At 69.5% G+C, this 41,472-nt stretch carries 38 protein-coding genes and 2 pseudogenes; 21 read left to right on the top strand and 19 right to left on the bottom strand.

The window, feature by feature from the left end; all coding sequences use genetic code 11:
• Nucleotides 1–52: 52 nt before the first annotated feature.
• The 10 genes from ACFYP3_RS31540 to ACFYP3_RS31585 all read right to left on the bottom strand — a co-directional run bounded on the left by ACFYP3_RS31540 (nucleotide 53) and on the right by ACFYP3_RS31585 (nucleotide 13,119).
• Complete coding sequence (locus ACFYP3_RS31540) at nucleotides 53–580, bottom strand: hypothetical protein (RefSeq protein ID WP_388840009.1); 528 nt, start codon at nucleotides 578–580, stop codon at nucleotides 53–55.
• A gap of 325 nt (nucleotides 581–905) precedes the next feature.
• A complete protein-coding gene (locus tag ACFYP3_RS31545) occupies nucleotides 906–1,817 on the bottom strand; it encodes a replication-relaxation family protein (RefSeq protein ID WP_388840012.1) in 912 nt (303 codons plus the stop codon).
• Entirely contained in the window at nucleotides 1,814–4,393 is a 2,580-nt protein-coding gene (locus ACFYP3_RS31550; RefSeq protein ID WP_388840015.1) for an ATP/GTP-binding protein, read from the bottom strand. The genes ACFYP3_RS31545 and ACFYP3_RS31550 overlap by 4 nt, the downstream gene beginning before the upstream one ends.
• Nucleotides 4,378–4,956: a hypothetical protein gene (locus ACFYP3_RS31555; RefSeq protein ID WP_388840018.1), complete on the bottom strand. Its 579-nt coding sequence runs from the start codon at nucleotides 4,954–4,956 to the stop codon at nucleotides 4,378–4,380. Before ACFYP3_RS31555 ends, ACFYP3_RS31550 begins: the two co-directional genes overlap by 16 nt.
• Nucleotides 4,953–6,071 carry an NlpC/P60 family protein gene (locus ACFYP3_RS31560; protein WP_388840021.1) on the bottom strand — a complete coding sequence of 373 codons (1,119 nt, stop codon included), beginning with the start codon at nucleotides 6,069–6,071 and terminating at the stop codon, nucleotides 4,953–4,955. The genes ACFYP3_RS31555 and ACFYP3_RS31560 overlap by 4 nt, the downstream gene beginning before the upstream one ends.
• Entirely contained in the window at nucleotides 6,068–8,776 is a 2,709-nt protein-coding gene (locus ACFYP3_RS31565; RefSeq protein ID WP_388840024.1) for a hypothetical protein, read from the bottom strand. The genes ACFYP3_RS31560 and ACFYP3_RS31565 overlap by 4 nt, the downstream gene beginning before the upstream one ends.
• Entirely contained in the window at nucleotides 8,773–11,334 is a 2,562-nt protein-coding gene (locus ACFYP3_RS31570; RefSeq protein ID WP_388840026.1) for an ATP-binding protein, read from the bottom strand. The genes ACFYP3_RS31565 and ACFYP3_RS31570 overlap by 4 nt, the downstream gene beginning before the upstream one ends.
• A complete protein-coding gene (locus tag ACFYP3_RS31575) occupies nucleotides 11,334–11,846 on the bottom strand; it encodes a hypothetical protein (RefSeq protein WP_388840029.1) in 513 nt (170 codons plus the stop codon). The genes ACFYP3_RS31570 and ACFYP3_RS31575 overlap by 1 nt, the downstream gene beginning before the upstream one ends.
• Complete coding sequence (locus ACFYP3_RS31580) at nucleotides 11,843–12,163, bottom strand: hypothetical protein (protein WP_388840032.1); 321 nt, start codon at nucleotides 12,161–12,163, stop codon at nucleotides 11,843–11,845. The genes ACFYP3_RS31575 and ACFYP3_RS31580 overlap by 4 nt, the downstream gene beginning before the upstream one ends.
• Nucleotides 12,160–13,119, bottom strand: coding sequence for a conjugal transfer protein (locus ACFYP3_RS31585; protein WP_388840034.1), 960 nt, complete (start codon nucleotides 13,117–13,119; stop codon nucleotides 12,160–12,162). The genes ACFYP3_RS31580 and ACFYP3_RS31585 overlap by 4 nt, the downstream gene beginning before the upstream one ends.
• A 621-nt stretch (nucleotides 13,120–13,740) precedes the next feature.
• On the opposite strand from ACFYP3_RS31585, the gene ACFYP3_RS31590 reads away from it, so the two are divergent.
• Together ACFYP3_RS31590 and ACFYP3_RS31595 are read left to right on the top strand one after the other, a co-directional pair.
• Complete coding sequence (locus ACFYP3_RS31590; protein WP_388840129.1) at nucleotides 13,741–14,457, top strand: HNH endonuclease family protein; 717 nt, start codon at nucleotides 13,741–13,743, stop codon at nucleotides 14,455–14,457.
• A gap of 991 nt (nucleotides 14,458–15,448) precedes the next feature.
• Nucleotides 15,449–16,267 (top strand): alpha/beta hydrolase family protein, encoded by an 819-nt coding sequence (locus ACFYP3_RS31595; protein ID WP_388840037.1) that lies wholly within the window; start codon nucleotides 15,449–15,451, stop codon nucleotides 16,265–16,267.
• On the opposite strand, the gene ACFYP3_RS31600 is transcribed toward ACFYP3_RS31595, so the two are convergent.
• Entirely contained in the window at nucleotides 16,264–17,556 is a 1,293-nt protein-coding gene (locus tag ACFYP3_RS31600; protein ID WP_388840040.1) for an XRE family transcriptional regulator, read from the bottom strand. The genes ACFYP3_RS31595 and ACFYP3_RS31600 overlap by 4 nt on opposite strands.
• Nucleotides 17,557–17,848: 292 nt before the next feature.
• On the opposite strand from ACFYP3_RS31600, the gene ACFYP3_RS31605 reads away from it, so the two are divergent.
• The 8 genes and pseudogenes from ACFYP3_RS31605 (at nucleotide 17,849) to ACFYP3_RS31640 (ending at nucleotide 25,226) form a co-directional block, all read left to right on the top strand.
• Complete coding sequence (locus ACFYP3_RS31605; RefSeq protein WP_388840043.1) at nucleotides 17,849–18,073, top strand: hypothetical protein; 225 nt, start codon at nucleotides 17,849–17,851, stop codon at nucleotides 18,071–18,073.
• Nucleotides 18,074–18,150: 77 nt separating this feature from the next.
• Nucleotides 18,151–18,477 carry a hypothetical protein gene (locus ACFYP3_RS31610; RefSeq protein ID WP_388840046.1) on the top strand — a complete coding sequence of 109 codons (327 nt, stop codon included), beginning with the start codon at nucleotides 18,151–18,153 and terminating at the stop codon, nucleotides 18,475–18,477.
• Between the two features lie 349 nt (nucleotides 18,478–18,826).
• A complete protein-coding gene (locus tag ACFYP3_RS31615) occupies nucleotides 18,827–19,429 on the top strand; it encodes an RNA polymerase sigma factor (RefSeq protein ID WP_388840049.1) in 603 nt (200 codons plus the stop codon).
• 1 nt (nucleotide 19,430) lies between these two features.
• On the top strand, nucleotides 19,431–21,209 hold the full coding sequence (locus ACFYP3_RS31620; protein ID WP_388840052.1) for an IclR family transcriptional regulator C-terminal domain-containing protein: 1,779 nt from the start codon (nucleotides 19,431–19,433) through the stop codon (nucleotides 21,207–21,209).
• Between the two features lie 97 nt (nucleotides 21,210–21,306).
• Nucleotides 21,307–21,568, top strand: a pseudogene (gene tpg / locus ACFYP3_RS31625) (telomere-protecting terminal protein Tpg); the annotation flags it as partial.
• Between the two features lie 399 nt (nucleotides 21,569–21,967).
• Nucleotides 21,968–23,209: a helix-turn-helix domain-containing protein gene (locus tag ACFYP3_RS31630; protein WP_388840055.1), complete on the top strand. Its 1,242-nt coding sequence runs from the start codon at nucleotides 21,968–21,970 to the stop codon at nucleotides 23,207–23,209.
• A 123-nt stretch (nucleotides 23,210–23,332) separates the two neighbouring features.
• Nucleotides 23,333–23,920 carry a hypothetical protein gene (locus tag ACFYP3_RS31635; protein ID WP_388840057.1) on the top strand — a complete coding sequence of 196 codons (588 nt, stop codon included), beginning with the start codon at nucleotides 23,333–23,335 and terminating at the stop codon, nucleotides 23,918–23,920.
• A 382-nt stretch (nucleotides 23,921–24,302) separates the two neighbouring features.
• Entirely contained in the window at nucleotides 24,303–25,226 is a 924-nt protein-coding gene (locus ACFYP3_RS31640) for a TauD/TfdA family dioxygenase (protein WP_388840060.1), read from the top strand.
• Nucleotides 25,227–25,277: 51 nt separating this feature from the next.
• Here ACFYP3_RS31640 and ACFYP3_RS31645 read toward each other — a convergent pair whose 3' ends face one another.
• The gene (locus ACFYP3_RS31645) at nucleotides 25,278–26,051 is read right to left on the bottom strand and encodes a glycosyltransferase family 2 protein (RefSeq protein WP_388840062.1); all 774 of its coding nucleotides are present in this window, start codon (nucleotides 26,049–26,051) and stop codon (nucleotides 25,278–25,280) included.
• A gap of 65 nt (nucleotides 26,052–26,116) precedes the next feature.
• Here ACFYP3_RS31645 and ACFYP3_RS31650 point away from each other — a divergent pair, with 65 nt between their 5' ends.
• From ACFYP3_RS31650 to ACFYP3_RS31660, 3 genes are all read left to right on the top strand, one after another.
• Nucleotides 26,117–27,373, top strand: a complete 1,257-nt coding sequence (locus ACFYP3_RS31650) for a nucleotide sugar dehydrogenase (RefSeq protein ID WP_388840065.1) — start codon at nucleotides 26,117–26,119, stop codon at nucleotides 27,371–27,373.
• Between the two features lie 70 nt (nucleotides 27,374–27,443).
• Complete coding sequence (locus ACFYP3_RS31655) at nucleotides 27,444–28,739, top strand: hypothetical protein (protein ID WP_388840068.1); 1,296 nt, start codon at nucleotides 27,444–27,446, stop codon at nucleotides 28,737–28,739.
• Nucleotides 28,740–28,825: 86 nt separating this feature from the next.
• Nucleotides 28,826–29,932: a glycosyltransferase family 4 protein gene (locus ACFYP3_RS31660; protein ID WP_388840071.1), complete on the top strand. Its 1,107-nt coding sequence runs from the start codon at nucleotides 28,826–28,828 to the stop codon at nucleotides 29,930–29,932.
• A 98-nt stretch (nucleotides 29,933–30,030) separates the two neighbouring features.
• Here the strand turns inward: ACFYP3_RS31660 and ACFYP3_RS31665 are convergent, their stop codons facing one another.
• Complete coding sequence (locus ACFYP3_RS31665) at nucleotides 30,031–30,393, bottom strand: hypothetical protein (protein WP_388840074.1); 363 nt, start codon at nucleotides 30,391–30,393, stop codon at nucleotides 30,031–30,033.
• A gap of 179 nt (nucleotides 30,394–30,572) precedes the next feature.
• On the opposite strand from ACFYP3_RS31665, the gene ACFYP3_RS31670 reads away from it, so the two are divergent.
• From ACFYP3_RS31670 to ACFYP3_RS31685, 4 genes are all read left to right on the top strand, one after another.
• Nucleotides 30,573–31,157 (top strand): hypothetical protein, encoded by a 585-nt coding sequence (locus ACFYP3_RS31670; RefSeq protein WP_388840077.1) that lies wholly within the window; start codon nucleotides 30,573–30,575, stop codon nucleotides 31,155–31,157.
• Nucleotides 31,040–31,858 (top strand): nucleotide sugar dehydrogenase, encoded by an 819-nt coding sequence (locus ACFYP3_RS31675; RefSeq protein ID WP_388840131.1) that lies wholly within the window; start codon nucleotides 31,040–31,042, stop codon nucleotides 31,856–31,858. The genes ACFYP3_RS31670 and ACFYP3_RS31675 overlap by 118 nt, the downstream gene beginning before the upstream one ends.
• 579 nt (nucleotides 31,859–32,437) lie before the next feature.
• Nucleotides 32,438–32,686 (top strand): DUF6087 family protein, encoded by a 249-nt coding sequence (locus ACFYP3_RS31680; protein ID WP_388840080.1) that lies wholly within the window; start codon nucleotides 32,438–32,440, stop codon nucleotides 32,684–32,686.
• Nucleotides 32,687–32,863: 177 nt separating this feature from the next.
• Complete coding sequence (locus tag ACFYP3_RS31685) at nucleotides 32,864–34,081, top strand: hypothetical protein (RefSeq protein WP_388840083.1); 1,218 nt, start codon at nucleotides 32,864–32,866, stop codon at nucleotides 34,079–34,081.
• Between the two features lie 135 nt (nucleotides 34,082–34,216).
• Here the strand turns inward: ACFYP3_RS31685 and ACFYP3_RS31690 are convergent, their stop codons facing one another.
• Complete coding sequence (locus tag ACFYP3_RS31690; RefSeq protein WP_388840086.1) at nucleotides 34,217–34,501, bottom strand: hypothetical protein; 285 nt, start codon at nucleotides 34,499–34,501, stop codon at nucleotides 34,217–34,219.
• Between the two features lie 64 nt (nucleotides 34,502–34,565).
• Here ACFYP3_RS31690 and ACFYP3_RS31695 point away from each other — a divergent pair, with 64 nt between their 5' ends.
• The 4 genes and pseudogenes from ACFYP3_RS31695 to ACFYP3_RS31710 all read left to right on the top strand — a co-directional run bounded on the left by ACFYP3_RS31695 (nucleotide 34,566) and on the right by ACFYP3_RS31710 (nucleotide 36,610).
• On the top strand, nucleotides 34,566–34,895 hold the full coding sequence (locus ACFYP3_RS31695; RefSeq protein WP_388840089.1) for a PadR family transcriptional regulator: 330 nt from the start codon (nucleotides 34,566–34,568) through the stop codon (nucleotides 34,893–34,895).
• Nucleotides 34,892–35,458: a hypothetical protein gene (locus ACFYP3_RS31700; protein ID WP_388840092.1), complete on the top strand. Its 567-nt coding sequence runs from the start codon at nucleotides 34,892–34,894 to the stop codon at nucleotides 35,456–35,458. The genes ACFYP3_RS31695 and ACFYP3_RS31700 overlap by 4 nt, the downstream gene beginning before the upstream one ends.
• A gap of 128 nt (nucleotides 35,459–35,586) precedes the next feature.
• Nucleotides 35,587–35,778 (top strand): annotated as a pseudogene (locus ACFYP3_RS31705) (MarR family transcriptional regulator); the annotation flags it as partial.
• 373 nt (nucleotides 35,779–36,151) lie between these two features.
• Nucleotides 36,152–36,610, top strand: a complete 459-nt coding sequence (locus tag ACFYP3_RS31710) for a hypothetical protein (protein ID WP_388840095.1) — start codon at nucleotides 36,152–36,154, stop codon at nucleotides 36,608–36,610.
• Between the two features lie 62 nt (nucleotides 36,611–36,672).
• On the opposite strand, the gene ACFYP3_RS31715 is transcribed toward ACFYP3_RS31710, so the two are convergent.
• The 5 genes from ACFYP3_RS31715 to ACFYP3_RS31735 form a co-directional block, all read right to left on the bottom strand.
• Nucleotides 36,673–36,900 (bottom strand): hypothetical protein, encoded by a 228-nt coding sequence (locus tag ACFYP3_RS31715; RefSeq protein WP_388840098.1) that lies wholly within the window; start codon nucleotides 36,898–36,900, stop codon nucleotides 36,673–36,675.
• Nucleotides 36,901–37,352: 452 nt separating this feature from the next.
• Nucleotides 37,353–37,754, bottom strand: a complete 402-nt coding sequence (locus tag ACFYP3_RS31720) for a hypothetical protein (protein WP_388840101.1) — start codon at nucleotides 37,752–37,754, stop codon at nucleotides 37,353–37,355.
• A complete protein-coding gene (locus ACFYP3_RS31725; RefSeq protein ID WP_388840103.1) occupies nucleotides 37,754–37,984 on the bottom strand; it encodes a hypothetical protein in 231 nt (76 codons plus the stop codon). Before ACFYP3_RS31725 ends, ACFYP3_RS31720 begins: the two co-directional genes overlap by 1 nt.
• 157 nt (nucleotides 37,985–38,141) lie before the next feature.
• Complete coding sequence (locus tag ACFYP3_RS31730) at nucleotides 38,142–38,891, bottom strand: hypothetical protein (RefSeq protein ID WP_388840106.1); 750 nt, start codon at nucleotides 38,889–38,891, stop codon at nucleotides 38,142–38,144.
• Between the two features lie 131 nt (nucleotides 38,892–39,022).
• Nucleotides 39,023–40,207, bottom strand: a complete 1,185-nt coding sequence (locus tag ACFYP3_RS31735) for a radical SAM protein (RefSeq protein ID WP_388840109.1) — start codon at nucleotides 40,205–40,207, stop codon at nucleotides 39,023–39,025.
• Between the last annotated feature and the right edge of the window lie 1,265 nt (nucleotides 40,208–41,472).

Raw genomic sequence — 41,472 nt, forward strand, 5'->3', positions numbered from 1 at the left:
CGGTCAGGCCCCCACCCTCCGGATAACGCATACCAACGGCATACCGCAGGGATCATGAACCGTCACTACCCGACGACAACCCGAAATCCTCAGTAAGCGTCTCGACCGGCCGACCCGATTCCTTGTTCACCTGGATGTACGCGGTGGTGTCGACGCAGTCGGTGATGGTTCCAGCTGCGGGTGTCTTCGTCATGTCCAGAGCGGTGACCGTGGGGGAGAGTACGGGCTCCCCTTTCATGATCGATCCGTTGTCCACGTAGTAGGCCCGAGTCGTCTGGATCTTGGAGTAGGCCTTGTCTCCAGCCACCTTCTCGATGCCGGTGTCCTTCGTCGAACCGCTCGCGTACACCTTGCGCTGCGCCTCCCAGAAGGCACGGTAGACGCCGAGCAGCGCGTCCTTCTCTGCGGCTTGTGGGTCGGCCGAGGGGGTGGGGGACACGGCTGGGCTGGGCGGAGGCGAGGCCTTGTTCTCCTTCGTGCAGCCGGTGGTGACAGCCGCAACGGTTGTCGCGATCGTGGCGGCGGTGAGGAGCGTGCGGAACCGTGTAGTGCGGGTGTGGTGCTGGCGTGCTGTTGTCACGTGGAAACCCCCCAAAGTCACCGTGCAGGTTGGATGGACAGCGGGCCCCGTCATCGCTGTCGCAACGTGTTTGCTGCGTCGCGATCTGTTGGTGTAGCGCACCCTATGACGCAAACGACAGGTAGGCCTATGGGGTTCATGAGGCGCAGGTTCCATTCGTGCTACTTTGGCCTCAATGCCGCTGTGATATATGCCGATTCGCCGACAGGTGGTATCTCGGCTGGTGGGAGTGGACGCGGGTATCGGAGCGGCAGGGCTGCCGGAATCCGGCCACATGGCCTGTTCTTTGCGTATGTGATGACTGGGTGGAGGCCGTTCACCTGGCTCATAGATGCATCCAGCCGCGGCGCTCGGCGGTGCTGGCCAGGGGCGTCCACACCTGGCTGGACGGGCCGGATTCTTCGAGGTCTTCGAGGACGGCGGCGCCGAGCGGGACGTGGGCGGCGAGGCGGCTGACCAGGTCGTGGTCGGCGGTCATGCGCCGCAGGTCCTCGATGCGGGCCGTGAGTGTGGCGCGGGGGGCGCCGGTAAGGACGAACAGGAGGCGGGGGAAGCGGGGGTAAAAGCGCTGCCACGCGAACAGGGCTGCGCCTTGGTCGGCGACGGTCCCGCGGCGCCCGGCGGGCTGGGGGATGTAGTCGTGGAAGCGGGCGTAGGTGATGAGCTTGCGCGCGAGGCGCTCGCTGCTCATGGTCGTGCGGTCGATCTCCACGAACGCCCGGTACTGCAGTCGGCGGGGCTGGACTGCGGTGTAGTGGAGGACGGCGTCGGCGATGAGCCGGTCCTGCCCGCCGGTGTCGGGCAGCCGGTGGGTGACCTCGGGCATCCAGTCCAACGCCTGGTACTCGTCGCCCCGTTCGCGGGCGTCGTTGAGGAACGTCAGGTGGGCTCGAACACCGGTGAGGGTGTGGGCCGCCCGCATGACGGCTACGCGGGGACTGGCGATGACGGTGGCTGTCCGGCCGCGGAGTTCGGGCCAGTCGGTCACGGCCTGTGCTCCGGCGCTGGTCAGGAAGTGGGCCTTGAGGCCGCTTCGGACACCCAGTGAAGTGTGCGCGAGGAGTCCTTCCGCGCGCAGCGGGGCGAGGACGTTGTGGATCTTCCGGGGCGGGGTGTGGGGCATGAGCATCTGGTGGAGCTGGGTGCTGGTCAGCAGCCGGTGCTGGGCGATCAGGGCGAGCGCCTGGTGGGCGTAGGTGTCGGTGGTGTGGGGCTGGATGGAGGCGGGGACGGTCACGCGTAGTGCTCCTGGTTCTGGTTGTCGATGGGCGGGGTCAGGCCGGTGAGGAACTCGCGTACCTGCTCCTCTTGGCCTACGGCGAGGGCGCTCTGCTCGGACAGAGGACGGGCTCCGGTGTTGGCGTGCGCGGCCCGGAGCAGAGCCTTGGTGCGGGACGGTTTCGCGAGGGGGCCGAAGACCTCTTCGAGTTCGGGTCCGCGGATCTGCAGGGGGCCGAGGCGCTTGCCGGCGACGGTGAAGGAGGCGTAGTGCCACCACCGCTCCAGCCCGGCCGCGTCCTGGGGGGTGACGCTGCTCGCCCACTGGGTGGTCACCGGCGTGATCGCCTCGACCGAGCCGGCGGTGGTCGACAGGCAGGAGGCGTTCTGCAGGAGCGCGGCGCGGGTGGTGGGGCTGAGCCGGTGTAGGAGCTGGGTCATACCGTGCAGGCGCCCGCCGAACTTGCGGAGCTGTTCGGTGATCTCGGCCAGGACGGTGGTGGCGCCGCCGTCCAGGGAGATCATTTCGTCCAGGTAGAAGCGGAACGGGTGCCGGTCGCCCTCGGGCACATCGCGGCGGGACAGGCCGGCGCGCAGGAAGTCGCGGACGAGTAGGGAGATCAGCAGGCGGTCGGTTGGTCCGGTGCCGGGCGGGCAGATCCACACCACCTGGCTCTCGTCCATGGCGCGGCGGATGTCGTAGCCGCTGACCGGGCACCCGAGGAAGGCCCGGATCACGGGGTTGGCCCCGAGCCGCTCCAGCGGGTTCAGGACGGTGGCCAGACCGTCCTTCGGCAGGTCGGGGAAGGCGCCGGTCCACCACCTCCGTGCTTGCGGATCGAGCGCGCCGACGACCAGGAACCGGAAGGTGGGGTCGGTCAGGAGCGGCCGGATCTGGAAGACGGTGGCCTGCTGCCCGGGTACGCCGGCGGCGACGGCGAGGGAGTTCACGGCGACCAGGGCCTCCACGGCCTTGGCCAGGATCGTCAGGGCCCGTGGTGCGCTCGCGTCGTCCCACCCCAGTGCCGCGGCGATCGCGTCCACCACGGCGGCGGACACCTCGTAGGGGCGGGGCCGGCCGGACATGTCGAGCAGATTCCAGCAGGCCAGCAGAGCGCTGTCGTCGCGCACGGTGAGGTCGAACACGGCGATCCGTCCCATGATGTCGTCGTGGGCCAGGTAGCGGGCGACGTCGGTGAGGGAGTCGCCGTGCGGGTCGACGAAGGCCAGGCCGCGTCCGTTGTGGGCGCTGGCGACGGCCTGGACCTGGGCGCGCATCGTCTTGCCCCACCCGGCCTTGCCGGACTGGACCTCGAAGAGGGTGTCGTCCTCGTGGGTGGCCAGCAGCCGCTCCCGCCCGTCCGGACCCCGGTACCAGCCCTGCGGCACCAAATTCTTGCCCGCCTGGTAGGTCGGCATCTCGCTCTCCAGCAGCGGCAGGTCCGCCAACGCGGTCGGCGGCTTGAGGAGTCCGGCGATCTCCTCCAGATGCGCCCAGCCGCCACTGGCCGGTCGCATCAGCGCCTGCTGCCACCGCTCGTCGAACCGCGGCCGCCACGGCCACCAATCCGGCCCGATCCGCACCGGCCCCAACGACCAGCCCTGCGAGGACAGACGCGAAGGTCCCGCGTACACGTCCATGGCCGCGTTGATGCGTGCGAGCCGGGCCTGCGCACGGTCGGCCTTGTCGGAGGCGCAGCGCACCAGGATCTGCACCCGGACCAGCCCGGCCTCTTCGGCGAGTTTGCCCAGCGCGCCTTCCCGATCGACCCGTCGCGGCCGCGGCGACCTCACCGACTGCGGACGGGGTGCACCCCGCCACTGCGCCGGGTCCAGCAGTCTGCCCAACGCCACGGGCACCGGGTCGGTCGAGTCATGGGTGAGCCACCGTGCCTCGCGCTGCGCCTCACGCCGGGCCTCCTCCCGAGCCAAACGCATCCCCTGCGCGCGCCGGACGGCGAGGTGCCAGCGTGAAGCGGGCGACAGGTCGACGCACACCTCGGCCAGGTCCCCGACTTCGGCGCGCAGGCCGGCCACGGCGTCGATCAGAGGCTGGAGCGGGTCGGGCTCCAGCGGGACGTCCCGCAGCCGGGACCCTGGCTTGCCGCTCAGGGTCAGGACGGCCCGTACGACGTGTGTGCGGTGCTTGTCGGTGATCGGGTTGACGGGTGTGGCCTGGACGCGGGCGCCGTAGGGGGTGGTGGTGAGCAGCGCGTGCGCGCTGGCGGGCGCCTCGATGCGGTAGGTCAGGGGCCGGGTTCCGTCGGCACGCAGTCGCAGCCGTGCCGTGCGGGCCCGGCGAGGGACCCACCACGGGCCGGAGCCGGCGGCTCGGATCAGGAGCATGCCCTGCCGCCAGATCTGCTCGGGGCTCGGCTCGAACGTGGCACTGGGCACCAGTTCCACGTGGGCCCGCTCGGCCAGTGCCCGTGTGGCCAGGCGGCGTTGCAGCGCCTCCCACCCGATCACGAGTGCGCCGAGGACGAGCGCCAGCCACCAGACGCTGGCAGCGACCCACCCGGCGAGCTCGCCGAGCGCGTCGATGATGCTTGCGGCGGTGCCGAGCGCTCCGGCCGTCGTCACGTCAGCGTCCATGATCCTTCTCCGTCGCGGACGTAGTGGAGGGCCGCGGTGCGACCGTCCAGGTAGGTCCCGGCCGGGTCCGCGCCGGCCCACACCAGACGCACCACCGCGCCGTCCCGCTCGGGCGCGCGGCGGGCGGTCGCGGCCTGGATGCGCACCCGCGTGTACCGGACGGTCTCGGCCAGCCACGCGGCACGTCCGGCCGTCACCAGGTGCTGCTCGTCGGCGGGCGGCAGGTCGGGCGGCCCGGCCCGGTCGAGGGCCCGCTGGATGAGCGGGTCGGCTGCCGGGCCCGAACCGGGTGGCGGGAGTTCGCTCGCCGGCCGTGGGGAGTCCGTGGTGGTCACGGCTCGGGGGCTCACGTCCGAGGCGCTCGCACCGGCCGCCGCGGGCCGAGTCGGGGCCGCGGTTGTGGGCCCGGGACGGTCCGTGGGCGCGACGAAGCCCTGTGGGCCGCGGGTCTGCTCGATGGTGGTGGGGGTGAGAGCGGTCGACAACATCCAGATTCCGGTGCTGGCGAGGAGTACGGACGCGGCCAGGAGGCGGCCGCCGGTCCACCTGGGTGTGGTGTTCACAGCAGCCGTGCCCCTCCCGCGTAGTCGGGCAGGGCCGTGATCGGGTCGATCCGGACCGGCTTCCCGGGCCGGGGCGCGTTGATCATCTGGCCGTCTCCCAGGTAGAGGCCGACGTGGTGGATGGTGGAGTCGTGGGTGGGGCTGTAGCCGTAGAAGACGAGATCGCCCGGCAGCAGCGCGCCGATGCCCGCCGAGGCAGGGATGCGGCGGCCCGCGCCGGCCTGCGCGGCGGCGGTGCGCGGCAGTTCGATCCCGGCTTGGGCGTACGCGTAGAGGGTCAGGCCCGAGCAGTCGAAGCCGTTCACGGTGCGGCCGTCCTGCCCGCCGGGGGAGCAGCAGATCCCGGTGGAGCGGCCTTGGGCGTTCCCGCCGCCCCATGAGTAGGGGGTGCCCTGCTGGGCGAGCGCGGCCTGGATGACGGCCCCGACGTTCCCGGAGGGGATCTGCGGATCGGCGCCGAGGGCGTCGTAACGGTCGATCCCCGAGAGGACGTCGTCGACGTACGCCCACGAGCGGTTGTAGGTGTGGATCGCCGCGCGGAGTTCCTCGCGGTCGGTGAGGTCGCGGCCCTTCCCGCACAGGTAGACCGCCGCGGACGCGGCGGCGTCGTCGGCGTTGTGCGGGTCGGTGACGCCGTCGCGGTTGCCGTCCTTGCCGTAGGCGCGGAACGTCTCGGGGAGGAACTGGAAGGGGCCGACGGCCCGTTCGTATGCGCTGTCGCCGTCCCACTGGCCGTTGTCGGTGTCGCGGAGGGCGGTGGTGTTGCCACCGGCCCCGGAACCGTCCAGGCGGGGGCCGGTGATGGGCGGGGTGATGTCGCCGGCTGCGCTGACGGTGCGGTCGGAGGCGTGATCGGACTCCACTCGGGCGATCCCGGCGAGGATCTGCCAGCGCATCCCCTGGCAGGTGGGGACGTGGGCGCCGATCTGGGATGCGCCGGTGAGGTAGGCGCCCAGCATGCGCGGGGGGATCCCGGCGGCTGCCGCGTCGACACCGGCACCTGGGTTGGGGGCGGTGTGGCTGCGGGCTGCTGCCAGCAGGACGGGCCCGGTGCAGCACACCGCGGCGGCCAGGAGCAGCAGCGTGAGGCAGCCCATCTTCTTCCACCGTTTCACCGGTCTCCTTCCTCACGGCGTTGGCGGGCGGCGGCCGCGCGCGCCTCGAAGACCGCGCGCAGCCGGGCCGCGTTCGCGGCGGCATCGGCGCGTTCCTGCGCCTCGATCGACGCCTGGTCGGCGCCTTGGGGCCGGGCTTCCGGGGCTTGCGCATGGTCTGGGGCGAGACGGCTGCGGCTCGGGCCGGTGCCGCCTCCCGCCGGGGCGGGAGGGATGGATGAGGCAGGCGGGGTGGGGGGAGTGGGAGGGGTGGCCACGGTGGTGGGCCGGCGGCTGTGGGTGGTGTTCGTGCGACTGGCCGGGGTGCGGCTCAGCGATGGCGCCTGCATGGCGGCCGCGAGGGCGGTGCGCCGTACGGCGCCGACCGGGTCGTGGACCTGCCAGGCGGTTGCCAGGGCCTGCCCGGCGTGGTCGACGGGCCGCATCCAGCGGGCCCCGTCCTGGCGGACGGTTCGGGAGGCGACCCGCAGCTGTGTGCGGGCGTCGGTCGTGAACTCCGAGGCCGCCGTTCGCGCGGCCGACAGGTTGCGGGGCAGTCCCAGGGTCGCGCCGTAGGTCAGGCGTGCGGCACGGGATGCGATGCGGTAGCCGCGCAGCCGGCCGGCCCGGGCATGGATGCGGGATCCCAGCAGGGGCCGGTCGGTTTCCGGGTCGTGCAGGATCTCGCCCGTCGACTTGTCCACCACTCTCTTCCCGCCACCCGGCCGGACCGCGGTCGGGCCGTTCGCGACCGCGTGCAGCCGGGCCGCGGCCGGATGCCGGCCGGGCGGCGGCCCGATGAGAGCGGTGTGCGCGGCGCGCAGCGCGATGGCCAGCGGTGCGATTCCGCGTCGTCCCTCGGCGGCGGCATCGCCGAGGAGCCGGCCGGGGTTCATCGGCATGCCCGCACCGTCGGAGAGCGCGGCGAGGCTGCCCAGGGACCGCAGCCGGGCCCCGAACGCCCCGTACGTCACGGAAGTTCCGCCGCCCGGTCCACCGGATCCGCCGCCCGAGGCGGATCCGTGCATGGCGAGGGCGGCCCCGAGTTCGGAGTTGTCGCCGGGCAGGTGGCTGCCGCCGACCTTCGCGTAGCGCATGCGGGTCGCCATGCGCTGCCCGAATCCGGCCGTCGCCCGCAGGATCCGCCGGTGCAGCACCAGGAACGCGAGCGCGAGGGCGTCGACGAGGAGCAGGCGTTCCATCATCTGATCCGGGCCGCTGTCGGCGAGGATCGCGTCCACCGCGATCCCGAACAGGGGCAGCGCCATCGCGGCCATGAACGATACCAACGCGGAGACGACGAAGATACCCAGCCATCGCCAGAGCAGCATCCGGGAGGGGCCGGGCAGCATCGCCCACACCCACGCGAGGGGACCGCCGGCCGCGGCGGCCGCATCCGCGCCCTGGGCGCCGAGCATCACCACCGACATCGAGACGACCATCAGCGCCACGACGACCACAGCCACCAGCAGGGCCAGGACCGACCACACCCGGTCCCATGAGGGCTTCTCCGCGTACTCAGCGCAGGACTTGCCCACAGATCCCGCGTCCTGCAGGTCTTTGATCAGTTCGGAAAAGGCGCCCACCGGGCCACCGCGTTCGCAGTAGGGCCTCGCGGGACCCTTGATCTTGCGGCACGGGTTGTTTTTCTTCTCCTTGGCCGCGTCCTTGCAGTGGTCCTTCGCGCTACCGACGAGTCTGTTGCAGTTGTCGTCCTGCTTCCGTTTCAGCCCGTCCTCGCAGTACGTCTTCGACGGGCCGTCCAACAGAGAGCACGGGCTACCTGCTTCCTCTTCTGCTGCGGCCGGCGCATCCGCGTTGCCCGCGACCCATTTCAAGTGCGCCTCGTACGCGGCCTTCTGCCCGTCCTTCTTCGGGTCCAGGAGCCGCCCGTACTGCAGGAGCATGTAGGGCTTGACGACCAGGGCGTCGGTGAGTGCTGCCTGGATCGGGTGGGTGACGGTCTTGGCGTCGGCCTGCTCGGCCACGCACGCGTCGTGGGCGGGGCCGACAGCGCTGTCGCAGGGGCGGCCGCCGCGGGCAGGGGTGTCGAAGTAGGAGGCGGTGGTGATGGAAGCGACCTCGATGGCGGCCTGGTGGGTCTGCTGCACCGGCCCGTCCTTGCCCAGCAGGTAGTCCGGCCGTACGAACGCACTGGCGGCCAGCGCGGCGATGACCAGGGTCAGGACGATTTCCCCCAGCCCCTTGCCGGCCTTGCCCCGCACGAACAGGATCAGCCCGAAGACGAACGCCCACGCCAGCAGCAGCCCTTCGAGACCGAGGGCGTCCACGACGTGCCGCTGATAGGCGTCGGCGAGGCGCTGCGCGGGATCGGTCAGCAGACGCAGCAGCGGGAAGTCGAAGACGAATCCGATCAGCCAGCAGCACAGGCCCACCAGCAGACGTACCAGGGTGAACAGACCATTCAGCAGGAGACGCTGGGTCTCGCCGATGACGTCGAACGGAACCTTGTCGCCCACGACGACGTCCTCGACGCGTTCCCCGACGGTCTGGGAGGCGACGCCGCTCTCCAGCTGGTAGCCGCTGAGCGGTACGCCCTCGCGGGTGAGGATGTCCAGCGGCCCCAGCAGGCCACCGCCCGTCCCGGACCCGTCGGCCGCCGCGGCCACCGCGGTGGTGGTCACCAGGAAGACGACGGTCAGCAGCGCCACGAATCCCGCGGCCCGCAGGGTGCCGTCATCGAACCGGCCTCGTACGCGCATCACCGGACGCTCCCCTGGGCCGGTGTCCGGGAGCGGCCCGGGGTGGTGAAGATGGTCTCCTTCAGGCGGGCGACGGGCGGGACGACGACCTTGATCCGGCCGACCTGCATCCGGGGGTCGCGCAGCAGCATCTCGCCTTCCCGGCCACCCTGCCCGACGGGGGAGAGCCCGGTGGTCACCAGTCGGAGCAGGTCCTCGTCCTCGTCGTCCAGGCCGAGGAAGCGCAGGCCCCGGGCCGCGCGGGCGCTGTCGGCGGTGCGGGCCAGGAACCGGTAGGCGATCAGCCCGGCATCCTTGCCCAGCTCGCTCTCGTCGTGGGCGCCGAGGAACACACCGGCGCCATGCTTGCGGCCGTCGTGGAGGATCTCGTGGACCAGGGCCGCGCCTTCCGCGGAGGAGGTGAGCCAGTAGCACTCGTCCAGCTCGACCAGGCAGAACTGGCCCGGGTCGGTGAACGCGGCCTGCCGGGCGATGGCCGCGATCAGATACAGCACGGCGCGTCCGATCAGGGCCTCCAGCGGCTGCTGGCGCAGGACCTCGACGTCGGCGAACGCCTCCCGCGGGGGGAGGGTGAGGCCTGTGGTGGTGACCACCACCATGTCGGCGCCCATGTCGCCGTCCAGGCTGACCGCAGGCAGGCCGGGATCGAAGACCATCGCCGCGAGGGGGTTGCCTGCGACGATCCGCAGCAGGTCGGCCATGGTCGCCGCCGCGTCCGCACGGCCGGTGCCGCTGCCGGTCGCGGCCAGCGCGGTCAGGACGTCCAGGACCTTGCTCATGGACGGCTCCGGCCCGCCGGACACCTCCTCCACCGCGTGGTGCAGGACCGCGCCGGCCGCGGTCATCGCCCCGACCCCCAGCTGGAGGGTCAGATAGGAGAGGGCGTAGTGGGCCCCGATCGGCCCGCCGAACACCCGCAGCGGGTCGATGGAGATCCGGGCCTGGGCGGCGTCGATGATCTGGCAGCGCTCGCCCACCGCGGCCCGGGCGAAGCTCGCCCACTCGCGGATCGGGGTCCGGTCGATCACGATCGCCCGCCCGCCCCGGTCCACGACCGCGGAGGTGACCAGCTTCTCCAGCACGCTCTTGCCGCTGCCCAGGTCACCGATCACGGCGCTGGACGCGGACGCGTTGATCTGAGGGGCGTCGGCCGGGTTGAGCAGAACCGGGCGGATGGTGCCGCTGTCCAGGTCGTGCCCGATCAGCATCCCGGCCGGATCGCCCACGCGCGACAGGGTCAGCGCCCCACTGGCTGCCCAGTCCTGCGACAGCTGGTGCTGGGTGAACTGGCCCAGCTTCGGGGCCCGAACAGTGCCGGGCAGCCCCAGGGCGAAGAGTTCCTCCTGCATCCCGTAGGGGCGCTCGACCCGGTAGTCACCGCCCGACAGGGCCGCGGACAGCTCACGCGCCCGCGCATCACACGTCGCCGCGTCCGGGCCCCACACGCTCAGGACCGTGACGGACTGCACCTCCACCTCGACCGAGGTACGCGCCATCCGCGCGTCCTGCTCGGCGAGGTCCCCGGCGGCCTCCGGCAGCGAGTGCGGCATCCCCGTGGGCTGCGCCCCGTACTGCTCGGCCTGGTCCAGCAGTTCACGCTTCTTGCGCTGTACCTGCTCCCGCGCCTTCTTCGCCGGGACCACGCGCAGGTCCACCGCGACGTCGACAGGGAACGGCAGCCCCTCCAGCTGCGCCAGGACGTCCGCGCTCTGCACCGCCACCGCCGGCGGAAGCTCGGCGAGCACCAGGTGCGCCTGGTAGCCGGTGCCGGCGTCAGACTCGACCTGCAGCCACTTGCGGCCCATGGGCGAGGACGTACCGGAGCGCCACCACGGCGTCCTGTCCGCCTTCGTGAACCCGGCGTGGTTGCGGCCGCCTTCGGTGAGACGGATGTTGCCGAGGTCTGCGTAGGAGGGGGAGGACAGCTGTCCGTCGCGGACCCGGCTGCCGAACAAGGGGCTGTGCTCGGCATCGCCCAGCAGCGGCTCCTCGGCCAGGCCGCGGTGGACGGCGTGCTGCAGCATCCACACGATCTCCGCCGGCGACGCAGGGCGCAGGCCGAGCCCCCCGCCCAACGAAGCCTGCACGCGCCCGGCCTCCTCCACCGCGGCCCGCACCTCCGCCTCCGACACCGCTACCGGCGGCAGATCCAGCGCCGCCGACAGCTCCGCGTACAGGGCACCGAGCGAGATACCGGCGGTGGACTTCTTCGCCGCGAGGGGGACAGCGAGCCACAGGGTCCGCTCGTGCATCTCCTGGCCGGTCAGCAGATCCACCGCGGCCGCACAGGTCTGCGCCCACGCGGGCAGACGCTGCCAGTCGACGCCCGCGACCATGCGCTCCGCGACCTCGCCCGGGTCGGTACGGGCCGCCAGGACCAACAGGCGCGGCTCCATCCCCGGCATCGAGCGGACCAGGGAGGTGACCCGGCCGAGGAGCTCCTGGTGGACCCGGGCCGGTTGGTAGCCACCGGGCAGGGGCGTCACCCGCCACAGGCCCCACACCTGCGAAGCGGTCGACCAGAGCAGCTGGCCGTGGATGTGCCGAAACGGCGGTCGCATCACACCGCCCCCTGTCGGGCACCGGCCAGCAGCCGCGACAGACCCGAACCGGCCGCCGCCACAACCGGCGCGGCCGGCACAGGGTCCGCGGGCGCGACGGCGGATGCCGTGCCGGCGGCCGTGGCCACGAGCGGCTCGAGGGCCGGCGCCAGGGTGAAGCGGCACCGCAGGTGCGAGGGACGCCGGTCGCGGGCGATCCGGCCACCCACCCGCCCGGCCGGATGCCGGGCCAGCAGGACCAGCACACCGAGCAACGCCGTGAACGGGTTCTGCCCGGAAATCTGCCCACCGCGCACCGCCCACACCGACGCGATCCACCCCACCACCGGGACCGGACCCGCCCACGACCACAACGCGAACGTCTTGATGAGGGTGAAAGCCCCGCCACCCAGCACCACCAGCTGCGCCGGCGTGTACGGGCCGAAAGGCACCGTCCAGTCGCCGAGCTTGCCCAGCACCCACGGGTGCCGTCGCGCGCTCGTGTAGACCCGGGCAACACCCTGCCCGCTCACGACGCACCGCCGTCCGTGTCGGCGTACGCAGTGTTCACCACGACGGCCTGGCCGCTGCTCTTGGCCGGGTTGTTGATCTCGTCGGAGAAGATCGATGCGAGCGATTCACGCGATTGGTAGAGGCCGAGGGCGATCACCAGCGCGATGAGCGCACCGATTCCGGCCTTCAGGGAGAACTTCCGCGCGACGGTGACCACGACCACCAGCGTCAGCGCGGCCTTGAGCCCGCTGTCGGCCCAGCCGGCCAGGGTCCCGATCAGAGAATCGCCGAGCGCGTCGAGCCGCCCGGCCAGCACCACGGAGTTCAGGGTGTTCATCGCCCACCACCCGGGACCACCGCGGGGGAGGAGGAGCTCTTCCCTGAGGGGACGTCGGTGATGCCGGACTCCAGCGCGCTGACCTCCCACCGCCCGGCACGGGCCGTCACCTCCGCCCGATAGACCAGCGGCCAGCGGACGCCCTGCTTGTCCTCGCCACTCACCCGGATCCGCACCCGCGCCCTCGTCCCGTCGACGGGGACCGCCGAAGCGGTGGCGACTTCGGTGTCGGCGAGGACGTCGGTGACCTCAATGCGCACGTACGGCGCCGTCTTCGGCGCGGACACCCGCAGCCCCGGCGACAGGTACCGCTCCAGTCCGCCGCCCTGCCCGCCGCCGAGGTAGGCACGCACGAACTCACCCAGGGACGTCTCCAACGCGCCGCCCGCCGGGACCCGGTGGGCGAGCTGCGCGGCGGGAACCGCAGCCGCGTCGGGGGCGGCGACCTCGGCGGGTGCACCGCCGATCGTGACCGGCGTGCCCTGCGTGCCGCCGGTCCCCGACACCGCGTAATACCGCACGAGAGGCGCCACCGTGTTCGGACCGCCGGCGGGAGCCGGTCCCGTCTGGTCCCGCAGGACCGCGACCACCACCGTCCACGTACCCGGCCCGACCACCGTACGGACGGCGACCACCCGCCCCGCGGCTGCGGCCGCGGGCGGGGCGTCGGTGGAGCGGGGCCGTCTGGGCAAGTCCACTTCGGGAGCCAGCGCCCGCACTCCGGCCGCGATGCCGTTGTCGGCGTCGGACCCGTCGGCGCGCAGCCACAGGTCGACGAACAGCTCCGCCGCACCCCGGGGATCGGCCGGAGTGCCGGCTTCGGCGGGGTGCGGCGCGGGCGCGGCCTGCACCACGGCGGTCGGCGGCGCGTAGAGAGTGGCGGCCAGGGCGAGAGGACCGGCGCCCAGGACACCCCACATCGCCAGGCGAACCAACCGGGGCCCGCGCGGTGCCATGCGGACCGGAACGGTCTCGGGGCGCAGCTTGCGCAGCGACGGCAGCAGAGATCGATCGGCGACACGGCTGCGCCGACTGCGAGGAGGAGATGGGGGAGCCATGGGGTGCCTTCCAGGTGAGGTGTTGTGCTCTGCCCTCACGAAACGGCGGCTTCCTCACCAGACGGCTCACCAGGACAACCCCCGCCGCATCACGACTGGAACCAGCTCGTGGTGGTGACTCCCCAGGACCTCCCCACCGCAGGTCACAGCCTCACGACGGCCCCCCGGTACAGCCGGAAGGCTTCCGCGCGCCGAATGAATCGTGGCGCACGCGGAGGAGAACCTCCCCGGCGCCAAGCACGACCGCCTTGATTCAACTCGCCCAGGACATGCCGCCCGCGGTCCTCGCCCCGCTCCTCGGCCTACACGTCACCACCGCCCTGCACTGGCGACCGAGCCACCACCGACTGGACCGCCGACCTCCAGGCACGCCGGCGTGCCTCGCGAACGGACGGCCGACTGCGCGACCGTGATCGTTTCTTCGGTGACAAAGGCCGCCCAGCCGGGTGAGTTGTCCCGCCGGCCTCTTTCGGACGAGCGGAGGGCCCGGCTAGAAAGCGGAGCGTGATCAAGAACCTGATGCAGCGTGGCCTGCCCGCGCTCGCCCTCGCCGCCCTGCCCCTCCTCGCCATCACGCCCCCAGCCTCCGCCGACACCAGCGCCGCGGCAGTGGCCGCCACCCCGGCCCCGGTCGGAACGGCCGGTGGCGCAGGGGTTCGCGCGCCGCTGCCGTTGTTCGAGGCCATCGACAAGCTGTCGGTCGAGGAGGAGCACCGCGCCGGCTACAAGCGGGACCTCTACAAGCACTGGAACCGGGGCCTGAACGCCGGCGACGGCTGCGACACCCGCAAGGAGGTCATCCTGGCCGAGGCGGGCGTGGCCCCGCAGGTCGCGGCCGGCTGCAAGCTGACAGGCGGTTCCTGGCGCTCCGCCTACGACAACGTGGTGGTGACGGACGCGGCCCGCCTCGATGTCGACCACTTCGTACCGCTGGCCGAAGTCTACGACTCCGAGCGGACGCCGTGGTCGGCGGCGCGGCGCGAGGCGTACGCGAACGACCAGGGGTCCCCGGACACGTTGATCGCGGTCTCGGCCGCCTCCAACCGCTCGAAGGCGGACAAGGATCCGGCGGAGTGGCTGCCGTCCGACGGCTCCTACCACTGCACCTACGCGGCGACCTGGGTGGGCACCAAGCTCCGCTGGGACCTGGCCGTCGACGACGCCGAACGAGAGGCCCTCCTCGGGCTCGCCGAGGACTGCTCCACGACCACCGTCGTCTACGAGCCCGCCCCGTAGGGCCGGTGGCAGCCGCACCACGGGGGAGCGGCTGCCCCACCGCCTTGACGACCCTGCGCGCTGTCGAGGAGGCGTGGACGGCCCTTTGGGCCGCCCGGATACGGGCCCCGTTCACGGGCAAAATAGCCGGTCCGAGGTCGGCCATGGTCTCGAAGGAAAGCTGTTCGCTGACAACAGAGTGCGGGGCGCGATGAATCCTCCTGGCGGCGGTACAAGAGCGCGCTTGACCAAGCGTCAACGCCTGGTTGCCACGGAGTGGGAGCCCAGGCGTTGCACCCTGCCTGGCATCAACGTCTAGTTGCCAGCTGGCGCCCACCATGCGGACGGCGACGGGCGACTCGATGTTCTTGAGGCTGTCGCGGACCGTGGCCGGGTCATCTCCTCGCACCGTGGTGGGCGAGGCTAACGGGGAAGCTGAGGGGGAACCTGGGGGGGGCGGCTGAGGGGGAACGTCGAGCGTCGGCGGCTGACCGTTCTTGCAGCTCACCACCCTTTCTGCGGGTGGTGACTGCACGGACTCACCCCTGTGCCCGGGAACAAGAGAAGGGGGGCGAGTGGGGTGTGTTCACTGCCGTGGGTCGCTCTGGGTGCTCCGCAGGGCGCTGGCTGTTGCGGGCGCGGTGCCGAGGGCTCGTGCCGTGGACTGCCGGCTGCCGCTGAGCTGCTCGGGTGATCTCAGGTGGCCCGTTGGAGGCCGAGAGCGGTCAATGCCTGGCCGCGGCGCGTCTTGGTGTTGGCACGGACCACGTAGGTGAGCGGGCGGTACGGTCGCCGACTGCGCCGGGGCGCTCTGGGCCGCGCACCAGAGCCTTCTCGCCGCCGAGGGGGACGAACTCCTGCACTGGCAGGACCAGCTGCCAGCGCTGGAAGGGTTGGAGCGCGGTGGCCGGTCGCGCAAGCAGCACGGGTGCTGCTTCTGTAGGTCAGGACGCGCGGCCCGCTGGAGGCCGAAGGGGCTTCGCCCCGGAACCCGGCTCTCTACGATCAGCGCATGGTCTCTGAGTGGGAAGTTCGGTTCAGGTCTCTGGACGGTACGACGCTGGTCGGGACGGTGACGGCTGTGCCCGGGTCGTCGGCGGTGGGCGCTGTAGTGCTGGTGCACGGCGCGGGCGTGACACGGGAGGAGGGCGGCTTCTTCACGCGGCTGGCCGCCGGTCTGGCCGCCGCTGGTCTGCGGGTACTGCGTTTCGATTTGCGGGCACACGGGGCGAGCGGTGGGCGGGCGCCGGACATCACGATCGCGGGGGTGGCTAACGACATCCGGGCGGCGAGTGATCACCTGCGGGAGGTGGTGGGGTTCGATGGCCCGTTCCATGTGGTGGCGGCGTCGTTCTCGGGTGGCGCGGCCGCGCTGCACGCCGGGTGCCGGCCGCGGGATGTGGATCGTCTGGTGCTGTTGAACCCGCGCCTGGACTACCGCGACCGCTACGTGGGCAGCCGCTCGTACTTCGACGGTGACTACATCACCACCACCGGCGCCCGGAATTTGGACGAGCGGGGGTACACCGAGAAGTCGCCCTTCGAGCTCGGGCGCGCCCTGCACAACGAGGTGTTCTATCTGGACCCGGACGTCTACCTCCGTTCGGTGCGGGCTCCGACCTTGCTGGTTCACGGGACGAAGGACACGTTCGTGCCGGTGGAGTCCTCCCGCCGCTACCTACCGGTCTTCGGCGGGCCCGCTGAGCTGGTGGAGCTGGACGGTGCGCAGCACGGTTTCGCGGTGCATGAGGATCCCCGGTACGCGCACCCGCAGTCCCAGGCGTGGCAGGCCGAGGTCATCGAGCGGGTGACCGGCTTTCTGACCGTCTAGATCGGCAGCGTGGTCAGGGCCTGGCGGAGTTCGCGGACGGCGGGCCGGCGGGCGTGGGGGCGTAGTTGGGCGGCGGTGCGGCGGAGTTCGCAGAGGGCTTGGCCGTAGCCGGGCCCGGCGGCGAGGCGGAGGGAGGTCAGGCCGGTGGCGGCTGCGTGGTCCGGGTCGCCGGCTGCGGCCAGGGCGCCGGAGAGGTGGGCGGTGAAGAAGGCCCGGTCTCTGGGCGCGAACACCCCGCGGGCGAGGTGTTCCTGGAGCAGAGCGACGGCGCGGGTGGGCTGGCCGGCCTCGCGGTGGCTGATGGCGGCCTGGGCCATCAGTCGATCCTCTGTGTAGCCGGCGCAGAGGGGGCCGGTGCAGCTGGCCGGAGCGGTGGGCCCTGCCTTCTCGAGGGCGTGGTGGGCCTCGTCGAGGGTGCGGGCGACGGTGTCGGGGGCGGCGCCGGTGAGGGCCAGGGCGCGGGCTTCCTGCTGGAGGGCTTCGGCGTGGGCGCGGGGCGGCAGCCGCCAGGGGCCGTGTGCGGAGGTCCGGGCGAGGTCGAGCATCCGGGTCGGGTCGTCGCGGTCGGCGGCCTGGGCTTTGCGGAGGAGGATGTAGGCGTGCATGGGGCCGTCGCCGGTGACGGTCGCCCACTCCACGGCGCGGTCGTAGAAGAACGCGGGCACGTGCGGCGGGGCGCCGGCGTCCCGGTGGAGCCAGGCGGTGAACTCGGCCGCCCGGGCGCCGAGGCGGTGGAGTTCGTGTCGGACGGGCTCGGGCGCCTCGCGGGCCAATTGCTCGATGACGACCAGAAGCTCGGTGGCGGCGGGCAGAGCCTGCCGGGGGCCGGTAGCCCCGTCGGTGCGGGCCGCCTCGTCGAGCGCGGTCGCCAGGTGGCCGACGAGAGCGTGATCGGTGTAGCGGCGCGCATGGCGGAGCGCGGCGGCCAGCCTGTCGCGGCCGGCGTCGGTGAGCAGCGGGGCGGCCCCGAGGACCCCCTGCAGGAACGAGCGCCTTCGCACCGGGTCCTCCGTCGTCATCTGGGCGGGCTTGGTGCCCGTGTGGTGGGGGCGGAAGCCGAGCTGCTCCAGCGGCATCCCGAACATGGCGGTCAGCACGCGGCGGGCGCCGGTGTTGGGCCATCCCGGCTTCGCTGACTCCCATCGGCGGACCTGCCGTACGTCGATGGTGCCCGGCTCGCCGAGAGCGGCCGCGTGCGTGGCGTAGGCGTCGGCGACGTCGGCCTGGCTGTGCCAGCCGCGCTCCAGGCGGGCGCTGCGGAAGGCGGGGTTTCCCGGGATCTGGGACATCTGTACCCCCAGTTGCGGCCGTCCGGCGACCAGCGGCCGGACGCGGGTGTGGGACAACGACGCTACCGCCGCGAGATGTCCTGTGATGTGTCCTCGCTGCTATCCGCGGCCCTGCCTACGGTCAAGTATGAGAGCCCGCCGGGCAGATATCCGGACCTCTCGCCACCGTGCTCTGAGGAAGGACGCGCATGGCCACACCGGTACAGGCAGGCATCTTGGCCGTGACGTGCTACGTCGAGGCCAGCGCGACAGCGACGCCGGACATTACCGCCCTCGGCGACAGGAGCACGTCGTGAGCCGTGATCTCGGGTTCGGTCACGAGGCCCACCCGTGGATCGGCCGTCTGGTCCGCGATGTCGCCTCCGGCACCGAAGGCATGCTGATGGCCGTGGTGGTCGAGGAAGTCGCCACCCACGCGGGTCCGCGCTGGACCCGGCGGGCATACATCCGCCCACCCTGCGGCGGTCGAGAGCTCCCAACCGCACTTGGCAACATTGCGCCCGTCACGGCCCTCTGAGCCCGACCGCACGCGGGGCCGCTCTGCCGCACCCCTACTGCGTCACGTCTTCTACCCGACCCTGTTGTGGAGGCATCGTGTCCGACCGCTTCACCCTGGCCGCTCTCGCCGGCTCTCTGGTCCTCGTGCCCGGCGCCGCCGGTCTCATCGGCTTCCGCATCACCGCGCGAATCCGTGAGCTGGGTGCCGGCCCGGTCTCCCTGTGCGCCATGAACGCCTACCCAGAGCACGTCTACACCGACCTCGTCGCGGCCAGCGCGATGCCTCCCGCTCCACCCTTACCCGGGGTGGCTCCCGGCGGTCCTGCTGGTGATCAACATCGGAACTTCATCACGCAGTTTCGATCTATTCGTTCTCCATGCTTGTTCAGATTGAGGCAGTTTTGGTCGGTCGTTCATTTCTGAGGCTCCGGATCCGTAGGTGAGTGACGGCGCAGAACGCGCCTCCGCCGACGAAGATCTGGAGCCCTTGCATGACCTGGGAGCACGTCGAGCACATCTCGACGACGTTGAGCGTGGTCAACACGCTGGGTGCCCTTGGGTGCCAGTCCTGGGCCGTGAGTTTGCGCAGGCAGCTGAACCGCCTGAAGCCACAGACCACCACGGCAATGCAGGCGCCACCCGCAACAGAGCGGGCATGTCCGCGCAGGGTGCGGGCTGTCGTACACGTGACGGCATCGGACGGCCGTGTGGTCACCGTGACGCTGGATCACGCATGCGCCGCCTCGGAGCCCTCCGAGGTGACGTCTCGGTGGTGACCGACGGCACCTCGGGGGATGCCCTGCTGCGGTTGGAAGGCGACGTAGGCCAACAGCTGCTGGGTATCTATCCGGACTACATGGACGAGGCCACACGATTCCTGCGCATGTTCGCCGGCATGCCGCTGGACGAACGCGAGGACATCGCGCAGCAGGCTTTCCTCAACGCGGCGGAGAGTCTGCTACGCCGGGGGGTGGACCCCGGGGAGCGGTTGATGGGCTATCTCCTTCGCACGGCGCAGCGGCTCGCTCTCAGCGGCTACCGCTCGAACCGGACCGTGGCGGTGGACAGCGAGGTGCTGGACCACCTGTGGGAGCAGCAGTCGCAGGTCATGGACGATCCGTGGGACAGGCGGCGCGAACTCGTCGACGCCGCGATCGCGGCGATGGACGAATCGACGCAGCGCTGTCGCGTCGTCTACCTGACGAGGCTCGGCTTCAGTCCCAAGGAGATCGCGGACGAGCTGGGGATATCCCGGAATCAGGTCGCAGTGCAGCGGCGACGGGCAGTCCTGGAATTGCAGAAGAGACTCCAGGGAAAAACTCGCCCAGGGCAGCCGAGAGAAGAGCAGCAAGGGGAAGAGGGCTCAGGTGAGTGACATGAGCGAGTACGGCGGCGGCCGGCGCGCGGAGCGCCGCGGGCAGGCGATGCCTCCAGCCGGGCTCGCGGCCTTGCTGGCGTCGTTGAAGACGCCAGACGACTTCTGGGATCGCCCCGACGGTGACTGGCCGGGGTGTGGTGCCAGCATCAGGGGATCCCGTGACGCCCGTGCCCACGCCAACGCGTGCTACCGCCTGGGCTCCCAGGCCCTTAGGCGGGGCGATCTCATCAAGGCGGCGAACTGGCTGAGCACGGCAGCGCAGCACGACCACCCGGGCGCGTTGTTCCGCCTGGCTGTCGTCGTCCATCGTCAGCTCGGTCCCGACGGCCGTGCCGACGCGCAGTTCCTGGTGGCCATGGCCGCGGAGGCCGGCCACGGTGACGCGCGGGTCCTCCTGGAAGAGACCGGGGTCCGCAGCAGCACCCCCGGCGGCCCATGGAGCGGGCAGGTGCAGGACGAGGAGTTCATCACCGAAGTCCGCACCGCCCTGGGCCGGGCGAGCCGTCACGTGCCTGCCCCCCAGCAGGCCGCACCACCGGATGCGGGCGCCCAGACGGCGCGCGGGGGCATCCCGTGCGGCGCGGACTCGGGGCAGGCGCCGGAACACGGCACGCCCTGGTCCGTCAATCCGCTGCGTCCTCCGGGCCTGACGGTCGCCGCCCGGCAGGTCCCCGGGCGCAGCCCGGCGCCCGAACGATGGCGGATGGTGGAGCGATCCCTGCGGATCCTGCACACCCTTCACGGATCCTCGGTCGCGCTCAGCCCGGCACAACTGGTGAAGGCAACGAGCCTGCCCAAGCAGGTCCTGGAGCGGTTGCTCCACTGGCTGTGCAGCCAGGGTCTGGCCCAGTGGCTGTCCGACGGCGGATTCGTTCCCGGACCGGTACTGGGCGCGCTCACCGACCGCGGGCCGGGGATGGCCGCAGACGCGATCGAGCAGACTCTGGCCGCACTGCGCGACGCGGTGGGCGCAGCGGTCTACGTCAGCCGCTACGCCGAGGGAGAGATCAACATTTCGCGGTATTCGGCCGGTCCGCACGCCCCACAGGTCTACGAATGGGTGGACTTCAAGGCCTCCGCGCACGCCAGCGCCGTCGGCAAGAGCCTGCTCGCGCAGCTGTCGTACACCGAGCGGATGGACCACCTGTCCCGGCACCGGACGGCACGGCTGACATCCCGGACGATCACGGATCACAGCGAGCTGTTCCAGGACATCGACGGCCGCGGCCCGAACGCCGCGCAGTTCGATCGCCAGGAGTACTCCACCCGCGAGGTGTGCGTGGCCATCCCGCTGCACGGGGGCGGGCAGGCGGACTGCCTGGCCCTGTCACTGCCCGTCGCCCAGCAGCACCGGCTCGAGGAAGCCGCCCGCATCCTGTCCCGGAAGTCCAACGCCGTCCTGCTCTCCCTGCTCCTGGCAGGCGACCCTCCGGTGGAGCAGTCGACCCAGCTGCAGAACTCGATCGTCGTCGTCCCACCTCTGGAATGGACGCAGAAGCCACAGGACTCCGTCACCCTCGTCCCGCCCGCCCAGGCCATCCTCATTTCCCACACTTTGCGGACACCCCACAGCCCGACCGATACCCCGACTGTCCAGAACGCCGCCGCATCTCGCCTCGTCGACGACAGCCAAGCCGTAATAGAGGAGGACACACTCAGCCAAGCCGAATCCGCCAACGAGACCGCCCAGTCCGATCCCAGCACCACGGACACCCCCGCCAACCACACTTCTCAAGTGGTCACCATGGTGCCCATGGGCGAAGCCTGCCTCGTCTAGGTTCTCCCGCAGGCCCCTGCTGGGCCCAGCCTTCCGGATCAGGGCCGGGCCCGGCGCGCCTGGCCATGCTCCGCCGGACACCCCCCTAAACCCCGGCGGCAGCACCGACGACTGTCGCGTCCGCCGCCTCACCGTCCACCTCCCGCCCGCCTACGCCCAGCGCCTGTTCGACGCCCGCGCCCAGGGAGCGGATGATCGCGACCTGCGCGCGATCGTCGCAGAGGGGCTGCAGGAGGTCTACTTCAAGGACGGCGGCGACCAGGGCCGACCAGCTCCGGGTCGAGTTCACCAACATCGACTACTTCGACGTTTCCTTCTGCACCCCGCCGCCGGGGCACGCTCCGGCAACATCTGACTGAGCGCGCGCGGCTGGCCCGCATCAACGAGGGCCTCGGTGGGAGAGTGGACATGGAAGCGGAGACGGCTCAGCTGCTCCCCACGCTTCTGCCGAAGCCAGTCATCCGACGCTGGCGTGTAGGTTCCGCGGTTATGCGAACACGCAAGGGGCCGATTCGCTCATGTCGCACTGGCTGATCCCCGGGCGCCCCGGGGATCAGCCGGGCTCAGCGCCCCATCCGAAGAGGGGCTTGGCGCCGTCCGGCGATTGCCTCCCAATCGTGTACGGCAACGCGGCCGTCCGGACCGGGTGCGCTGGCCCTTGGGCGTAGAAGGTTTTCCTTCAGGGCAGTTGACGTATCCGCAGGTCGCTTGTGGGGGGTACCGTCCGGGTGAGGAGTCCAGAACGGAGAGGTGCCGTCATGACGCTATCCCCTGACACTGGCATCGGGGCCCGCGTGCGCGTGGCCCGGATCGCGGCAGGCCTGACCCATGCTGAGATGGCCGGCCTGGTGGGCCGCTCCGAGCGTTGGGCCGAGGACGTCGAAGCCGGTCGGCTCCCGCTGGACCGCTATTCGCTCATCACCGCCGTAGCCACGGTGTGCGAGGTCGATGTCGTCTGGCTGCTCGGCCAGCCCTACCGGCTGCGCCGCGAACAGGGCTCGGCGGTTCCGCACGTGCCTGCGCTCCGCGCCGCGTTGCGCCGATCCTCGCTTATCCTGTCCGGCCATCCCGGTCTCGTGCCATCCACGCCTGCTGCCGACATCCGGCGCATCCGGGACCAAGCAGCCGCCACGAATCGGCACCGCCAGGGCGCGAACCTCCCCGCGGTCGCCGGGTTGCTGCCCGGCCTCCTGGAGGACCTCAACACCAGCATCCTGCTCCACGAGCGCGGCACCGCCGAGTGGGAAGAGGCCCTGCGCCTCTTGGTCGATGCGGCCCGCAACGCCCGCCAGACCCTGAACCAGACCGGCCTGCCGGACCTGGCGTGGGTGTCTGCGGAAGTCGCGGCTGGCGCCGCGACGCAGGTGGACGACCCGATCGTGAAGGCGGCCGTCGCCTGGGACCGGTGCGGGGCCCTGCTCCACCAGGGCTCGGCTCGTGAGACGCAGGCGGTCGCGGACGCCGCCCTGCGCGAGCTGGAGCCACTGTCAGCGTCCGGGGACACCGACGCCCTCGTCCTCGAAGGTGCCCTGGTGCTGCGCCAGGTCGTCGCCAGCGCTCGCGCCGGCGACGCCGACGGTGCCTGGGACCAGGCCGCCCGCGCGGTGGAGGTCTCCGACCGCCTCCCGGACGGCCATCACGACCTCCGCTGGCAGACCGTGTTCTCCCGCGCCAACGTTCTCGTCCACACCACCGAGGCCGGTGTCGAGGTCGACGCACCCGACACCGGGCTGTCGTTCGTCGACGACGTCGACGTGAGTGCGATGCCGAGCCGGGAGCGCATCACCCACTACCGGATCGACGAGGCCCGGGCGATGCACCGCATGGGCCGCTCCGGCGATGCCGTGGTGACGCTGCGTGCGGCCGCGCAGCGCGCCCCGCACTACGTGCACGCCCACCCGATGGCGCGTGAACTCGTCGGCGACCTGGTCCGCCGAGGGGTCCCCTCGCAGGCCGCGGCGCTCTCCGGTCTGGTGCGGGGGATGGAACTCGTGTCCTGACCACAGGGCGTGCATATGCCAGTTGGGCGGCCTACAGACTTCCTGTGGGTCGCCCTTCTGCTTTGGCGAGACCCTCGTGCCGTGACCATCACCTACGGTTTTCAGTCTGACACGGGGGGCGACATGGGCGAGATCCTGCAGGCCCTGCACGGCCGCGACAGCATCGAGAGCGCCGCCGCCTACGCCCGGCTCGGCTGGCCCGTCGCGATTGGGCACCGCCATCGCACCGGTTCCGGCTGCACCTGCCAGGACGGCCCAGCCCCGACCGCCTGCGTCACCCCTGGAGCCCACCCGCCCGGGGACGACGTGATCCCGCTGGAGCGCGGCGGCCTCACCGCCGCGTTCGAAGCCGCCCCCGGCGCGGGAGTCATCGTGCCCTGCACCCGCTTCGACGCACTGGTCGTCGCCCACTCCATCGGCATGGGTGTGATGCTGCGCGCCGACGCGAGCAGCCTCCACGTCCCCTGCCTGACCGCCGGACACAGCACGGCGACTCTGCTCGTGGAAGCCGGAACCGGCAGCCTGCTCGCCGACTGCCCCCAGGTGGACGTCCGCTCCGGACCTGACGCGTGGGTGGCCATGCCGCCCTCGTACGGCGTGCGCTGGGACACCGCACCGGACGACGAACTCCCGATCCCACCCGCCGAGGCCGTGCGCCCGCATCTGGCCACGGCCCTCAAACTGGCCTTGGCCGCCCGCGCCCAAGGATGACCGCGGTGGCTCGCCGAATCGAACGCCGGCCGGACGCGAGGTCCCCGCCGTACGAAGTCGGAGACCACGACGCAGGCAAGGTCCCGGCTGGCACCGCGTCGCTTCCAGGACAGCGAGCTGTCCGAAGCCCGCTGGGTTCGCCCGGCCGAGGCCATGACGCTTACGGACCCGAGTTCGTTGCCGCCCCCGGTGCTGCTGCCTCCATGCCCGCACCGCCGCCCCGGCACCCGTTCGCGCATGAGGCGAACCTGCAACGGGCCTTTGACCTGCACAGCACCGTGCCAGTGAGGAGGACTGGCACAGGCTGGGACTCAGTGCCGCTGCCTGCGCGGGCAGCAGCACGTGAGACACCCCGAGAACCCCAAGAGATAGGAAGATCCGCATGTTCCTCGACATCCCGAGCGAACTCGAATCAGCCCTGATCGACCGTCCTCTCCCGCCCTGGGAACTGGACGGCTCACTCCTGGCCCAGGCCACCATGGACGAGTACCGGACCGAGCTGACGGCCACCCCGCGGTTCGCGGAGACCGCTGCGACGCTGCGTCACGCACTGGATGGAGAGGGCGGCGGATACGCCGTGCTGCGCCTGGGAAACCTGGCCAAGACGCTGGGGGCTGACGACGATCGGTTCCTGCGGCTGGCAACGGCCTTCGCGGCCGAGGTAGGCGTCCCCTTCTCCCCCTTCCCGCGGTGGCCCCTCTGGAAGAACATCGGGGTCAAGGTCGACAAGGACCCTGGCAAGTCCAGCGGCATCGGGTACAACGCCTTCCACATGGACCTGGTGAACGGGACCCTGCCCCCGGACTACACCACGCTCCTGTGCGTCCGCCCCGACCCGCTCGGCGGCGGCCCCAGCATCCTCTCCGACCCCCACGCCGCAGTGGCGCGGCTGACGGAGAACAGCCGCGCCCTACTGGCAGAGACCGCCTACAACTACGGGACCTTCTACGACCTGCACGGCGTCGGCCAGGAATACAACCCGTTCCCGATCCTGGACGGCTCCACCCCGGGCAAGGGCTTCGTCCGGTTCACCGCCAAGATGCTGAACAGGTCCCAGATCGACCCGGTGCACGCCGACGCCGCCCGGGAGCTCGCCGACGAACTCGTCGCGGGCCAGGTCACCTTCATGCTCGAACCCGGCGACTACCTCATCGTGAACCAGCGGCGCTTCCTGCACGGGCGGGAAGCGCTCCACAGCGGTCAGGAGACCGTCCCCGTCGCCGACAGGCGCCTCCTCCTCCAGCTGTTCCTGCGCGCGCCGATCACTGCCCCGTCAGCCTCGCAGCCGGCCGACGGCACCAGCTAGCCGTCCGAGCCGGCATGGCCCTGCCGCAGGGCCTCCAGGGCCATGCCGGATCTAGATGCGCGAGTTGCGCAGCGACTGCCACACTGCGCCGGCCAGTGCCCGCGTCGCCCGCGGGACCGACAGGTGCTCGTGCTCCCGGTACAGCGCCCAGTTGTACGGCACGAGCGAGAGCTTGTTGGAGGACAGCGATCCCGCCTGATGGGCTCGGTAGACCGCGAGCGGCTCGGCCAGACCCCGGGCGGCATGGCCGTCTCGCATGATCGAGAGCCAGAGGGCGTAGTCCTGTCGCTTGCGCATCTCCGGCATCAGCCTCGTGCCCAGGGCATCGCGGTCGTACATGGCGGTGAGGGCTCCGATGTGGTCCTGGCCCAGCATCGCGCGGTAGTCCACGTGCTCCCGCGCGCGGACCACCCGGCCGTTCGGGACCCAGTCGGTGCTCTCACCGTCGTAGTCGGCGTCCATCTTGAAGTACGACGTGAACGTCAAGGGCGCGGCGGCTTCCGCGGCGAAGGCGAGCTGCTTCTCGGTCTTCTCCGGCAGCCACATGTCGTCGCTGTCGAGAAAGGCGATGTAGTCCCCGCGGGCCCGCTCCATCGCGAGGTTGCGGGCCCGGCCCGCACCACCCCGCTGGGGAGCCGTCGCCGGCTGGACGCGATCGTCCTGCTTGGCGAACTCGCGGAGCAGGTCCATGGAGCCATCGGAGGACTGATCGTCGGTGATCAGCAGCTCCAGGTCGCTATGGGTCTGGGTGAGCACCGAACGGACCGCTGCACTCAGCGTTGCTGCCGAGTTGTACACGGGCATCACGACAGACACCAAGGGCACAGCGATCTCCTTGCCAGACCAGGAACGACAGTCCATTCAAGCACCGCAATCGAGGAGGAACTGCCATGCACATCGTTGTCGCTGGTCAGGGCTACGTAGGGCTTCCGCTGGCCGTACGGGCCGCCGAGGTGGGTCACCGGGTCGTCGGCTACGACGTGGATCACCACCGCGTGCAGCAGCTCGCCGCCGGCGATTCATACGTGGAGGACGTGGCCCCCGCACGGCTCCGCGCGGTCCTGGACACCGGCGCGTACTTTGTGACCGCCGACGTCGGCGAGCTGGCCGGCTACGACATCGCGGTGATCGCCGTCCCGACCCCGCTGCGGGACGGAGTGCCCGACCTGACCTACATCGAGGCCTGCGCCCGGACCCTGGGTGAGCACCTGTGCCCCGGCGCGACCGTGGTCTTGGAGTCGACGACGTATCCCGGCACCACCGAGGAACTGCTGCTGCCGATCCTGGAGAAGTCTTCGGGCCTCAAGGCCGGGGCGGACTTCCGGCTCGGGTTCAGTCCTGAGCGGATCGCCCCCGGCAACAAGAGGTGGTCGTTCGAGGGGACGCCGAAACTGGTGTCCGGTATCGACACCACATCACTCGAAGTGATCAAGGGGTTCTATGACGGCATCTTTCACACCACGGTGCCGGTGTCCGGGCCCAGGGTCGCCGAGCTGGCCAAGCTGATCGAGAACACGTTCCGGCTCGTCAACATCTCCATGATCAACGAGCTGGCGACGCTGACCGGACGCCTCGGCGTGAACATCTGGGAGGCGATCGACGCCGCTGGCACCAAGCCCTTCGGCTTCACCCGGTTCACCCCGGGGCCGGGAGTCGGTGGGCACTGCCTGCCCGTCGACCCGCTGTTCCTCGCCTGGAAGATCCAGGACGAGCTCGGCGTCCCCTTTCGGTTCGTAGAACTCGCCGCCGACGTGAACCGCCGCATGCCCGACTACGTCGTCCAGCGTGTAGTGGCCTCACTCGACAATCGCGGCGTGGCCGTGGCCGGAGCCCGAATCCTGCTGCTCGGCCTGACATACAAGATCAACGCCACCGACCTGCGCAACTCACCGTCGGCACGTGTCGCCGAACTCCTGACCGACCTCGGCGCTGACGTCCGCGGCGCCGAACCCAACCTCCCGGACGGCGCCGACACCGAGCTGCCAGTCCGTCGGGTGGACGCGACCCCGGAGGAGGTTGCGGCAGCCGACGCCGTGGTGCTCCTCATGGACCACGCACGCTTCGATCTCCCGATGATTCAGCAGAACGCGGCCTGGATTCTCGACTGCCGCAACCGCATGGCCGGCGCGAATGTCGAAGTCCTCTAGCACTCCCTCCCCCTGACCGCTGACCGCTGACCGCTGACCGGCGCCCCCGCCCCTCCCTCAGGAGTTCCCCTTGCGCGACGAATGGGAGCACGCCCACACGGACTACACCCTGCCCGCGCAGCGCCGCAGCCCGGCCTCGCTGGCCGACAGCGAGGCCGACTGGCGCGACTACCTGGAACACTCCACCCCCAACGGCTGGCTGATCCGGAACAGCGCCATGACCGAAGCGCTCGTCGGCGGCAAGCCGCTGCACCTGCTGCATCTCACCCGGGGCATCGACGCCATCCGCACTAGCGGCCAGGTGCACGTCTCCGCCGGCTGCCTCGTCGGGGCCCTCTACTGCTCACCCCTCACACCTCAAGGCGAGGGGCTGCGCCCCCACAACCTCGGCGCGTATCTGATGCAGACGAAGCCCTCTACCACCCCCCTTGTCTTCGAGGTCACCCCGGACGCCCCGACCCGGCCCAAGGGCATCGACTACCTGCATCTCGGCCCGATCCACCTGCGTACCTACCTGCGCTACCAGAACCTCCTCACCCCGGCCGAGGCCGACCAGCTTGACCACGCCGTCCTGGCCAGCCTGCGCGCAGCGGCCCCGTTCCTCGACCTCGCCCTGTGCAACGCCACCGGCCACGCCACGCCAGCAGCCCAGTTCATCGACCAGCTGGCCGATGCCATCCCCCACGTGCCGTTCCTCGGCTACCTGTACTTCGAGGTGCTGTCCGAATACCTGATGCTCCACTCGACCACGCCGGAGACCAAGGCCTATGCCGAGCAGGGGGAGCTGAACAACTGGCCCTACAAGCGGCTCGCCTTCGCCGCCGTGGACGGCATGGACCGGCTGTTCGACCTGGCCCGCTTCAATCCGCGCCACCACCGGCTCGTTCAGCTCATCGAAGGCCCGGAGCCGGATCTCGCTCCGGGCCTCGCCGAATACGTCCGGCGAAGGCTGTCCCACCTGCTCGCCCGGACTGCACTGGACCCGTCCCGGGACGCGTCAGCCCTCACCTTCCAGGGCGCAGATCTCGATACGCTCCAGAAGGCGGCTCCGGGCCTGATCGGCCAGATGATATTCCGCGAGATCCGGTACATGACCCGCTACAGCCTGCTATACCACTGCTTCGAGAAATCCAAGGCTCTTGAGGCGTGGGAATACTGGATCGGCGAAGGAATACCCACACCATTCAATGGGCTCCTCCCCAAAGGGGAGATCGGAATACATCCCGTCTATCCCCGATCATCCGTCAGGGTCTGGACTGCCGAGCAGGACGGCAAGGGGCACTTACATCCGGTGGAGGAGGTCATGGCCGTCGTCACACCGCATCTGGCGTCCTGGTGGGCGCCTCCCCGCCAGGGCGTGATCTAGGTGCGCGAATGGGTCACGCGTCGAGTCGGCCATGAGGCGCGACCTCCAATTCCAACCCAACGGTTACCGAAGATTTGGGGCTCCGCATGACCGCCGAATTCCTGAACATCCTGACCGGAATCAACCGCCCTTCCGCTCCCTCGTCGGGAAGCATGATTCTCGTCAACGATCTCTACGGCGTAATGCCTGACGCCCATACGACCTTCCTCGGCAGGCAACCGGTCGATCCGGCCTGGCAATCTGCATTCGGTCAGCTGATTGCCCTCTCCACGGTCAAACGCCCCCATGGCCCCGACTTCGGGGCCTACTTGGACGAGTTGACCCGTGAGGTTGGTGCGCTCATCGAGAAGATCCAGCCCCAGGTCATCCACGCCCAGTACCTCGGGTTCGCTCTCAGCCAGGCCTTCACGCGAACCGCCGGCAACATCCCGATCATCGCCATCGCCCACGGCCCCGACGTGATGGTCGCGGAGCGCAGCGTGTGGGAGCGCGAAGGACTGAACGAAGTCGCTGCAGCCAGCGCTGCAATCGTGGCTCCGACCTTCGCCCTCGCGGACCGTATCGACCGACTCACGGGACACCAATTCACCGACCGGCTCACCGTCATCCCCTGGGGTATTCGTTTGAGCGATGCCCGGGTACGCGATCACCCGACAGGGGGAGGACCCCTGGCTCTGGTGCACGCCGGCCGACTCGACGACAATAAATCAACGATCACCGCCGTCGAAGCCCTCGCCCTGACCGAACAGCCGCACCACCTGACCGTGATCGGTCAAGGAGTTCTACGGGAACATCTGGAACTACAAGCCAGCGAGCTCGGGGTACGGGATCGCGTCCAGTTCGAGCCCTTCCTGCCCCGCGGTGAGCTGTGGCGCCGCCTGCCGCACTTCGACGCCTTCGTCGGCACCACCAAGGGCACCGAAGCCTTCGGTCTCGTCCTCATCGAGGCCCAAGCCCACGGACTGCCAGTGGCCTACTCCAACCTTCCCGAGGTGAGGGAGATCCTCGGAAACACCGGCGTCCCCTATAACCCCGGCGACCCGCAGTCGCTGGCCGGGGCCCTCGATGAGCTGGGCCGGGACGTTCACCGCCGGAAGGCGCTGACAGAAGCGGCACTCATCAACGCGTGCCGATACGACATCACCACCACCAGTCGCCGGCTCCGCGAACTGACACTCCGCTTCACCCTCTAACCCCGATGTCGCTCTCGCGCCGCGGCGACGCGCCCGACCCTTCCTCGGAAGGACCGCGGTACGCCGTGCGGCGGTCCGGGCGGGCGTGGGCAAGGTGATCACAGGGCGCCGCGCTCCGGGTACACCGATACACGCTCCGCCGCATAGGTGCCGTCCGGCAGCACCGCGTCGGTCAGTTCGAACTGCTCCCGCTTCCCCGTAGGGCCGCTCCAGGTGACCCGGACCTCGGCGGGGCGGCTGCTGGGACAGTGAACCGGCTGGCCGTCGGCGGCCCAGGCCCCGAGCAGGGCGTAGGTACGGACCGGCTGCCCGGCCGCGGTGGTCCCTGGGGCACCGGGGTCACGTCGGGGGCGGCCGGGGCCCGGCGCTGGCGGAGCCAGCCCCATACTGCGGCCCCCAGCAGCAGGGTGAGGCCCGCCCAGGGTCTCCGCGGTCCAGCCGGTGAGCACGTCGGTGAGCATGTCGGTGTCCTTCTCTAGGTGATGACGGGCGGAGCATGAAAGGGGCCGCGCCACCCGGGGAAGCGGCACGATTCAGGCAGTTGAAGCGCTGCCGAGTAGGGTGGCGCCCGAGATCCGCGCGTCACCCGGTGCATATCCGAACACTGCCCCTGAACCGGCATGAGAGGGATGGGCAGAACATGGCAGAGCGACGCATCGCGGTGTTCGGCGCCGGATACATCGGACTGGTGACCGGAGCGTGCCTCGCCGAGCTGGGCCGCCAGGTGGCGGTCCGGGACATCAACCCCGAACGCGTCCGCATCCTCAACGCCGGTGACGTCCCCATCCACGAACCCGGACTCGGCGACATGATCGCCCGCAACAAGGAACGCCTGACCTTCACCGAGGACCTCACCGAGGCCCTCACCGGCGCCGAGATCGCCTACGTGTGCGTGGACACCCCGCCCTCGGCCTCCGGCGATGCCGACCTCTCCCGCGTGTGGGCCGTCGTCCGTTCCCTGGCCGACGTCCGCGACCTCAAGGCCGTCGTCATGAAGTCCACCGTCCCCGTGGAACCGGGGCCCGCGCCCGCGCCCTGCTCGACGAGGTCGGTCTGGCCCACGTGGGCTACGTCTCCAACCCCGAGTTCACCGCCGAAGGCCGCGCCATCCAGGACTTCATGGCCCCCGACCGCATCGTCATCGGACAGGACAACGACACCGCCGGCGCCCTCGTCGCCGCCCTGCACACCGGCATTGACGCCCCGGTGGCGACCATGGACGTGAAGTCCGCCGAGATGGTCAAACTCGCGGCCAACGCCCTCCTCGCCACGAAGATCAGCTTCGCCAACGAGATCGCCACCCTCTGCGAGAACACCGGCGCCAACGTCACCGAAGTCCTCGGCGCCGTCGGCATGGACCACCGCCTCGGCGCCCACTTCCTGCGCCCGGGCATCGGCTGGGGCGGCTCCTGCTTCCCCAAGGACAGCGAAGCCCTGCGCCAGATGGCCTCCAATACCGGCTTCCACCCCCAGCTCCTCACCGCCGTCATCAACGTCAACAACATTCAAAAGCGCCGTGCTATCCAGCACCTCAAGGACGAACTCGGCGACCTCGCCGGCAAGCGCATCGCCCTCCTTGGCATGGCCTTCAAGCCCGGCACCGACGACATGCGCGAAGCCCCCTCTACCGTGCTCGCCAGCCGCCTGCTCGCCGAAGGCGCCCAGGTCCGCTCCTGGGACCCCCTCGCCCGCCCGGCTGCCAGGGAACCCTGGGACGCCACCACCCGCTACCCGACCCCCCAGCAGGCCTTGGCCGACGCGGACGCGGCAGTGATCGTGACCGAATGGCCTGAGCTCGCCGAAGTCGACTGGACCGAAGCGCACAGCCTCATGCGCACACCGGTCATGTTCGACGGCCGCAACCTCCTCGACCCCGCGCGGCTGCGCAAGATCGGATTCCGGTACACCTCCGTCGGTCGCCCCTGACCGGAACAACCGAGAGGCGCCTCCCACGTACAGGGAGGCGCCTCTCGTCGTCAGGGGACGAGCGCGGACAACTCCTCGGCCACCGCCGGATAGGAGTCCCGGACGCCTGCCTCGTTGCCGAGCCGGTGGCGCTCCACCCTGGTCGACTGGCCCCTCAAGGAAGCGAAGCTCAGCCAGCCGAAGCTATCCGGGCCGGTAAGGCGATCACCTCCATGTCAGCAGGCGAAGGTCATTCAGCGTCGCCCCAACCAGAGCTGTTTGTTCGCACTTGCCCAACCCTTCCGCGCGATACCACCCACACCGAACCCGACGGCTCCCCGACCGCCTGGCGGTACTCCCTCGCCGACCGCTCCTGGGCCGCCGTACGGTGGCCGGAGGAGAACGGGCCGGGCATCGTCTACCAGCACGGCCCACGACGCCTGTGGGACGCCGTAGAGGCCGCCTGCGGGTGGTGGGAAGCCCAAGGCAGCCCCACCCTTACCCGTTTCGGCCTTACTGTGGGCCCCGACGGTGAGACACCATGGCTGGACGCCCCCGGGAACCTACTGCCCGGGGCCCGCTGGCGATAGGAGAGGCGACGTGGACGCCGACAGGGAACCGCTCGCCGCATGGGCCGAACGCCGCGACCGCCGACGCGAGTCCGACAGGCAGATCACCGGCCGCCGCCGCGCCGAACCCCTGGACCCGGCAGCCCGCGGCCGAGCCGCACACCTCGCCCCCGACACCCCCCGCGTCCTCCTCGAGCTTGACGACGAGTCCGGCGAGTGGCTGCCCGCCGGAGTCGCCGACAACGCCGCCGAGGCCGCCGCCTTCATTCACGGGTGGTGACACCACAGCCCCACACGAACCATCCTGCCCCCTGCATACCGCTGCAGGGGGCTTCTCATGCCGTTCGGGGTCGTTGAGCCTGACCCGCTGCCCCCTGTTTCCGCAGTTCAGCCCCGATTGTCAGACCCTCCCCGTAGCGTTGTGAGTCCTACTCGTGGCGGCTGCGGGGAGTACCAAATGGACGACGACCTTCAGACCGACAGCGACGAAGACCTTTTCCGTAACCCCGTCTATTACGAACCGGCCGGCCGCAACCTCGACCTTGACCGTCCCGACCTCGGCGTCCCGCAGGGCCAAGACCTCCTGAACGTGCTTCTGCGCATGCGAGGACGTGTCCCCGTCGAAAAGCGCGGACTCATCTGCCCTGACTGCCGGGACCTCCGGGGCCGGCGCGTCCCCATGTACATCGTCCAGCGTGACGGCGTATTGCTTGCCTCCCACTACCGGAAACCTGGGGAGAAGCCCGTCAGCCATGAGTCTGACGAGCATCTCGCCCGCAAGGAACGCGTCGCGAAGGACTCCGAAGATCACGGCTTCCAAGCCGACATTGAGTCGCCGGCCGCGGACGGGCACGCGCGCCTCGATGTACGCATCAACGGCGCCGACGGCATCGTCCTGGGCTACGAGCCTCAGCTGAGCCCAGCTCGCGGAATCCGTGCACGGGAGGGGTTCCGGCGCCGCGGCGGTATCCGGTCCGTCTGGGACTTCGCCGACCCCGACCACGCAGGCATCGGCACCGTCCCATACGTCCGCACGCCCAACCTGCCGGCCTCCGTCATCCGTGTGCAGAGGAATCCCATCGCGGTGCAGGACGGCAACTTCGTCCTGGAGGAAGGCAAGTGCAGCCCAAGCGGCGCGCTGACCCGGTGCCCAGAGAGACCTTACGACCCGGAGAATCCCATCCACAACGGGTACTGCGGGGGCTGGCACCGCGTCCTCGTGCCCGCCCACCAGTCGAGCACCGCCACAGGGGAAGGCAGCCTGACCCTCACCCGGTTCATCGTTGAAGCTGCGGCCGGTGAGCGGATTCCGTTCCAGCGGGGCGGCCATCACGGCTGGCTCCTCGCACAGCAGTGGCAGCAGTACCTGGAGGCGAACGGGCCCGCCCTGGACGACAAAGGGCGCCAGCCATCCGTACGACAGGGGGACCGGCGGGACAGGTGCACCGAGGACCGTCCGGCTTCGGAGGTGCGGGCTGTACCAAAGCAGAGATGTGGCAGCCGCGCGATGGTCCTTGAGTCCCGCCCCAAGGAAACCGAAGCCGCCAAGGTTCCGGTCGATGCGTCGGGTCAAGCCATCCCGCTCTGCCGCTTTGGCTGCGGTCAGCCCGCAAGCCTTCCAGGCCCTGAAGGGCTGCCCGAGCACTTCTCGTGTCGCAGGAAGAACGAGGCGTGATCCGTCGGCCACCGCTGACCGCCCCTCACCGAACAGCGTGAGGCTCTTGCCGGACCGCTCCGGCGCCGAAGAGCGCAATGCCGCCTGGGGCTGAGTGCCCTCCGGACAGGGCGCCGTTCTGCGTCTCGTCTGGTGTCAGGTGCTGCGCATCCCGAGGAGGACGGCCAGGCCCACGACCATGCCCACAAGCGCGATGTAAAGGGTCAGAGCGATGCCGAAAGCCGCAGCGCCGCGGCGGAGCCGGTCCGGCCACTGAGATGCAGTCGAGTGGGGCAGGGCGGCGGAGACGGCACCGATCAGGAGTGCCAGTAGGAAGCCGAGGCCGCACAGCAGGGCGATAAGGGCCCAAATGGTCATCACAAGCCGATCTCGCGGGCCGATCCCCTCGGCGGAGACGCGGCCGTCCAACATGACGGCCATAGTCTTACTCTACCTAGGGGTCTATGTCTATCTCTATCTAGCTAGGTAGTAGTAGCCTGTGGGTATGGGTGAACCGAGAATGACACTGGCCACGCGGGCCGTGCTCTCCGCGTTCCTGGCCGCCCCCGCCGATGAGCACTATGGACTCCAGATCGCGGAAGCCGCGGAACTTCCAGGTGGCACGATCTACCCGATTCTGATTCGCCTGGAACAGTGCGGATGGCTGGAAAGCCGGTGGGAGGACATCGACCCTCAAGAAGAGGGCCGCCCGCAGCGCCGCTATTACCGGCTGAGCGAGCGCGGGGCACAGGCGGCTACCGCTGCGATGGCCAAGGTGATTAGCCGCAAGCGTCGTACGCTCCTGTCCGCGCGCCCCCACGGCGGTATGGCGTGATCGAGAAGGGCATGAACGACATCGTCGGCACCGCCGGCCTCATCGTGCTGTTACTGGTGATGCTGCTCGGCATGACGCGGACTGCCCGCCCAAAACGCCCCGGGAAACGTCCCCGGCCTTGGGCAAGAGGCCCGGTGCCCGCACGCAGGCCCCAGCAGGTGATGCTCGCGGAACACGCGGCCCTGTGGCGGGCACGAGCGAAGGAACTGGAAGACCTCGGGGATGCGGCCGGCGCTGAGAGAGCGATGCGGGAGGCGGATCTCTCGGAGGCGCGCGCAAGCTGGCATGAGCGCGCCTCTGCCATGTCCAAGGCTTCTCTTGCGGAGGCAGCAGACCGTGAAGAGGATCGCACGGCGGCCCGTGAGGCTGAGCGGCGCATCGCACTGGCGCTTCTCTTCATGCCGGCCGGTCAACGTGAGCGCTACCAGCAGGAGTGGAATGCCGAGATGGACATTCTGAGTGCACGAGAGGCGTCCACGTTCGCTCTCCAACTGCTCTGGTCGGCGCCGAGGACTGGAGCGATGCTGTGGCTCAAGTACACGTTCGGTCGGAGGCCCGCCTGATGGACGAACCGCGCCCGAGCGTCAAGATCGAAATTGCTGTGGATCAGGATGGGTATCCTCCCTCGTCCGCCAGGCGGATCGAGATCGTCGGCGAGGGGCAGGTCGATGACTACGTCCTTCGACGAGTCATTGCTCGTGCCGCCAGAGGGCAACGGGACTGGTGGTCTTACAGCGAGATCGCCGACCACATCCACGTACAGCCCGACACCGTGCGCTCCTACCGCAAGCACGGTCTTCTTCCTGCTCCCGGCCTCGTGGAGAATGGCAAGCCCTACTGGCAGGCTGACACCATCCGGGCGTGGGCGAGCAGCCGCCCCGGGGCTCCTGCGAAGCTTCCGGTCAGCCCTCCAGCGAACCCGGTTCGTGAAAGGGCTGCACGTCGCATCGCTCTCGCACTCATCTTCATGCCGATACGACACCGCGAGCGCTACAGGCAGGAATGGGCCAACGAGATGGCCCACCTGAGTCCCCAGGCAGCGGCAGCGTTCGCATTCCACTTGTTGCTTCTGGCACCGAAGATGGGCATGCAACTGGCGCTCCAACGGATCTTCGGCCGGGAGGCCGCCTAACCCCGAAACACAGCCCCCGTACGCCGACCTCGCCCTGACGGCCCCGTGGACGCTGTGCCGCCCGCAGACGACGGACCTGGCCAAGGCGAGGGAATGGCTGGAGTCCTGGACGGACGTGTCCAGGGTGGAGGGGATTCTGATCAAGCCCCTGAACAGCCGCTATCTGCCCGGATACCGCGGCTGGACCAAGATCCGGAGGCGGGACACCACGGAGGCGATCGTCGGCGCGATCACCGGCACCCTGACCCGCCCGCAGCTCCTGGTCCTCGGCCGCTACGACACCGACGGCCGGTTGCGCGCGGTTGGCTGGACCGTACCGCTGCGCCCGGACGCCGCCCGACAGGGTGCCGAGCACCTCACCGCGGCCGCGCCGGGCACCCGTGGGGGGCCGAAGTTCTCGGCGGCGTGGGGGAGCCGCGACGTCCTGGACACCACCCTCGTCCACCCTGGCCTGGTCGCCGAGGTCAGCGCGGATCGGGCCATCGACCACGGGGGCGTCTTCCGCCACCCCCTCCGATTCCAGTGGCTGCGCCTTGATGTCGTACCCCGGTTCGGCGAGGGCCCGGCAGCGGCCGCCGGGTGACGGAGGGCGATGCCGCCCCAGTTGCCTTCTGGTTCCAGGGCGCCGCCCACGTTTGGCCGAGCCTAGCCCGTCGTGATCCGCGCTGTCGGCTGCTCGCCCGCCAACACCGAGCGGATCCGTCGCTCCATCACGTTCGCCCACGCCTCCGCCGACGGGCTCGCGCCTTTCTTCGGCGTGTCGATCTGTGCTTCTATGCCGCCCACGCGCAGCACGACATGGGCGAACCGCTCGGTCGTGAAGCTCAGGCTCTCGTCTCCGACCCCGGCATTCTTCGGGTTCCAGCAGTTCAACAGCTTGCGGACGAGGCCGAGGTTCCGTTTGGCCCGCCCTCTTCGTTCTCGGCCAGACGGAAGTGCGCGCCGTCACCCCCCCCTCGTTGCCCACGCTCTGGGCCAGCTGGTAGGTACCGCTGTAGCGCTCGGCGGCGTCCTGAGGCAGGGCGCCGCACGTCAGTAGGCCCCCATCGTCTGTGGCCGGGGCGGCGTCTCGCCAGCCAACGGACTTCTCCCCGGAGAGCCGCCAGCCCGCGGGCAGGTGCGCACCTTAGCGCACCGCAACGCGGAAGGAGCAGCCCAATGCTCCGTACCTCACCCGATGGAGCGGTGGCCCCGGTTGGGCTGAACCCGCTCCTCAGCCGATGAGCGGAAGATGCCGGGTCGGTGACGGACTGGACGGACGTGGCGACGGATCGGGCACGGGGCGCATGCAGGCCCCACCGGGTGCCACGGCTGGTCTTGGACGGTCAATGACCAGGATGGACGGCCTGGACTCCGGTGCCGTCGTACAGCTCGGGTTCCAGAGTGAGTAGGTACCGGCCGGCGGGGAAGTCTGCCGGCGGGCGGGCCGCGTGGATGGCGTGGACGGCCGCCCAGGAGTGCCCAGCGTGCAGGATCTCGGTGGCGGACAGGGCGGCGGCGGGGTCGAAGGGCTCGATCTCGATGAACCTAAGTCCGTTGATGTAGGAGAGCAGGCCCGGCCGCTCGGTATCATCACCCGCGGTCAGGGAGAGCACCGGCGCATAGAGCGTGCCCAGCCCGCCGGAGGCTTGGACGTAGAACGCGGCGACGGCCTCGTTGTACGGGTCCTTGGGGTCTTGGAGGGCGGTAGCGGTCGTGTCGTCCAGGACGACAGCGGTCGGTCCCATTACGCGGCCGCCGAGTTCTGGCCGGCGCCCAGGCGCTCCAGGAGTCCGCGGGCCTTCGCCTCGGCCTCCTCGCTCGGCACGGTGCCCAGCACCGAGGCGAGCTCTGCCCGGGCCTGCTCGGCACGCTCCGCGTACTCGGCCTGGGCCGGCCGGCCCTCGGCGAGCTGCCGGATCGTGGTGCCTTGCTCGGTTGCCAGCGCTGCCAGGCGGTCACGGGTGGCAGCACTCACCTTGATGCTCGTCTCGTCCGCTATGGGCAGGCTTCGAGGAGCAGCGCCTGGTCCCGCCGCCCTGTGCAGCTACCTGCTGCGTCGCAGGTCGGCGGACCGAGGCCGCAGCCCGGATCGCCTTGGCCCGCTCCGAGAACGTGAGCTGTACTCTCGCCCCTCAAAACTCAGCGACGCCAAAGGGCACGCCACCCGGATCAGTCAGATCCGCAAAACGGTCGGCCATCCAATGAACTCTACCGCCGAGCTTTGAGGCTTTAGTCACAGCCTTTGGCAAGGAACCCACGCTGAAGTAAGGGCGCCAGTGAGCATATGAACTCGCACCGGAAATGCTCGCGAACTCCTCGACTTCACCATATCTTCCTTTCGCGGCCATGTTATATCTTTCGGGGTTGCGACCTATGAGTAATGTTGGTTGCGCACTCCAATCGAGCGCGTCGCTATAGAACTTTACGATTTTATCCACCTCTGGCGTGCGCAGGTCAATCCAGCACAACCCATGCCGTCGGCCGAATGTGCTGAAGTCCCCAAATTTCGCCGTCTGGATGCAGCCGAATGAGCCATGCATTGGATCTCTGAAAGTGGCACTCCTTTCCTCAGCCTCACTTCCGCCAATGGACGTAATTATGCCGCCAGCCACAGATACGCCCACGATACTTCTATCCAAATTGTCACAGTAGAAGTTCACGTACCACTCCGGGTCGCCACCATACCCTGGCTCTACGATCGGGCTAAGGTAAGCAACATTCTTGCCATCGAGATAACATGAGAAGCCAGGGCCGCAGGCCCCAAAATCACCGTCCTCCACCATTTCCCACTCGAGTAGATTTCTATAGAAATCGACCACCAGGCCGGTGCCGAATCTGTACGACAGCCACCATGGGGTCCCAGAGACCGGTTCCACTCCCATGCCAGTTCCTCCGCTCCGCAAGGAAAAGAAAGGCATTAATTAACGACGCGCCGGCATCTCAGGAAAAACACGCCAAGAAGCCAGAGCCGCCCCCTGTCGTACTGAATTCCCCAGCTGGACAAATAAACTATTCAGAGTCGGCCTGTTTCATATAGGTAGTCAAGGATTTGTCCATCAATTCTGTCTTGGAAGTCATCGACAGCTGGCTTTGCGGCAGTTTTATATTCGTAACCGCACTGAACCCAGCGTTGAGCGGTATGCTCTGTGTTCATGTAGCCGTCCTCTACGCTTCCCACCTTGAAGTTAGGCTTGCCAGCAGACTGCCAGCAACTGTACAAAGACCCATCAGCGTTGACGACCGCTCCGTGCCGCCCGCCGGGCACTGAGCACGTTTGGCAAGTCGTCTTCATGCCAGGCCTAACGATTTGATATCCGGCTTCCGCCGCTGCAATGTGCCAGTCAACGAATGCCTTTCCCACTTCGGCGACTTTTTGCAGGTCGTTGGCGTACCCGAAGCCTGCATCTCCCACCCATGCGAAGCTCAACAGGCAGCGGTTGGGGTCGAGACGCCCCTCCCATTCGGAGAAGACCTTTCCGATTCCCTCATAGTTGCGGTGAGAGACGTTGATCCTTAGGGTCCACTGCAGATCAGTGACTTCCGAAGCGCGGGCCACATTGTTCACAATGTTGTCGAAGGTTGCTCCCCCAGCGTGCGTGACACGGATCTGATCATGAAGTTCTCGGTTGCCATCAAAAGTGACCTGTGCGCTCGTCAAACCTGCGGTATTGAGGTCTTGCGCCATCTCCGGAGTGAGGAGTACTCCGTTTGTGGCGATGCTGGCCGCGCGCATGCCAATTGAGCGGGCGCGATCCAGCACCGTCAGGCACCCCTGGGGGTTGAGGAGAGGTTCACCGCCGAACAGCAGAACGTCCAATTTTCGAAGATCGGCACATGCCATCCGCTCTGCTGTGAATTTGATGATCCGGTCGATGGTTTCAGAATCGAGTCGCTGGCGGCCAATTCGCGAGGGCCGGTTCCCACCTGTGGGATCCAATGCGGTGTTCTGGAAGCAATATCCGCATCCGAGATTACAGGTGGTGGTGGTGAGGACGGTCAACGCGAAAGCCTTTGGGAGCCGAGGCTGATATGCGCCCTTTTCTTGCAGGAATTCGTCGATGTCTGCACAGACGGTGCCGTCGGGCAAGACCTGACCCGGCTCCAGCAGGGTCCAGGTCTCGTTGCCGAGGAACCACCAGCCATAATTACTTCTGATCAGCCGCGGAGAGTCGACGTCGTCAAGGCGAGTGCCGATCATGAAGGGTCTCCCGCAATTGCCAGGGGCTTGCAGCTTCATACTGGATGAGGCTGCAAGCCCGGGTTGACATAGGGTCAGTCAGTCTGTGATGAAGAGCTTGCAGTACGGAGGCTCCTGGTCAGAGCCGTGGGTTTGTTGCTTGTCGGCGAGGGAGCCGCCACTAGTACCTCCGCCTCCTCCGCCTCCGCCGCCTCCGCCGGTGCCCCCGCCGCCTCCGCCGCCTCCACCACCGTCGATGTCGGCCAAAGATTTGCCGCCAATCTTGATGTAGAGGCCGCACCCGCCGCCTCCGCCGCCTCCGCCGCTTCCGCTGCCGCTTCCGCTGCCACTTCCGTTGTCGGCCGCACTCTTGGGCCCGCCGCGGCCTCCGCCGGTGCATCCGCCTTCGGTTTTGTCGCCCGCACTGTCGGGCTTTCGGAGGTCATCCGGGATTTCTGGCACCTTGAAGAAGATTTCGCAGAGGCCACCGGAGCCCTCCGCGATATCCATCAACCCGCCGCCGCCGCCGCCGCCGCCGCCGCCTCCGCCGCCTCCGCCGCCTCCGCCGCCGCCCCCGCCTCCGCCGCCTCCGCCGCCCCCGCCTCCGCCGTCGATGTCACCGGCAGATTCCTCAGTGAGGCCGGTGAGATCGAAGTACAGGCTGCAGGTCAGATCTCCGCTACCGCTGCCTTCGTTGCTGCATCCGCCCTCGTGGCGACCGACGTGCTTGATTGGTCTCTGCTTGGTCATTTCTGCACCTCACGTAGACGCAGGCCGTGACTTTTTAGTCACCGTACGATGCTACGACTGGGCTGCTAGGTTTGCATGCGGAGCCGCTGATGATTCGACACGTAGCTCGATCGGTCGTGTAATGGTGACGTGACTTCCCTCGGATGGCAGAGCCTGGGGGGACTACTCGCAAGCCAGCCGGCAGCGTGTAGTTGGGGTTCCGGCCGCCTTGATGTTTTCGCTCGGGGTGTGGATTCAGCCTTGTGGCATAACGGGTTTGATGGCGGTTGGTCTGGGTGGGAGCGCCTGGGTGGCATGCTCGCCAGCGCACCGGCCGCCGCAGCCCGCGGGGTCGGGAAGATAGACGTCCTGGCTCGTGGTGTGGACTCGGCCATCTGGCATAACGAGTACGACGGCGGCTGGTCTGGGTGGAGCTCCCTCGAGGGATCCTTCACGAGCGCGCCGGCAGCGTGTAGTTGGGGTTCCGGCCGCCTTGATGTTTTCGCTCGGGGTGTGGATTCAGCCTTGTGGCATAACGGGTTTGATGGCGGTTGGTC

This window comes from Streptomyces sp. NPDC005533 (assembly GCF_042871845.1).
In the GTDB taxonomy this organism is placed as follows: domain Bacteria; phylum Actinomycetota; class Actinomycetes; order Streptomycetales; family Streptomycetaceae; genus Streptomyces.

Excerpts from the sequence above, each read along its gene's own strand:
- ACFYP3_RS31595 (WP_388840037.1), top strand. The coding sequence starts at position 15,449 with ATGGTCTCTGAGTGGGAAGTTCGGTTCAGGTCTCTGGACGGTACGACG.
- ACFYP3_RS31670 (WP_388840077.1), top strand. The coding sequence starts at position 30,573 with ATGGCAGAGCGACGCATCGCGGTGTTCGGCGCCGGATACATCGGACTG.
- ACFYP3_RS31570 (WP_388840026.1), bottom strand. The coding sequence starts at position 11,334 with ATGCGACCGCCGTTTCGGCACATCCACGGCCAGCTGCTCTGGTCGACC.
- ACFYP3_RS31630 (WP_388840055.1), top strand. The coding sequence starts at position 21,968 with ATGACGCTATCCCCTGACACTGGCATCGGGGCCCGCGTGCGCGTGGCC.
- ACFYP3_RS31590 (WP_388840129.1), top strand. The coding sequence starts at position 13,741 with ATGCAGCGTGGCCTGCCCGCGCTCGCCCTCGCCGCCCTGCCCCTCCTC.
- ACFYP3_RS31720 (WP_388840101.1), bottom strand. The coding sequence starts at position 37,754 with ATGGGACCGACCGCTGTCGTCCTGGACGACACGACCGCTACCGCCCTC.
- ACFYP3_RS31735 (WP_388840109.1), bottom strand. The coding sequence starts at position 40,207 with ATGATCGGCACTCGCCTTGACGACGTCGACTCTCCGCGGCTGATCAGA.
- ACFYP3_RS31635 (WP_388840057.1), top strand. The coding sequence starts at position 23,333 with ATGGGCGAGATCCTGCAGGCCCTGCACGGCCGCGACAGCATCGAGAGC.
- ACFYP3_RS31685 (WP_388840083.1), top strand. The coding sequence starts at position 32,864 with ATGGACGACGACCTTCAGACCGACAGCGACGAAGACCTTTTCCGTAAC.
- ACFYP3_RS31620 (WP_388840052.1), top strand. The coding sequence starts at position 19,431 with ATGAGCGAGTACGGCGGCGGCCGGCGCGCGGAGCGCCGCGGGCAGGCG.
- ACFYP3_RS31580 (WP_388840032.1), bottom strand. The coding sequence starts at position 12,163 with ATGAACACCCTGAACTCCGTGGTGCTGGCCGGGCGGCTCGACGCGCTC.
- ACFYP3_RS31600 (WP_388840040.1), bottom strand. The coding sequence starts at position 17,556 with ATGTCCCAGATCCCGGGAAACCCCGCCTTCCGCAGCGCCCGCCTGGAG.
- ACFYP3_RS31660 (WP_388840071.1), top strand. The coding sequence starts at position 28,826 with ATGACCGCCGAATTCCTGAACATCCTGACCGGAATCAACCGCCCTTCC.
- ACFYP3_RS31650 (WP_388840065.1), top strand. The coding sequence starts at position 26,117 with ATGCACATCGTTGTCGCTGGTCAGGGCTACGTAGGGCTTCCGCTGGCC.
- ACFYP3_RS31665 (WP_388840074.1), bottom strand. The coding sequence starts at position 30,393 with ATGCTCACCGACGTGCTCACCGGCTGGACCGCGGAGACCCTGGGCGGG.
- ACFYP3_RS31640 (WP_388840060.1), top strand. The coding sequence starts at position 24,303 with ATGTTCCTCGACATCCCGAGCGAACTCGAATCAGCCCTGATCGACCGT.
- ACFYP3_RS31690 (WP_388840086.1), bottom strand. The coding sequence starts at position 34,501 with ATGGCCGTCATGTTGGACGGCCGCGTCTCCGCCGAGGGGATCGGCCCG.
- ACFYP3_RS31695 (WP_388840089.1), top strand. The coding sequence starts at position 34,566 with ATGGGTGAACCGAGAATGACACTGGCCACGCGGGCCGTGCTCTCCGCG.
- ACFYP3_RS31730 (WP_388840106.1), bottom strand. The coding sequence starts at position 38,891 with ATGGGAGTGGAACCGGTCTCTGGGACCCCATGGTGGCTGTCGTACAGA.
- ACFYP3_RS31550 (WP_388840015.1), bottom strand. The coding sequence starts at position 4,393 with ATGGACGCTGACGTGACGACGGCCGGAGCGCTCGGCACCGCCGCAAGC.
- ACFYP3_RS31585 (WP_388840034.1), bottom strand. The coding sequence starts at position 13,119 with ATGGCACCGCGCGGGCCCCGGTTGGTTCGCCTGGCGATGTGGGGTGTC.